The sequence below is a fragment of the Peijinzhouia sedimentorum genome (assembly GCF_049340005.1).
Classification (GTDB): domain Bacteria; phylum Bacteroidota; class Bacteroidia; order Cytophagales; family Cyclobacteriaceae; genus CAXBDP01.
On record NZ_JBMPIY010000004.1, the window covers coordinates 1 to 57,671 of the forward strand.

At 39.7% G+C, this 57,671-nt stretch carries 51 protein-coding genes and 1 tRNA gene (1 of these 52 running past the window's edge); 15 read left to right on the top strand and 37 right to left on the bottom strand.

Annotated features, from left to right (window positions below):
• Positions 1–317 (top strand): hypothetical protein (locus ACOXY8_RS07305; protein ID WP_458330908.1); only part of this gene is annotated, 317 nt, incomplete at its 5' end.
• A 103-nt stretch (positions 318–420) separates the two neighbouring features.
• On the opposite strand, the gene ACOXY8_RS07310 is transcribed toward ACOXY8_RS07305, so the two are convergent.
• From ACOXY8_RS07310 to rpmH, 6 genes are read right to left on the bottom strand one after another with little or no spacing between them, the layout of a single operon-like run.
• A complete protein-coding gene (locus tag ACOXY8_RS07310; RefSeq protein ID WP_458330909.1) occupies positions 421–933 on the bottom strand; it encodes a DUF2480 family protein in 513 nt (170 codons plus the stop codon).
• Between the two features lie 2 nt (positions 934–935).
• The gene (gene tsaB / locus ACOXY8_RS07315; protein WP_458330910.1) at positions 936–1,619 is read right to left on the bottom strand and encodes a tRNA (adenosine(37)-N6)-threonylcarbamoyltransferase complex dimerization subunit type 1 TsaB; all 684 of its coding nucleotides are present in this window, start codon (positions 1,617–1,619) and stop codon (positions 936–938) included.
• On the bottom strand, positions 1,619–2,446 hold the full coding sequence (locus tag ACOXY8_RS07320) for a sulfite exporter TauE/SafE family protein (protein ID WP_458330911.1): 828 nt from the start codon (positions 2,444–2,446) through the stop codon (positions 1,619–1,621). The genes tsaB and ACOXY8_RS07320 overlap by 1 nt, the downstream gene beginning before the upstream one ends.
• Entirely contained in the window at positions 2,446–4,089 is a 1,644-nt protein-coding gene (locus ACOXY8_RS07325; protein ID WP_458330912.1) for a S41 family peptidase, read from the bottom strand. The genes ACOXY8_RS07320 and ACOXY8_RS07325 overlap by 1 nt, the downstream gene beginning before the upstream one ends.
• 48 nt (positions 4,090–4,137) lie before the next feature.
• The gene (gene rnpA / locus ACOXY8_RS07330; RefSeq protein WP_458330913.1) at positions 4,138–4,530 is read right to left on the bottom strand and encodes a ribonuclease P protein component; all 393 of its coding nucleotides are present in this window, start codon (positions 4,528–4,530) and stop codon (positions 4,138–4,140) included.
• Positions 4,531–4,548: 18 nt separating this feature from the next.
• Positions 4,549–4,707 (bottom strand): 50S ribosomal protein L34, encoded by a 159-nt coding sequence (gene rpmH / locus ACOXY8_RS07335; protein ID WP_458330914.1) that lies wholly within the window; start codon positions 4,705–4,707, stop codon positions 4,549–4,551.
• Between the two features lie 119 nt (positions 4,708–4,826).
• Here rpmH and ACOXY8_RS07340 point away from each other — a divergent pair, with 119 nt between their 5' ends.
• On the top strand, positions 4,827–6,503 hold the full coding sequence (locus tag ACOXY8_RS07340; protein ID WP_458330915.1) for a M61 family metallopeptidase: 1,677 nt from the start codon (positions 4,827–4,829) through the stop codon (positions 6,501–6,503).
• A gap of 258 nt (positions 6,504–6,761) precedes the next feature.
• On the opposite strand, the gene ACOXY8_RS07345 is transcribed toward ACOXY8_RS07340, so the two are convergent.
• Genes ACOXY8_RS07345 through gmd form a run of 4 tightly spaced genes read right to left on the bottom strand, consistent with a single transcriptional unit; the run spans position 6,762 to position 10,906 of the window.
• Positions 6,762–7,682 (bottom strand): PfkB family carbohydrate kinase, encoded by a 921-nt coding sequence (locus ACOXY8_RS07345; protein ID WP_458330916.1) that lies wholly within the window; start codon positions 7,680–7,682, stop codon positions 6,762–6,764.
• 6 nt (positions 7,683–7,688) lie between these two features.
• Positions 7,689–8,864 carry a hypothetical protein gene (locus ACOXY8_RS07350; protein ID WP_458330917.1) on the bottom strand — a complete coding sequence of 392 codons (1,176 nt, stop codon included), beginning with the start codon at positions 8,862–8,864 and terminating at the stop codon, positions 7,689–7,691.
• Entirely contained in the window at positions 8,861–9,793 is a 933-nt protein-coding gene (gene fcl, locus ACOXY8_RS07355; protein ID WP_458330918.1) for a GDP-L-fucose synthase, read from the bottom strand. The genes ACOXY8_RS07350 and fcl overlap by 4 nt, the downstream gene beginning before the upstream one ends.
• Positions 9,794–10,906 (bottom strand): GDP-mannose 4,6-dehydratase, encoded by a 1,113-nt coding sequence (gmd, locus tag ACOXY8_RS07360; RefSeq protein ID WP_458330919.1) that lies wholly within the window; start codon positions 10,904–10,906, stop codon positions 9,794–9,796.
• Positions 10,907–11,014: 108 nt separating this feature from the next.
• Here gmd and ACOXY8_RS07365 point away from each other — a divergent pair, with 108 nt between their 5' ends.
• From ACOXY8_RS07365 to ACOXY8_RS07375, 3 genes are read left to right on the top strand one after another with little or no spacing between them, the layout of a single operon-like run.
• The gene (locus ACOXY8_RS07365; protein WP_458330920.1) at positions 11,015–11,839 is read left to right on the top strand and encodes an ABC transporter permease; all 825 of its coding nucleotides are present in this window, start codon (positions 11,015–11,017) and stop codon (positions 11,837–11,839) included.
• Positions 11,839–13,092 (top strand): ABC transporter ATP-binding protein, encoded by a 1,254-nt coding sequence (locus ACOXY8_RS07370; RefSeq protein WP_458330921.1) that lies wholly within the window; start codon positions 11,839–11,841, stop codon positions 13,090–13,092. Before ACOXY8_RS07365 ends, ACOXY8_RS07370 begins: the two co-directional genes overlap by 1 nt.
• Positions 13,093–13,102: 10 nt before the next feature.
• On the top strand, positions 13,103–13,780 hold the full coding sequence (locus tag ACOXY8_RS07375; RefSeq protein ID WP_458330922.1) for a hypothetical protein: 678 nt from the start codon (positions 13,103–13,105) through the stop codon (positions 13,778–13,780).
• A gap of 498 nt (positions 13,781–14,278) precedes the next feature.
• On the opposite strand, the gene ACOXY8_RS07380 is transcribed toward ACOXY8_RS07375, so the two are convergent.
• The 10 genes from ACOXY8_RS07380 to ACOXY8_RS07425 all read right to left on the bottom strand — a co-directional run bounded on the left by ACOXY8_RS07380 (position 14,279) and on the right by ACOXY8_RS07425 (position 27,090).
• Positions 14,279–15,466, bottom strand: coding sequence for a hypothetical protein (locus ACOXY8_RS07380; protein ID WP_458330923.1), 1,188 nt, complete (start codon positions 15,464–15,466; stop codon positions 14,279–14,281).
• A gap of 155 nt (positions 15,467–15,621) precedes the next feature.
• Positions 15,622–17,226, bottom strand: coding sequence for a hypothetical protein (locus tag ACOXY8_RS07385; RefSeq protein WP_458330924.1), 1,605 nt, complete (start codon positions 17,224–17,226; stop codon positions 15,622–15,624).
• Positions 17,216–19,381 carry a hypothetical protein gene (locus ACOXY8_RS07390; RefSeq protein WP_458330925.1) on the bottom strand — a complete coding sequence of 722 codons (2,166 nt, stop codon included), beginning with the start codon at positions 19,379–19,381 and terminating at the stop codon, positions 17,216–17,218. The genes ACOXY8_RS07385 and ACOXY8_RS07390 overlap by 11 nt, the downstream gene beginning before the upstream one ends.
• A gap of 41 nt (positions 19,382–19,422) precedes the next feature.
• Positions 19,423–20,574, bottom strand: coding sequence for a BatA domain-containing protein (locus tag ACOXY8_RS07395; protein ID WP_458330926.1), 1,152 nt, complete (start codon positions 20,572–20,574; stop codon positions 19,423–19,425).
• Positions 20,571–21,440, bottom strand: coding sequence for a DUF58 domain-containing protein (locus ACOXY8_RS07400; RefSeq protein ID WP_458330927.1), 870 nt, complete (start codon positions 21,438–21,440; stop codon positions 20,571–20,573). Before ACOXY8_RS07400 ends, ACOXY8_RS07395 begins: the two co-directional genes overlap by 4 nt.
• Before the next feature lie 5 nt (positions 21,441–21,445).
• Positions 21,446–22,426, bottom strand: a complete 981-nt coding sequence (locus ACOXY8_RS07405; RefSeq protein ID WP_458330928.1) for an AAA family ATPase — start codon at positions 22,424–22,426, stop codon at positions 21,446–21,448.
• Positions 22,427–22,428: 2 nt separating this feature from the next.
• Entirely contained in the window at positions 22,429–23,046 is a 618-nt protein-coding gene (locus ACOXY8_RS07410) for a DUF4159 domain-containing protein (protein ID WP_458330929.1), read from the bottom strand.
• Positions 23,047–23,185: 139 nt separating this feature from the next.
• Positions 23,186–24,502, bottom strand: a complete 1,317-nt coding sequence (locus ACOXY8_RS07415; RefSeq protein WP_458330930.1) for a TldD/PmbA family protein — start codon at positions 24,500–24,502, stop codon at positions 23,186–23,188.
• 17 nt (positions 24,503–24,519) lie between these two features.
• A complete protein-coding gene (locus tag ACOXY8_RS07420) occupies positions 24,520–26,163 on the bottom strand; it encodes a TldD/PmbA family protein (RefSeq protein ID WP_458330931.1) in 1,644 nt (547 codons plus the stop codon).
• 297 nt (positions 26,164–26,460) lie between these two features.
• The gene (locus ACOXY8_RS07425) at positions 26,461–27,090 is read right to left on the bottom strand and encodes a hypothetical protein (RefSeq protein ID WP_458330932.1); all 630 of its coding nucleotides are present in this window, start codon (positions 27,088–27,090) and stop codon (positions 26,461–26,463) included.
• Between the two features lie 167 nt (positions 27,091–27,257).
• Between ACOXY8_RS07425 and ACOXY8_RS07430 the strand changes: the two genes are divergently transcribed.
• Positions 27,258–28,070 carry a transposase gene (locus ACOXY8_RS07430; protein WP_458330933.1) on the top strand — a complete coding sequence of 271 codons (813 nt, stop codon included), beginning with the start codon at positions 27,258–27,260 and terminating at the stop codon, positions 28,068–28,070.
• A gap of 79 nt (positions 28,071–28,149) precedes the next feature.
• Here the strand turns inward: ACOXY8_RS07430 and purT are convergent, their stop codons facing one another.
• From purT to ACOXY8_RS07450, 4 genes are all read right to left on the bottom strand, one after another.
• Complete coding sequence (gene purT / locus ACOXY8_RS07435) at positions 28,150–29,313, bottom strand: formate-dependent phosphoribosylglycinamide formyltransferase (protein WP_458330934.1); 1,164 nt, start codon at positions 29,311–29,313, stop codon at positions 28,150–28,152.
• 176 nt (positions 29,314–29,489) lie between these two features.
• Positions 29,490–29,564 (bottom strand) — tRNA-Val (locus ACOXY8_RS07440).
• Positions 29,565–29,653: 89 nt separating this feature from the next.
• Positions 29,654–30,310 carry a DUF2461 domain-containing protein gene (locus tag ACOXY8_RS07445; protein WP_458330935.1) on the bottom strand — a complete coding sequence of 219 codons (657 nt, stop codon included), beginning with the start codon at positions 30,308–30,310 and terminating at the stop codon, positions 29,654–29,656.
• The gene (locus tag ACOXY8_RS07450) at positions 30,303–31,604 is read right to left on the bottom strand and encodes a UDP-N-acetylmuramoyl-tripeptide--D-alanyl-D-alanine ligase (RefSeq protein ID WP_458330936.1); all 1,302 of its coding nucleotides are present in this window, start codon (positions 31,602–31,604) and stop codon (positions 30,303–30,305) included. Before ACOXY8_RS07450 ends, ACOXY8_RS07445 begins: the two co-directional genes overlap by 8 nt.
• A gap of 107 nt (positions 31,605–31,711) precedes the next feature.
• Between ACOXY8_RS07450 and ACOXY8_RS07455 the strand changes: the two genes are divergently transcribed.
• Together ACOXY8_RS07455 and ACOXY8_RS07460 are read left to right on the top strand one after the other, a co-directional pair.
• Positions 31,712–33,892, top strand: coding sequence for a T9SS type A sorting domain-containing protein (locus tag ACOXY8_RS07455; protein ID WP_458330937.1), 2,181 nt, complete (start codon positions 31,712–31,714; stop codon positions 33,890–33,892).
• Positions 33,893–33,897: 5 nt separating this feature from the next.
• Complete coding sequence (locus tag ACOXY8_RS07460) at positions 33,898–34,296, top strand: hypothetical protein (RefSeq protein ID WP_458330938.1); 399 nt, start codon at positions 33,898–33,900, stop codon at positions 34,294–34,296.
• A gap of 61 nt (positions 34,297–34,357) precedes the next feature.
• Here ACOXY8_RS07460 and ACOXY8_RS07465 read toward each other — a convergent pair whose 3' ends face one another.
• The 9 genes from ACOXY8_RS07465 to ACOXY8_RS07505 form a co-directional block, all read right to left on the bottom strand.
• On the bottom strand, positions 34,358–35,581 hold the full coding sequence (locus ACOXY8_RS07465; protein WP_458330939.1) for a carboxypeptidase-like regulatory domain-containing protein: 1,224 nt from the start codon (positions 35,579–35,581) through the stop codon (positions 34,358–34,360).
• A gap of 2 nt (positions 35,582–35,583) precedes the next feature.
• A complete protein-coding gene (locus ACOXY8_RS07470; RefSeq protein ID WP_458330940.1) occupies positions 35,584–36,801 on the bottom strand; it encodes a hypothetical protein in 1,218 nt (405 codons plus the stop codon).
• An 876-nt stretch (positions 36,802–37,677) separates the two neighbouring features.
• On the bottom strand, positions 37,678–38,460 hold the full coding sequence (locus tag ACOXY8_RS07475) for an amidohydrolase (RefSeq protein ID WP_458330941.1): 783 nt from the start codon (positions 38,458–38,460) through the stop codon (positions 37,678–37,680).
• The gene (locus ACOXY8_RS07480; protein ID WP_458330942.1) at positions 38,448–39,602 is read right to left on the bottom strand and encodes a methionine aminotransferase; all 1,155 of its coding nucleotides are present in this window, start codon (positions 39,600–39,602) and stop codon (positions 38,448–38,450) included. Before ACOXY8_RS07480 ends, ACOXY8_RS07475 begins: the two co-directional genes overlap by 13 nt.
• Positions 39,603–39,665: 63 nt before the next feature.
• Positions 39,666–40,619, bottom strand: coding sequence for a signal recognition particle-docking protein FtsY (gene ftsY / locus ACOXY8_RS07485; protein WP_458330943.1), 954 nt, complete (start codon positions 40,617–40,619; stop codon positions 39,666–39,668).
• 78 nt (positions 40,620–40,697) lie between these two features.
• Positions 40,698–40,853: a DUF4295 domain-containing protein gene (locus tag ACOXY8_RS07490; protein WP_458330944.1), complete on the bottom strand. Its 156-nt coding sequence runs from the start codon at positions 40,851–40,853 to the stop codon at positions 40,698–40,700.
• A 2-nt stretch (positions 40,854–40,855) separates the two neighbouring features.
• Positions 40,856–41,038: a 50S ribosomal protein L33 gene (gene rpmG / locus ACOXY8_RS07495; protein WP_458330945.1), complete on the bottom strand. Its 183-nt coding sequence runs from the start codon at positions 41,036–41,038 to the stop codon at positions 40,856–40,858.
• Positions 41,039–41,069: 31 nt separating this feature from the next.
• Complete coding sequence (gene rpmB, locus ACOXY8_RS07500) at positions 41,070–41,309, bottom strand: 50S ribosomal protein L28 (protein ID WP_458330946.1); 240 nt, start codon at positions 41,307–41,309, stop codon at positions 41,070–41,072.
• Positions 41,310–41,421: 112 nt separating this feature from the next.
• Complete coding sequence (locus ACOXY8_RS07505) at positions 41,422–41,595, bottom strand: DUF5522 domain-containing protein (protein WP_458330947.1); 174 nt, start codon at positions 41,593–41,595, stop codon at positions 41,422–41,424.
• A 125-nt stretch (positions 41,596–41,720) separates the two neighbouring features.
• Between ACOXY8_RS07505 and rocD the strand changes: the two genes are divergently transcribed.
• Positions 41,721–43,004, top strand: a complete 1,284-nt coding sequence (gene rocD, locus ACOXY8_RS07510; protein WP_458330948.1) for an ornithine--oxo-acid transaminase — start codon at positions 41,721–41,723, stop codon at positions 43,002–43,004.
• Between the two features lie 61 nt (positions 43,005–43,065).
• On the opposite strand, the gene ACOXY8_RS07515 is transcribed toward rocD, so the two are convergent.
• Positions 43,066–44,718, bottom strand: coding sequence for a hypothetical protein (locus tag ACOXY8_RS07515; RefSeq protein ID WP_458330949.1), 1,653 nt, complete (start codon positions 44,716–44,718; stop codon positions 43,066–43,068).
• Entirely contained in the window at positions 44,718–45,914 is a 1,197-nt protein-coding gene (locus ACOXY8_RS07520; RefSeq protein WP_458330950.1) for a hypothetical protein, read from the bottom strand. Before ACOXY8_RS07520 ends, ACOXY8_RS07515 begins: the two co-directional genes overlap by 1 nt.
• 342 nt (positions 45,915–46,256) lie before the next feature.
• Here ACOXY8_RS07520 and ACOXY8_RS07525 point away from each other — a divergent pair, with 342 nt between their 5' ends.
• The 4 genes from ACOXY8_RS07525 to ACOXY8_RS07540 all read left to right on the top strand — a co-directional run bounded on the left by ACOXY8_RS07525 (position 46,257) and on the right by ACOXY8_RS07540 (position 50,334).
• The gene (locus ACOXY8_RS07525; protein WP_458330951.1) at positions 46,257–46,949 is read left to right on the top strand and encodes an ABC transporter ATP-binding protein; all 693 of its coding nucleotides are present in this window, start codon (positions 46,257–46,259) and stop codon (positions 46,947–46,949) included.
• A 4-nt stretch (positions 46,950–46,953) separates the two neighbouring features.
• Entirely contained in the window at positions 46,954–47,688 is a 735-nt protein-coding gene (locus ACOXY8_RS07530) for a hypothetical protein (protein ID WP_458330952.1), read from the top strand.
• Positions 47,689–47,712: 24 nt separating this feature from the next.
• On the top strand, positions 47,713–48,288 hold the full coding sequence (locus ACOXY8_RS07535) for a redoxin domain-containing protein (protein ID WP_458330953.1): 576 nt from the start codon (positions 47,713–47,715) through the stop codon (positions 48,286–48,288).
• A gap of 150 nt (positions 48,289–48,438) precedes the next feature.
• Positions 48,439–50,334, top strand: a complete 1,896-nt coding sequence (locus tag ACOXY8_RS07540) for an outer membrane protein assembly factor BamB family protein (protein ID WP_458330954.1) — start codon at positions 48,439–48,441, stop codon at positions 50,332–50,334.
• Positions 50,335–50,805: 471 nt separating this feature from the next.
• Here ACOXY8_RS07540 and ACOXY8_RS07545 read toward each other — a convergent pair whose 3' ends face one another.
• Positions 50,806–51,996: an ATP-binding protein gene (locus ACOXY8_RS07545; protein WP_458330955.1), complete on the bottom strand. Its 1,191-nt coding sequence runs from the start codon at positions 51,994–51,996 to the stop codon at positions 50,806–50,808.
• Between the two features lie 1,717 nt (positions 51,997–53,713).
• Entirely contained in the window at positions 53,714–54,397 is a 684-nt protein-coding gene (locus ACOXY8_RS07550) for a hypothetical protein (RefSeq protein WP_458330956.1), read from the bottom strand.
• A 1,440-nt stretch (positions 54,398–55,837) separates the two neighbouring features.
• Between ACOXY8_RS07550 and ACOXY8_RS07555 the strand changes: the two genes are divergently transcribed.
• Both ACOXY8_RS07555 and ACOXY8_RS07560 read left to right on the top strand, forming a co-directional pair.
• Positions 55,838–56,032, top strand: a complete 195-nt coding sequence (locus ACOXY8_RS07555; RefSeq protein ID WP_458330957.1) for a hypothetical protein — start codon at positions 55,838–55,840, stop codon at positions 56,030–56,032.
• A gap of 937 nt (positions 56,033–56,969) precedes the next feature.
• Positions 56,970–57,671: the 5' portion of a hypothetical protein gene (locus ACOXY8_RS07560; RefSeq protein ID WP_458330958.1), read on the top strand. The gene runs 57 nt beyond the window's last position; 702 of the gene's 759 nt are visible here — the first part of the coding sequence; the start codon lies at positions 56,970–56,972; its stop codon lies off the right edge, out of view.

A 57,671-nucleotide genomic window follows, 5' to 3' on the forward strand; every position in this document is an offset into this window, starting at 1 on the left:
TCTCTAACGAGTCCTTAAAACGGTTTGCTGTTTATCCTATCCATCTTTTCAAAGAACTTTTCAGCACAACCCTTCCGATTGTACTAAATGATCATATCCCTATGATTGTTGCCGATTTCTCTCGATTACTCGTCACTCGTTTCCCGAGCAACTCCTCCGCTCCGATCCTTTCCTCCCACCTTCCTTCCAAAAGCGGATGCAAAGGTAAGAAAAAACTTTCTCTTAATCCAAATGAAATCGCAAAAAAAAGAAAGAAAAAAATTACACCACTCAACCAACTCCGCAATCTTCACCTTTTCTATCCGCCATCCGCCTGATGGGAGGACAAAGGTAACAGGTCATTTTTTACCTGCAAAGGTTTTCCAATAAATAGTTGAAGTTATTTTGCTTAAAAAGGCCATCTACCTGAAAGCCTGAATATTATTTTTTGGGCGCTTTGTAAATAGGCACGGTGCTGCATGGCTCACCATACATTAAACTAGAAACTACGGGTTGAAAATACTTGGTCGCCTCCAAATAAGCGAATTCTGGAGCGAGCAAACTCGAGCAACCTTTTATCACAACTTTTGCATTTTCGAATTCCTTTGAAAGCTTTTTTAGAATATCTGTAATTATCAATTTTTGCAAATCTGCATCCGAACCAAAGGTGAAGCCCTTCGCCACTGGACTAAGATAGATGCTCACAAGCATGAAAGCCCACATCGGCACAATGGCATCAGCAGAACAATGAACCCTCACCCAGCTGCCTTTATAAACAGACCAATCATAATCCTTTAAGTATTGACGGAAATCCTTTTCCCTTAAAATCAATTCTTGAAACAATGCCTTCTTAATATCAAACTCAGCCGTTGGCTCATTCTTGAGATATTCAGAGAGGTCAATTGTTTTTAATGGACTGCTTGCTACTCTATTGATAATTTCTATTTCACTCATTTCTAAAATAATTTTTTAGGCTGTGTGGTTTTATAGGCTTTTAGATAAAAGGGCTCAAAGTATGCCACATCTTCAAACTCTTGGTTCTTGAATTTTTCATTTGCCAACACGCCAATACTTTTGGCATCAGGTCTGAAACCCTCCCAAATATGAAAATTGCTCTTACCCTTAAAGACCTCCTGAAGCTTCTCGGCTCCGTCACCAAAAAACACCACAGTCGAATCTCCTAGTTCCATAAAACTTGATTCATCTATAATCTCAGGTTTTGTATCTGAAATCACAGACCCTCCCGCTTCTCCTACTAAGCAATAGACTTCCATACGGCGCGCATCAATCATTGGGACGTAGTACTGAAAGTTGCTCTTATACTTAACCGCTGAATGCAACATTCCCTCAAGAGAGTTGATTCCGATCAATTTGCAATTACTCCCTATACAAATTCCTTTTGCTGTGGAAACACCAATCCGCAATCCCGTATAAGAACCTGGACCTTTTGATACAGCCACAGCGTCTAATTCATCAAAAGCTACACCAGCATATTCAAGACAGTGCTTGATCATCAATGTTAAATTACTCGATTGGGATTTCTCAACTCTCAATTCACTATAGCTCAGCAACTCTTCATTTTTGAAAAGAGCAACAGAACAAACCGGAGTGGACGTTTCTAAAGCAAGGATTATACTCATTATATAAACAGATAATCGAAAACGATTTTGGACAAAACGATAAACAAAAATCCAATAAATATTCGGCTTATCAATTTTGATGGTAATTTATTCGAAAGCTTCACACCCAATGGAGCGCCAACTAATAATCCAAAAGTCATCGGAATCATTACTGGCAAAATTATCAAGCCCAGTTTATCGTTTGCTGAAATTGCAGCATCTTCGAAACTGTAGAAGAACATATTGGGAATAGTCAGCGCAAATGAAATCACCAAGATCACTCCTAGTGAAATGCTATTCGCTTTTTTTATTGGTAGCTTAAAGTAATTATTGAGCAATGGAATTAAAACCACTGCACCTCCTAATCCAGACAATGCTGATGCTGTTCCTGTAACAATACCAGACGATACATATTGACTGTTTTTGAGATTCTCTGCTCCATCAAGTTCCTTCGACTGAAATTGTGAGCTTATCTGTTGCCATAAAGCAAATAATAAAATCACAAATATGAGTGCATTGAAAAAATCTACGGAGTAGTAGCTGGTATTTACATATACATATTGAAGGAATACCGAAGCAAATAATGCTGGCAAACCAACCAACAATATCTCTTTTGGGAAAAATCTCCCGCTTCTTTTCAAAGTAATAGTGCCTACAAGTGAAGCTGCTAGGATGGCAGCCATGGAATTGGCAATAATTAAAGAACTCATGAACTCTTCTTTTATCCCCATAGAAAAAAATATCTCTGGTAAGATGGAAATGAAAATAATTCCTCCTCCTACACCGAGCAACCCGGATAGTAAGCCAGCTGCTAAGCCTATCGCAAGCAGCCAAAGAATATCAATCATTATTGATGCTTAAGGATGGAATTATAGCGGGAGGTTTCCTTGAGTACGTTCAATGCCATTTGCACATCTTCATCTTCTTGAAACGATGCACGAATTTGCCCTTCCTTAAAAAATTGACGAGACACTAATTCTACTTTCAACATTTTCTTAATATCAGGCTTGAAGGTTTGTAAATCTTGATCTTTGTTATGCATTACCTTTTTAGCCAGTTGATCCAATTCGCCTTTTACTCCTGAGTAATATTGTTCCTCTTTTGCTATATCCTCTAATACTTTGATGGAGGATTCCATACGGGTGGTATAGTCAAAATCCTTATCGTTGAGCCAATCAATAAAAGCATTGTAGATTTCATCCGTAACTTCAAAATCTTCTGGAGAAGTAATGGCTGGCAAGTTCTTTTGATATTCCGTAGCGAAATCGAAAATCATGTTTTGCTGATCCAAACCCAGAATTATAGACGGAATCTCCTCTTGGATTACAGGTACATCAGGGTCAATTCCTGCACCATCATAAACAATTCGACCATTTTGGGTGGTAAATGCCACTTTCAACGAATCAGGTAATTTTACCGCCTGATTATTTGCGTAATCTATCGCTTGAATGCATCTGCCGCTTGGGATATAATATTTAGCTGTAGTAATCTTCAATTGAGAATTGTAGGAAAGGGGTCTTGTCGCTTGAACTAAGCCTTTTCCAAAAGTTTTCTGGCCTACTAGTATGCCTCTATCATAATCCTGAATAGCACCCGCAACAATTTCGGAAGCAGAAGCACTTCTCCCAGAAGTCAATACTGCAATTGGGATATCTAAATCTACTGGTTGATTTAAACCATAATAGGTCTTATTCCAATCATCAATTTTTCCTTTGGTACTCACAATCTCAGCACCTTTAGGCAGAAACAAATTGGAAATATTAACCGCTTCACTTAATAAGCCACCTGGATTATCTCGCAAATCCAGTATTAGTTTCTTCGCACCCTTCTCCTTCAGTTCGATGAGTGCGTCTTTCACTTCCTTAGATGCATTGGTTGTAAAATCACTCAACTTGATGTAAGCAACTTCCTGATTCACCATTCCATAAAAAGGTACATTTGGAATGGTAACCTTTTCTCGCTTGAGCATGAAATCTAATGGAGCATTTTCACCAAAGCGCTTTACCGTAATTTTCACATCTGAATTTACTTGGCCTTTTAGCAACTGACTAATCTCGTCATTGCTTTTGCCTTTCACATCTATATCGTTCACCGACAATATTTCGTCGCCAATACGAATGCCCGCTGAAGCTGCAGAAAATCCTTTATGTGGCATTATCACAATATTTTTATCATCGTGTGTACCTACAAGCATTCCCACACCTGCATACTCATTGGTAGTCATCGTGCGATAGTCCTCTATCTCTTCCTCAGGATAATAATTGGTATAAGGATCCAAAGACATCAACATCGAATTGATTCCGATATTCATCAGTTTACTTGGATTCACATCGTCCACGTAAAACTGGTTTACCTCTTTATATAAAGTGGCGAATATGTCAAGGTTTTTGGCTATTTGGAAATACTTCTCTCCTGGGTCGCTGAACGAGAAATATAATATACCAGTGCTTATTAGTAATCCTGCCGCAATCTTCTTTGTCGTAGCTCTCATTGAAATAATGTTAAATCAAAAACGCATGATGTAGACTATAAATAATCTTTACCTGCGTTCTTTGTTCAAACGCTTAAAAGCTTCAATAAATTTCTCTTGAAGGAAAGAAATTGGATGCTCTTTTTTAGCAATATAAAGAATTGCTATCAGAAACTGAACATCTTGGCTATGAGTGGATAATTTGGGTTTTTGAAGGCGATATACCTCCCGCAACAGACGTTTAATTCTGTTGCGATCGACTGCCCTCTTGAAACTTCGCTTCGAAACAGTGAACATAACCTGAGCTTCAGGCTGCTGTTCATCTACCTTAGGAATCTCTAAAATGAGGATCTTGTAGGGATACAAAAAAAAAGAGGAACCTTTTTCAAAAAGTTCCTTAATAAGCTTTTTGCTATGTAATCTCTCCGCTTTGGAGAAAGAATAAGGCTTGAACGTAGTCACAGCCCTAATCTAACAAAATTATTGCTTATGACGACGATTGGAAGAAACAGTAAGCTTGTGTCTGCCTTTGGCACGACGACTAGCTAATACTCTACGACCATTGGCACTGGCCATTCTCTCACGGAAGCCATGCTTATTTCTTCTTTTCCTATTTGAGGGTTGAAAGGTCCTTTTCATATCTTGATATCTTTAAATTTGAGCCAATGATCGTAATCGGATCAATTATTTTTCGATTACGGGCTGCAAAGTTAATTACAGTAAATTAAATTTCAAATTATTTACCGAAAACTAAACGAATGATTTTCTACCAACTACATATTGCCAAGCCAACTAGCCAAATTCTAGAAGTGACAATAAGCTTCGAAACTGCCCTCAAAACGACTGATTGCATATTTATACCTTACTATAGACCTGGCAGATATCAGTATGCAAGCTATGAAAAGAATATTAATTGTTTGACTGCAACGGATGCTAAAGGGGAGAATATTTCATTGAGACGATGTGATTTGAACAAATGGCAACCCGAATTAGACGGAATCACTCGAATAAGCTACCAATATGATTGTAGCAGAATGGATGCGGGAGGTAGCTGGATCGATGATGAATTGGTCTATCTCAACTTTGTAAATTCTCTGATGATGGTGGAAGGTAGAGAAAGTGAAACCATTAAAGTAGAAGTAAGCTACGATAAACCAATTGAAGCTATTTATCCCTCCCGCTCTGCATCATTGCAATACGACAATTATTTCCAGCTGATAGACGAACCCTTTACCGCAAGTGCAAACTCCTCCACTTTAGCCTTCGAAATTGATGAAATTCCATTTAGAATTATCACCATCGGTAGCCTCCCATTGCCCGAAGTAGATTTGGCAAATCTTTTCAAGAAGTTTTCTATAGCTCAGAAGAATGTTTTCGGCGAATTTCCATTCAGCTATTACGATTATATAATCTTCTGCAGCGACCGAACACCTTATCATGGAGTAGAACATGCCAATTGCACGGTAATTACGCTTCCTCAGGGCAAAAGTCCAGAGGAGAATTTGAATAGCCTGTTGGGCATCAGCTCCCATGAGTTGTTTCACGCTTGGAATGTGTGCCGAATTAGGCCACGGGAATTATGGCCGTATCGTTTACAATCTCCAGTGATTTTTGATACCGGCTATGCGCTGGAAGGATTTACAACTTATTACGGCGATTTGATGCTCGTCCGCTCTAGGGTGATTGATTTGGATGCTTTCTTAGCCGAATTGAATTTGCGATTGGCTCAATATTTCCAATTCGATGGTCGGCATAATGCTAGTTTGCAATCCTCCTCCCGCGCCCTTTGGGCAAATGCATACGATAGAGCTTCCTTGGAAAAAGAGGTTTCCATCTATGGCAAAGGCATGCTTGCCAGCTTAACGATCGATTTGTTTCTGAGAAAAAGTAGTGAAAATCAATTTTCATTAGATGAAGTAATGAAATGGTTATGGAGGGATTTTTACCTTCAAAACAAACCATATTCCCATGCTGATATTCTACAGCTAATGGAAAAAGCGGGAGGTAAAGAGGCTGCAATACTCTTTCAAAAGCTTGTGGGTAGCACAGAACCTATAGAAAATTTCCTTACAGAGCTTCTTCCATTTGTTGGTTTGCAATTGAAGCAGCTAAACAATAACTCAAAACTGATACAGCATTTGGGTATTGTTGCTCAAATGGATGCCGACAAACTCTCCATTGTAAAAATCTTTACCGAAAGCCAGGCTTACGAGGAATTGATGAGGGGGGATGTACTTGTAAGCATCAATAATATGGCGCCATCGGAATATAATGGCGAGCAACAAGTAACTGTGGAAGTACTAAGAGGAAACCGAAATCTAAAACTTGCTTGGACAGAAAAAATTGACTCATTTGGCTCCTATTATGAGATTCAAAAAATGGATCAGATTTCAGAAGAGCATACTACTAATATGAAAATGTGGATTGGAGTTTAATAATGACTTTCGCATTAGTATGACCAACTGTTCGACATTTGCAATGTCGTACTGCGGATAAATAGGATTTGTAATCCGATAAGCAATTCATTGGAGATTATCCTCTGCATTTGTCTGAATCAGCCTATCGACCTAAGGTTCGCCAAAAAACCCGCAAGGTTTTGAAAACCTTGCGGGTTTGTCTATCTAAAAATAAACCAAAAAAAGCCTGCTTCAAATAATGAAACAGGCTTTTGCTATTCTTAAGTGAATCGCTAATTAATATTCGATCTCGAACTGTACAAGATCTACAAATTCTTGAACGCGGCTTTCGACTGCTTTTTGATCTAGTTCGAATAGGCGATTAGGCCCAAATTTTTGAACACAAAAGGAGGCCATCGCTGAACCATAAATGATCGCGCGCTTCATATTTTCGAAGCTTGTATCATTGGTGCTGGCTAGGTAGCCGATAAATCCTCCCGCAAATGTATCACCTGCGCCTGTAGGATCGAAAACTTCTTCTAACGGTAAGGCTGGGGCAAAGAAAATCTGCTCCTTATTGATCAACAAAGCTCCATGTTCACCTTTTTTGATAATTAGAACTTTTGGACCCATTTCAAGGATCTTTCTACCTGCTTTCACCAAAGAATACTCTCCTGATAATTGTCTTGCTTCTTCATCATTGATTGAAAGCACATCTACCATTTGAAGTACCTCAGCCAGATCGTCCATTGCAATGTCCATCCAGAAATTCATCGTATCTAAAAGGATAAGCTTTGGTCTGTTTTTTAACCTTTTGATCACCAATTGCTGTACCGCCGGAGCCAAATTACCAAGCATTAAATACTCTGCGCCTTGGTAGCCTTCTGGAATAATAGGATCGAAATTTCCCAACACATTCAGTTCTGTAACCAATGTATCGCGGGTGTTCATATCGTTGTGATAGCGGCCTGACCAAAAGAAGGACTTTTCATTTTCCTTTATTTGTAAGCCAGTTGTATCTACACCTACAGATTCGAATCGCGCAATTTCTGTCTTTGGAAAATCGCCGCCAACTACTCCTACTAATTTGATGTTTTTAGTGAAAAAGGAAGCCGAAAGCGAACCATATGTTCCAGATCCTCCTATTATTTTATCCACTTTGCCAAATGGCGTTTCCAGTGCATCAAAGGCCACTGAACCTACAATTATCAAGCTCATATTTACTTATTTTCCAATGAAAGGATATCGTTTAAATTCTTTTCCCCTATCAAATAAATAGCGATAGGTAATATGTGTTTTGTATATTTTACCACCAATTTGCTCCGCTACTCGCATCATTTTCGGATTGAAATCTCCAATCCAATTCATCTCTGTCGTATCATAAGGAAAGCCCCTTTCGAAAATCATTTCCTGAAATTTTCTCACCATCGCACTTTCTACGCCTTTACCTTGATGTCCCGGCACTACTCCAAATACCAAACTGAGCATCTTCGTGCTAGGCTTAAATTTCTTGTAATACAAAAACTTAAGCTTGCCCAGCCAATCTAATTGGCCATCCAAATGTTTGAAAATCTGGTTGAGTTCGGGCAAAGATATGAAGAAACTTACTGGAGTGCCTTTATAAAAGCCAAAGTATATCAACCGTGGATCAATCACGGGTTTCATAGACTTGAACATGGCGAGCGCCTGTGTTTCGCTTAGTTCTTTTACACCGGCATGGCCGCCCCAAGCATTATTATACACCTCTAGAAAATAATAAGGTGCTTTGTGCATTTCGTTCATCGGAATGTAGCGAAACTCGTAATCAGGATCAGCAAGAATTTTTGTGGCTCTATCCTTATACTTATCGGTGGCTTGGTCTACCTTGGTAGCTCTTGCGTAGGTATATTGATTGAAAAATAGCTGAAAACCGTAATTCTCGAACAATTGCCGATAGTACGGGAAGTTGTAATGCATACAATAATTGGGCTCCGTAAAGCCATCGACCAATAGCCCCCACCACTTATCTCTTTCACCAAAATTTATTGGGCCGTCCATTGCCTCACATCCACGTTCAGCTAGCCAATTTTTACAAGCATCAAAAAGTAAATTCGCCGCTTCTTGATCGTCAACACAATCGAAAAAACCCAAACCGCCAGTAGGCTGATCATTCTTATCTTTAGTCTTTGGATTGATAAAAGCCGCTACTTTCCCAATGGTTTCACCCTTATCATTTACTAAAATCCATCTGATAAAATCAGCAGATTTCATTCGGGCTACTTTATTTTTTTCTTTATCGAATACAGACTCAATATCCTTATCAAGTGGACGAATATAATATGGATCGTCTTGGTAAAGGCGGGAGGGAAATTCGAGAAACTCTTTTTTGGTCTTCTTATCCTTTACTTCGATCAACTTCATAACCAGTCTGTTTTGTCGGCGAGTGCATATACAGATGAAATTCCCTCCTTCAATTCAATTTTATGCTTCCAACCAAGTTTATGTAGTTTGCCTACATCCATCAATTTTCTTGGCGTTCCATCTGGTTTGCTCGCATCAAAAACCAACTTACCTTCAAAGCCAACAACTTCACCAATAAGTGTAGCCAAATCTCGAATGCTGATATCCTCACCCGTTCCGATATTGACTAATTCTGCTTCATGGTAATTCTCCATTAGAAATACGCAGGCATCTGCCAAATCATCGGCATGAAGGAATTCTCTTTTTGGATTGCCCGAACCCCAAACTTGTACTTGGGATTCTCCACGGATTTTAGCAGTGTGAAATTTCCTTATCAAAGCAGGTAATACATGAGAATTTTGAAGATCGTAATTATCGTTTGGCCCATACAAATTGGTCGGCATTACCGAAATGAAATTACAGCCGTATTGGTCACGATAAGCTTCGCACATTTTGATACCCGCAATTTTTGCAATTGCATACGGCTCATTGGTATATTCCAGTGGCCCAGTAAGCAAATAATCCTCCCGCAAAGGCTGCGGTGCTAATTTGGGATAAATACAAGATGATCCAAGGAACATCAGTTTTTTTACTCCATTTACATAACTCTGATGAATTACATTATTCTGGATCATCAAATTATCGTACAAAAACTCTGCTCTGTAGGTATTATTCGCATGGATTCCACCCACCTTTGCCGCAGCCAAAATCACATAATCAGGTTTTTCCGCAGCAAAAAAATCAGCTACCGCCTGTTGATTTCTTAAATCTAATTCCTTGCTCGTGCGAGTAATAAAGTTTGAATATCCATCCGTTTTCAGTCGGCGATGTATGGCAGAACCAACCATCCCCCTATGACCTGCAATGTATATTTTTGCGCTTTTTTCCATCTATTCGTGGTAGTTCAGTACAGTATGTCCGCCTTTCAGCAAAAGTTTATCTTTTTGAAAAATATTCAAATCTGAAGCTACCATGTCCTTTACAAGTGAGGCCAAATCATGCTTTGGTTTCCAGCCTAGTTGAGTATTTGCTTTGGTGGGGTCACCTATTAGCAAATCAACTTCAGTTGGTCTGTAGTAAGTAGGATCTACTTTTACAATTACTTGCCCAGCTTTCAAAGCATACTCCGGATTAGAGCAGCTTACTACTTTTCCAACTTCTTCTTTTCCCTCTCCTTCGAAGCCAATTTCAATTTGCAATTCAGCAAAAGCCATTTTCACAAAATCGCGAACTCTAGTAGTTACGCCGGTCGCAATTACATAATCCTCTGGAGTATCTTGCTGAAGCATCAAATACATGGCTTCCACATAATCCTTGGCATGTCCCCAATCACGCTGTGCATCCAAATTGCCTAAATAGAGGCAATCTTGCATCCCCAAAGCGATTCGAGCGGCTGCTCTAGTAATCTTACGAGAAACGAAAGTTTCGCCTCGGATCGGACTTTCATGGTTGAACAAGATGCCATTTACTGCATACATTCCATAAGCTTCACGATAATTTACTGTGATCCAAAAGCCATACATTTTAGCCACACCATAAGGCGACCTTGGATAAAATGGCGTGGTTTCACTCTGCGGCACTTCTTGTACCAAGCCGTAAAGTTCCGAAGTTGAAGCTTGATAAATACGGCAAGTCTTGGTCATATTAAGTAAGCGTACGGCTTCTAAAATTCTCAAAGTGCCAAGCCCATCTACATTAGCAGTATATTCCGGCGTATCAAAACTCACTTTCACATGCGACATGGCACCCAGATTGTAAATTTCGTCCGGCTGAACTTCTTGAATAATGCGGATAATATTGGTAGAGTCCGTCAAATCTCCATAATGAAGCTTTAAACGAATGCCCTTTTCATGCGGATCTTGGTAGAGATGATCTATACGATCGGTATTAAATAATGAACTTCGACGCTTGATGCCGTGAACTTCATAACCTTTGTCCAGCAGCAACTCTGCTAGGTAGGCGCCGTCCTGCCCGGTAATACCTGTAATTAATGCCTTCTTCATAACAGACAAAAATAAGTTTAGCGGGATTGAAAATCCTAATTAAACTCTTTCAAATTAAAAAGAATTAAATTAAGCCTATATTTTCGAGGCGAATCAAGAATTGGTATTTTGGGAGAGCAGAACAAAACACATATAAAAGCGCAAAAAGGCTGGGCTGAGATTCCATGGAAGGAAATATGGGATTATCGAGATCTGCTGTACTTCTTGACCATCAGAAACCTAAAGGCAAAGTATGCCCAAAGCATATTGGGTACTGGCTGGGCGATTTTGCAGCCGCTTTTGTACATGGGTATTTTCACTTTAGTATTTGGCAAATTTGCTCAGCTCGACAGCGAAGGTAGACCTTATGCGCTATTCACCTTAGCGGCTATTGTGCCGTGGAGCTTTTTCTCCGCCATACTTACGGAGGGCAGCCAAAGTTTGGTTCAGCAAGCGCCCATGCTGTCCAAAGTCTATTTTCCCAGAATTATCCTCCCGATTTCTGCGGGTCTGGCAAAAGGTTGGGAGTTTATTATTGGCATTCTAATCCTCATATTCTCCACCTTATTTGTAGGCATTTTTCCTGACGTGGATTGGCTGTTTTTTATCCCGATGATTTTCCTGTTATGCATTGCTGCATTTGGTCTCGCATTTTTCTTCGCCGCATTGGCTATCCAATTTCGGGATGTCAAATACGCGCTGCCATTTCTTATTCAGCTATTATTTTTCGCTAGTCCAATTGTCTATTCCACCAGTATTGTGCCTGAGGCCATCCTCCCGCTTTATGCTTTCAATCCATTGGTTGGCATAATTGAGGGTTTTCGAGCTGCCTTTTTTCATAGTCCTGTGCAGTGGCATTTGGTAATACCGGGTGTATTTACTGCATCGGGTTTATTCGTATTTGGTCTCTTGTATTTTCACCGTGCCGAACGAAATTTTGCCGACCTAGCCTAATGAAACACGAGAAAGCCATTATCGTCGAAAATTTATCCAAAGCCTATCGCATTGGAAGCGCGCAGAATTTCCCTCCTACTTTGGCTGGACAGCTAATCGACACTTTACGAAATCCACTAGATAATTTTCGCAGAATTCGAGGGATTTCCAATGTCGAAAGCCCGTCCGCGGATATTCATTGGGCATTGCGAGAGGTAAGTTTTGACGTGAAAAAAGGTGAAGTGCTGGGTATAATCGGTAAGAATGGATCCGGGAAAAGCACTTTGCTGAAAATATTGAGCAGGATTACGCCGCCAACAAATGGAGAGGTGGAATTATATGGAAAGACTTCGTCGCTTTTGGAGATTGGGACGGGCTTTCACCCTGAACTTACCGGCAGAGAAAATATCTATATGAATGGCACCCTACTCGGCATGAAAAAGCGGGAGGTTGAAAGGCAATTAGATGAGATCATCGACTTTAGCGGAATCACACATTATATAGATACACCTGTGAAATTCTATTCATCAGGAATGAAAGTGCGATTGGGCTTTTCGATTGCCGCATTTCTGAATACTGATATTCTATTCGTGGATGAAGTGCTGGCAGTCGGCGACCTTGACTTTCAGCGAAAATGCCTTGGGCAAATGGACAATATCGCCAATTCGGGCAAAACGATTCTTTTTGTAAGTCATGATATGTCGGCCGTGCAGCATTTGTGCAAGCAAACTATATTGCTGGAAAATGGCCGATTAATAAGCCAAGGAAATACTGATGAAGTAATCAGTCGATATGTTGCGAACTCGTATTCCGAGGAAAGCACATTAGAAAATCACCCGAATAGAAAAGGGACTGGCAGCATCAAATTCAAGAAAATTGAGATTAGTAATGGCAAAAAAGAGCCATTGCCTTTGAGCTGTGGAGAGGAAATAGTGATTGATATTTGGCTGGACAATCCAATCAGCAGCTCTAAACCTAGAGTAGATATAAGAATAGATAGCGCAGTAGGACAGCGATTGATTTGGCTTAGTAGTAGTATTTATGGAGAAAGTCCGCTGGGAGCAGATCGGCTACAGTTCAAAATAGAACGCAACCCGCTCACAGAAGGTCAATATTATATCAGCTTTCATTTGAGTAATTTTGGCGAAATATGTGATTGGATCCCGCAAGCAATGCGAATAAACATATCAGCTGGCAATCCATTTGGCAATGGCAAATCCATTCCGCCTGATCAAAGCAAAATGGCAATTCCATTTGAAATCAAATACTCTTAAATTTCATTGAATGTTCTCCAAAATAAAATCCACCCTTAGAAATACACTCCTACTGCCAGAAACACATCCTGCAGATTTGCTGGCATACGAGATGATCCGAAAATATGAGAATTTGGGCTATATGCCTTATACCAATTACTCCTTGAAACCTTATGTTGTACAGCAAATTCTCAATGATATTACGATTCGTAAGCCTCAAGTAATTATCGAGTTTGGCAGCGGTTGGTCCACAAGTATTATTGCTAATTTCATATTGCAAGAAAACCTCAATTGTAAATTATACTCCTTCGAAAATCAAAAGGCATGGCATCAAATGCTATTGGACAAAATGCCCTTGGCAGCTACAGATCCTCGTATTCATTTCCAATATACTCCATTAGATAAACTAGAAAATGGCTTTAAAGGCTGCAAAGAATGGTATGATCCTAAGCTTGTAAAACTGGCATTGGCGGGAGTGAAGCAAGCAGATCTAATAATCGTAGATGGCCCATCGGACAAAGCAAAATCCTACATTCGCTATGGGTTCTTCTTGCAAATTCGTGACTTGATTCACGAGAATACTGCGATATATATAGACGACACCAATCGCAAAGAAGAAAAGGAAATCGCCATGGATATTAAGGCTAGCCTAAATCTGAAAAGCAGGCCAATGGGTAGAGCTTTGAGGTTGGGGAATGATGTTTTTTGAAGATTTTATTTTTGCTAGTGATGGTGTAAACTACTAGCTGTTGGACATTTGCAATGTCAAGCAGCTGATAAATAGGATTTGTAATTCAAGGTATATTGAGAACAAATCATTCTCACGTGTTTGTCTGAATCAAACCTGCCTACCGCAGGCAGGGATTATACAGATTTCCAAATTTCACGGATTGTATAATTTCCTCTACCACGCCAATAAAACAATCCAGTTTCAATGTAACCATAGCGATTCCGCATATTCATGTAGGGACAGGTCGCGACCTGTCCCTACATGAATGAAACCAAATTGAATAGGAATGCGGCTTTAGCCCATTCTCAATGTAAAGCTGAAACCGGCTTTAGCCAAATAATGATGAAACTATTCATTGCCATATTATCAACATAAATAGCCGGACTTTAGGCTAAAGCCAAAAAATGCACAATTGACTTCCTCCAGATAAATCTGGAAGCAATTCAATTTTCAGCATATCCTTTATAAACTTTAAAGCTAATTTTCCATCATCGGGGTAAACACCACATAATCCTCAGGATCAAGACCCAACTCTTCATTAATTTCTGAAATCCGATATGGACCATATTTTGGATGGAAAAATTTGGCAAAATATAAATTCATATCAGAAATAACTGAATAATCCCCTCTCTCTAGATCAATTTCAAACGCTTGGTAATAAATTTTATCTCCATTTAAGCTATTATAATTTGTCTCATTTGGCCATACAGGAGGTGGATCATTTCTACCATAGCGTTGCCCAATTTGAGCTAGCCGCAATAAGGAATTACTTGCTTTGTCAAAGTAAAGACCGTTATACCAAGAGTTAGTAAGATAATAATAAGTATGATCTATGCCTTCACCACCTTCGAAGGCAGTAGGTTGAGCCACTAAATCAGATTCAAAATGAATTTCATCCCAAGTATAATCTGAAAGATCAAATGAATAAAGATTTGATTCATAAGGGAAAGAAAAATAGACTTTCCCCAATTCAGGGATAAGACTTGTATAGAGTTTATACGTTTCGTTACTATATTTTTTTAGTTCAAAAGATGCCGGATACTCTCCATAGTAATCTCCTTTTCGTTCTGCTAAATCATAAATAAATAAAGGCTTATACTTGCTTACATCTGTATGGGCATTAATCGCTACTGGAAGGATTACTTTACCTTCATGATAAAACATGGTGCTACCATTAACTGCGTGAGTTTTACTAAATTTATTTGGATCTTTATTATGCCCATTTAATAAATCAAAAGTTCCCAAGACTTCACTTTTATCATTGATTATAAACACATCCGAGATACTGCCTTCATATCCATAATTACTAAAAATAAATATCGAATCCATTGAGTGGATGTAAACTTCACTTACCGATCTGAAGTTTATCGATTCATCTAAGGGTACTTTTACAATCTTTTCAGGAGTGTTAATGTCTTTGTCGAGAGAATAGAAATAAAGAGACTGATTGAAGTCATTATAAAAATAGTAATAATTATCAATGTAGCTAAAGCCAGTTATGCTATTTTTTGCTTTTGAAAACTCATCCAATTCGATTATAATCTGTTCTGGCACTTCTGATTCCATCGATGTTTCTTCTACTATTTTGCTTTTTTCCTTTTCACCACAAGAAATTGTGAAAATTGCAAAGGCTAGTAGTATAATTGAGAATTCTAAATACCTCATATAATATTTAATTCGAGTTGGTAAATACATAATTCTTGATAATTTTATTCAATTATGCTAATAAATACATATTACCAAATGCTTTAAAACAAAAAGTATGGATATTCTTACGTTTATATTCTGAAATTGATTTTAAATAGGCTAAAAAAACCAAATCAAACCTTCGGCTCAATCCACAAAAGCATCGCTAAAATCAGCAAAATACCTAGCCAAACTCCCTTTGGGAGCTTTTTGGATAATTGGGTATTGATAGGTTCCTGATGATGAACTTTTATAAAGTTTATCATCTGTTTGCGGCCAGATTGCAAAGGCAGCTCATCCTGAGAATAAACATATACTTCCAAACTATCGGCAAAGGTTTGCCAACCATTGTAAGGGAAATTAAATTCAGAAGAATAATTAAATGAATTTACAGCGGAAGCTTGAAAATAAACAGAATCCTCATTCTGCGGGATGATTTGCGACAATTCGGTTTTAGTATTTACTGCTAGCTTCTCTGGAAAATCTTGAATAAGGGGTGCAGCTATTTGCCAATTTATATCTGCTGCAGGCAGCATCTCATTGCTTAGTTCAGTCCAAAGCTCATGATAGAGAATGCTGTCTCCTGCAAACTGGATTGGGTAAGTATCCCACAAAAGGCTTAGCATCACCTTTCCCGTTCCAATGTTTTCCAAGGCTACTTTATTATCTAAAATCTGCTTTTGACTTGCCTTATCTCCAAAGGAAAATGGCAGTGCATCAATATTATTGCTAATCTTTACTTTCTCCTCATCACTCAGTTTCTGTATGGTGAAATCCGTTTCCAATTGCTGGTTTATTTTCGAAATCTCCACTTCAGGCTGGGTAATAGGAAAAAACACAGTCCCTCCCTTTTGTAAGATTTCCCTGACTCTGGCATCACTTACAAAACTAGGATCAGCAATCAGGATATCACTGCTATCAGACTGATTTATAGAAACCCCTACACTTGCATCAGCAGACGTCTGAGTAATGATTTCTACTTTGCTATGCTGCTTTCCTAGCCATTGAGCCAATACTCTAAACTCAGTTGTTGGGAAAGATTGAAGCATCAGATAAGATGCGGGAGGTCTTTCTATGCTGTAAAAATTGATTTCTAATGTGTCTGAATTGTAGTCAATCAAATTCCAGCTATTTCTACCCAATGTCTTTATGGGCACTTCTAATTCTATCGTATTGAAACCTGGGACTAAAGTAATGGAATCAATGAGCAGTTCACCATCCATTAGTGGCAAAATACCTGCGCTCGTAGCTAATATTTCTGTCTCAATTTTCTGCTTTTCTCCTTGGTACAGAATTGCCTTCCATTTCAAATTCTGCAAAGCATCCTTTTGATCCAGAGGCACCCATTCTACCTCCCGCAACCTCAAAGTACTTAATTGCTCTTTAGTCCATTGATTACCAAAAGCGACTACTTTCAAATCCTCCTTTGCCAACCTGTCAATCGGTATAGCTCGTCTTATATCTCTTTCATTTTTCAAGCTATCCAAATGCTCATTTTTCACCTCATCGCTATAAGCAATGATCGTAAAATTCCGCTCCGAAATAGGGAAGGTAGGCTGAAGAATAAAGCCAGCGAGGGCGCTGATAAACAGCAAATTTAGCAATGCTCTAAGCGATTTTCGGCGGGAGGAAAGCCGATCATCCTTGAAGATAAAATAGAACTGCCAAAACAGTAATAAGAGCAAAATGCTGCCAATTATCCAAGCTAGTGCTATGGAATACGCCCAATCAAATCCCATCTTTTAATCGCTTACGGAAGGCTTCTTCCAGTTTCTGATTGGTGATAAATGATCCATCTAAGCCGCTTGGATTTAGCAAAAGCGATGAAATCCTCTTTTTCAACATCAACTTTTCAGTTTGTGTCAATGCCTCATTGGTGGCGATTTTCTGAATGCTACTAAGATATTTCCAATCATCGAGCTCCGATTGCAGCATCCATTCGCTCCAAAGTAAGCCCAACTCCTGGAATGTGTTCAACTCCGCTCGATTTAAATTTTCCTTTTCAAGCAAGCCGTTTACTTGCGCTAATCGTGTTTGGAATAGCGCAGGCTCAAAGCTCAAATTCTTATCAAATTCCTTATTTATATCCTCCAGCTTGCCAGTAAGGCGTTTTTCATCTTCTTTGATGGGAGGTGGATCATAACCAATCCGCTTTACATAAACTCTTGCTCGCTGTTGAGCCGTTTTCAAATATTCAAGTGCTCTCTGCTGATATGGCAAAGCATCTTCGGGATGATACAATCGCATGTGCAATTCTGACTGCCACATTTCTTCCAGAGCCATTTTCAGTAGACTTCTGGTAGATTGCTCAAAGTAGGTATTTTTCTCACCCGAATCATGGTCGTGCAAATAGCTGGACATAAGTGCTGCCATGGGATCTTCCTCCTCACCTGTTTCCAATCCTCCATGGTCGTGCAATTCTTCAATCGCATTACCTTCCTCTTGTTCTCCAGTATGATTATCTTCTTTCTCTCCACCATCATGGTCGTGCACAAATCCTGACAATAAAGCTTCAAGCGAAGCTCCTTCCGGTATTGGTTCACCATTTCCAGCCGTACTTTCAAACTCTTCTCCCAAATATTGGCCATAGCGGAGTCGTAGTACTTTTTGGTCGTAACCAATCTCGTTGGAAGTGGAATTGAATTCCTGCTTTTCGAGCGACTCTTTATCAGCAATCAATTTCTCTGTATCGATGATAATTTGCCTTTGGCTGCGGAAATAATCAGGCAATACATTTATGGCCATTGTGGCCAATTCCGCTTCTGCTAGTTCTGTAGAGTCTTTGTAAATAAGGAAGTAGGTATCTGATCGCGATATATTTGGCTCTGGTCTTTGATTATCTACCGCCACCCAAAAATAGTACAACTCATCCCCTTTGTTGAAATCCATCGATTTCAAATCAAGCTTTTTCTCCATTTGGGCAGACTGGAAATTCTTTCGATCAAATGACAATCTTGTCTCGCGAAAACGCACATTCTCACCAGAACCACGCGCCAAAGTTGCTACTAAATAAACTTCACTTACCAGAAAATCATCTGAAACTTGCGCTTTCACACTATATTCTGCGCCATCCTTTTCAGTATAGTTCGAAAATAGCTCCTTAGAACTCGGCTCGATCTTAGGCGCTAAATCCGGAATGGCCTCAATTCTGTATTGATCGGAACTGTAGATTAATGAGTCTGCATGGAACGCTCGGATATTGTAAAGCCCGCTAGAAATTACGTTATCCTCCCGCCTATACACATCGCCCTTTTTCTGGAAAGCAATTTTTTGGTTCTTATTATTTACCAAGAAAACAGAAAGGGAATCCGCATTCGAAAATGAAACTTCCCAGCTTAACTCACTATTTACAATTGCCCTCACATTCAAATCTTGCCTTTCCTCCTCCACCAAGCCAGTATAGGCGGGAGGTGAAACGGTGACTGTCGCATGTTGAAATTGCGGCAAATAATTCTTGGGCTCGTTATCAACTATCGGGGCAATTCGCTGAGTAGAAATTCCAAGATTATTGGCGGGTAAAATATAATCTGCCAATGCATAAAAACTCACCGAAACAAGCAAGCCTATCACAAAAGGCATCAATTGCTGAAAAGCATAATTTGGAAACTGAATTTGAGAAATACGATTTCCTAAGCGCTCCATTTGCAATTGCTCGGCAAGGTTCAGCTGTGGCTTATACAGCAAAGCCGAACTATATTCCAAATCAGGCACATCTTGGTGTACAATTGCTAAGACCTTTTGCTGATTGGAGTGAAATACCCTAAAACGAAATGCAACACCCAAACCAACTATAAGAGCCAAAAGCAAACTAAATATTGCAGCAAGCCCAAATGCAAATAGCAAAAGCCCGACAATTATCGCTGCCAAAAAGGACTTCAGCAAAGCGTTAATCATCAACTGATTTTGGATATTCGATATGGTTTTGCGGAGCGTATTCACCTGTTTCTATTCAATGCTACTATTCTTTCTGCACCAACGCAAAGCAATAACAAAAGAATGGGCCATTCTGGTTTTTTTCGGTTTTCATCGGCGTTTTCAATCGGCGCGAAAAAACCAGCAAATTGCTGTTGACTTGTCTTCACAGGCCGCCAATCTATATCAAAATGTTCAATAATAATCTCTAGAATTTCCTCCGGCAATTGCCCCGCTTCAAACCGTTGATTTTCTTCTATCTCCAATGGAAATAAATTCTTATTCAAAATCAGTTCTTCGCTATTAATAAGGACATAACTTATGTCTTCATTCAGTTCTTCAGGCAAAGACTTAGTAAAAATCAAATCAGGATTCCTATCCGCTTCGAATACAAATTCCATCGAACAAACCTCCTCAATGGCTCCAATAGCCGTTTTTAATAAGTTCTCTTCTTGAGCAGATACGGCCTCAAACACAAGAAAAATAGGGCCTTGATGAATGATTTTGGCATTAGATGGCAGGCTTGAATTAGCTATTGTTTGCAGCAATTCATCCTCAGAAACTAGCAAAGCATTATCTGCAAACTGAATGGCAGGAATACCCATATTGGCTCCTAGGTTTTCACTTAAATGCAACTGAAACTGATTTGGAATAAAATAATTTTTGGCAGACAGCTTATTAACATCATTCTCCAAATAGAAATGTAATTCAACATTCGGATCGCTAAAAGCATCGATATGTTTTTGCAAATCGAGCTTTTGATTTTCGGATACGGGCAGGTTCTCAAGGCTTGTTAATTCCTCAGTTGAAGAGTTGAGCCAATAGACTTCATCACTTTGCTCAAACGCTTGACTCAGCTCAAATCGAAAATCTTCTACCACATTTTGAGAAGGTGCTACAAGATGAATTTTGCTAATAGAATTATCAGTATAAATGGCATTTTGAATAGGTTCTGCTAGCAAAAAGGCGATGATAATTAAGATAAGGCATCGCAAAACCAAGAGCAAAATATGATCGAGCTGAAAACCGCGGGAGGTTTGATTTTCCTTTTCCTGCAAAAACTGAATCGTTGCCCAAGGCATTGGTTTGCCTTTGCGGGCATTCCACAAATGGATGGCTATCGGAATTGCAATTGCCGTAGCAGCCCATAGCCAAGCCGAATTGAAAAAGCTCATGATTGCTGATGTTTAAGCACACAATCTCGAACGGCCTCTGCAATGGGTGTTTGCAAAGAAATGCGCAAATAAGTGAGGTTTGGAAAACGCAATTTATCGTCCAGCATATCCAAATAAGCTCTCATTGCTTTTAGATAATCTGCTCTTACGGAGCTTGCATTCAATTCTACGTGCTTCCCCGATTCCAAATCCTGAAATCGATAAAATCCTTGTATAGAAAAGTCAAGTTCCTGCTCTCCTAGAAGCTGCACAATAATGATTTCTCTACGTGGACTGATCAGAGACTTAATGGTTTGGAGCCACTCTTCATTTACTTGCAACAAGTCGGATACAAGTACAAGTATTTCTTTTTGCTTATTGATTAAGGAAAAATAGCCCTCTTCCGGTGCAATCCATTTACCTCCCGCTTCGGCTTTTTCCAATTGATAAAGCGCCATCCGAAAAGCCTGTTTGCCGGGTTCTGTGAGCACTTCTATTTGCCCATTTTTCAACCCGAAAAGTGAGAGTTCATCTCCTTGTCGATAAGCCATATTGGCCAATGACGCAATAAGCATTTTGGCATAATCCAAGCGAGTAAATCCGCCCTCTTCATAATTCATGGAGCCTGACAAATCTAGCATAAAGCGGAAACGCTGATGACTCTCAATGGCAGATTCTTGCACCATATATTTACCAGTGCGAGCCAATCTTTTCCAATCGATACGGCGAGGATCATCACCTGCTTGGTAGTGTCGGTATTGCTCGAACTCTGTACCCATACCCGCACGGATACTTGGATGCATACCCAATTGCAACATATCGCTGATCTTTTTGCCAACGAGCTGCAAATTGTGCAAGCGTACCAAATCGAGATTGCCGACTTTCATGGCTTCTAAATGCTTTTGATAAGATTTGCGATTACATCATCTGTGCTTATCCCTTCCGCTTCTGCTTTGAAGTTGAGCGCAATACGATGACGCAGCACCGGGAAAGCCAAGGTTTTAACATCCTCTGGCGTTACAGAATATCGCTCATGCAATATGGCTCTGGCCTTTGCGCAAAGTACTAATGCTTGCCCAGCTCTTGGCCCAGCACCCCATTCTGCCCATTGTTTCACAAACTCAATTTTAGTGCTTTGTGGTCTTGTCTCACGCACCAATTTATTGATCATCGTGAGCAATTCATCGCTAATATGCACTTGGCGGGTGAGCTTTTGGAGGAGCTCTATTTCAGCGCCATTTATTACGTTTTCTATTTTGACTTTTTGCTCGCCTGTGGTTCTTTTTAGTACTTCCAATTCTTCCGAATCGCTTGGGTAAGCCAGCTTTATATAAAGTAAAAATCTATCCAACTGAGCTTCTGGAAGCGGATACGTTCCTGATTGCTCAATGGGATTTTGAGTGGCAATAATCAAGAATGGCTTGGCGAGCGGATAGTTTTTGCCCGCATAGGTTACGCTATATTCTTGCATCGCTTCAAGCAATGCCGATTGCGTTTTCGGTGGAGTTCGGTTGATCTCATCAGCCAAAACGATATTGGCGAAAATAGGCCCTTGTTTGAAATCGAAAAACTTCCTGCCTGTTTCGGCATCTTCTTCTAGCATTTCCGTGCCGAGTATATCACCTGGCATTAGATCAGGTGTAAATTGGATTCTGTTAAATTTCAAATCCAAAGCAGAAGCCATCGTTTTCACCATCAATGTTTTGGCTAAGCCAGGCACGCCTTCGAGCAAACAATGTCCTCCCGCCATTAGGCTGATCAAAATCTCTTCTACCACTTCCTCCTGCCCTACGATTACTTTGGCAATCTCGGTTTTGAGTTTGGGTAGTTTTGCTACCAAATCTTTGGTAATACTTAATTCTTGTGTTTCCAATATTATACAGTTAATGCATATACGACGATGTTCACGCCAAATCGCGTATTGTCTCTAGCCAAAAATCTCTTATTTCTAAAATCATAATCCCATTCACAGCCATAGTCTTTATTGCTATACAGCACGCCAATTCTACCATTGATGATGATCGCTTTCAAATAATCATGCACGATATCATCTCCCCAGCCATTCAGCTCGAAAGAGGTGGTTGGTGGGCCATCTTCAAATTTGAAAAAGCAATTGTAAATCTCATGGTCATTCGGAATTTTTTGAAGCTTGTCTTTCCCAAAAGTTCGCTCCATTTCCTGCTCAAATGACTTGGCAAAAAGCCCATCAATATCGTGGTTGCAGTCATCGGCAAATACGAAACCGCCATTTTCAACATAGCTTTTAAAATTCTGCCTTTCTTCCGTCGAAAATTCCACCAACTTATGCCCACTGATATAACAAAACGGACTACTGAAAATCTCAGTACTGCTAAGCGGGATTACTCGCTCTGTTTCATCAATAGGAATGGTCGTATACTCCACCAAAGAATTGAGCAAATTGGAAGGCATCCGTTGGTCGGTATCCCAATTGCCTGAGTTGTATTTTAGTCTGGTGAAAAAGAATTTACGCATCTGAAATTGAGCAAAATTTGACTTGCCAAAAAAATGGAAGGCACCTTTTCCGATTATTCAATAATGTGTGAATAATGTTCTCGAAAAAAGGTGCTTTCCTAATATTTACCCTTCGAGTAAATCGAAGCGGGAGGTGATATTATACTGCGTCAGACAAACTGGTAAAGGTGAAATCTCGAATTTTCATTGGAGGAATCATACTACCACCCACCCGCTCAGGGCGACCCATTGCTTCTATATTGTTAAGCATCACTATTGGGCTTTCGTTGAAGCGGAAGTTCTTTACCGGGAATTTGATTTGCCCGTTTTCGATAAAGAAAGTACCGTCACGAGTAAGTCCGGTAACGAGTAGCGTTTGAGGATCGACTGATCTAATATACCAAAAACGAGTAACCAAAACGCCTCTTTCTGTAGAGCGAATCAAGTCTGCAAGGCTATCATTTCCACCTTCCATAATTATTGCTCCTGGCGATGGAATTGGTTCTACACCGTTTTTCTCAGCCCAATAGCGAGAATAGACCATATTTTTCACCACTCCATTTTCTATCCAAGTCATTTTCTTGCGTGGAAGGCCATCTCCAGTCCAAGGGGATACAGGTACTTCAGGGTGAGTTGGGTCTGAGTAAATATTTACTCTTTCATCGAAAAGCTTTTCTCCTAAACGAGTTCCACCGCCTTGCTTGCTAAGGAAACTTCTTCCTTCATCTGCACTTCGGGCGTTCATTTGGTTCACAATTCCACCCAATAAGTTGGATGCTGCCAATGGCTCCAATATCACTGTGTATTTACCTGGCTCAATGGCTTGCGCTTCGGCAGAAGCCTTAGCTTTTTGGATTGCCACACTAGTAGCTGCACCTGAATTGAGCTTAGATGAATCATTGTAATCTTTGGAAACATAGCCCGATCCTCTGCCATCGTTGGTTCGAACCGTTACAGAGAAATCTACACTTGTGGACCTGTTATATGCAAATAGGCCTTTCGTATTACCTATTGCAGAAAAACCTGCCGAATCTTCCAAATAGCCTGCAGCAGTTAACCCGCCATCGATACATGGCTGAATGCTATCAATCGCCAATTTGGCTCTATCCTCCGCCGAAATATTGGCAGTGGCATTTGCAAATCCTTGCGATTCCAAATATTGCTGCGGCCCAAGAGCTGGCAGAAATTCTGGATTCTCAGGTGCAAGTTTTGCAATTTCTTCGGCTCTTCTCACTGTTTTCTCTAGCGACTCATCATCAAATTCGTTGATCGTTGCTGAGCCTGATTTCTTGCCATAAACTGCCGTTACAGCCAAAGATAAATCATCGGTGATACCTGCTGTGGACACCGTATTTCGGGCATAACGGATATTACCCGTCCTCCCGCCACCTAGACTTACATTGAGCTCATCACAATTGGAATAGGAGAGCACCTTATCTATAATTCTTTTAGCTTCTTCTCTAGTTAAAATTGCCATTTGATTTTCTTTTAGATTTAAATCCTACGTCCTGTGTTGATGACATTTACTCCATCAAAGCGAGTGGTACTGCTACCATGCGAAACTGCACTCACCTGTCCCGGCTGGCCTTTTCCATCGAAAAATGAACCGAACATGCGGTAATCATCTTTATCACAAATTTGCGTCACAGAATTCCAAAACTCTTGGGTATTAGACTGATAGGCAACATCATCAAGCATGCCTACAATCTCTCCATTACGGATTTCATAGTATAGCTGTCCGCCAAATTGGAAATTATATCGCTGCTGATCTATAGAATAAGATCCACGTCCAATTATGTAAATTCCTCTTTCTACATTTTTAATCATATCGTTTACCGACATTTTAGCTGCACCAGGTTTCAAAGAGACATTCGGCATACGTTGAAACTGAACAGAACTCCAACTATCCGCATAGCAGCATCCATGAGATTCTGCCTCATCAATTATTTTCACTTGATCGCGAATGGCTTGATAGTTTACCAAAACGCCATCTTTTATCAAGTCCCATTCCTTGCATTTCACGCCTTCATCATCATAAGCCACATAGCCTAGAGAGTGCTTTTGGGTTTTGTCAGCAAAGATATTTACAAGGTCACTACCATATTTGAAGTTGCCAGAACGCCATTTGTCCAAAGTCGCAAAACTGGTTCCTGCATAGTTGGCTTCATAGCCCAGCACTCTATCAAGCTCAAGCGGGTGACCTACAGATTCATGAATGGTCAGTCCCAAGTGATTCGGATCAAGCACCAAGTCATATTTACCCGGATCAACTGATTTCGCCGTAAGTTTTTCTTTTGCTTGCTGTGCTGCCATAATAGCATCTTCCACCATATCATAAGAATTGCGATAGCCTATTAAGCCATTCGGGCCGGCAATTTTTTCCGAAGCTTTGCCATCCAAATATTCGAAGCCCATGCCCATTGGAGCACTTATGGCATCACGTGTTTTGAATCGGCCGGCAGCTGCATCTACAGCCGTAACAGTAAATGTTGGCCAAATACGGTGTACATCCTGATCGATGTATGAGCCATCCGTTGATGCAAAGAATTTTTGTTCGTTCACCATAAATAGATTGGATGTAACGAAACCTGCACCATTTTTCATGGCTTCACCATTCACATTCATCAGCAAGTCAATCTTTTCTTGGATCGGAATTTCGAATGCATTTTTCACAATTGGCGTTCTCCATTGCACATCACCTGCGCCAGTCACCGGGGCAAGCTCAACCGGCTCAGTTTGTATTTTGGAATTAGCCATAGCAATTGCCACTGCATTTTCTGCACATGCCTTTATTCCGTCGGCACTCACATCACTTGTAGAAGCAAAGCCCCAAGTGCCATTGGCAATTACTCTAATGCCCACACCAAAAGATTCAGCATTGCTTATATTTTGAACGTTTGCTTCTCGCGTAAACAAAAACTGCTGTAAATATCTACCAATTCGCACATCTGTGTATGTAGCACCTTTAGCTTTAGCCGCATTAAGAGCCACATTACCTAGTTCTTTTTTAGCTGCAAAATCTAAACTGGGATTAAGCAATTGCTCAGCCGACACCTGCCTGCCCATCAATGGGATGGACGACAACATCAAGCCTCCCACGCTCATGCCAGATAAAGCTATAAAATCTCTTCTTTTCATATCGTTAGATTAGGTTTATGATCAACAAATTGAACTTTGGTTTTGGCTAAAAAGGAAATTTAGCACAACAAACGAAAGTCAATTAAAAATATGGGCAAATTGATCAGAAAACAAATAATATAATGCGATCGGAAGTTTAAGAGATTGAAAGGTCAGTGAAGCCCAAAATATCGGCTATCATCAGCGGGAGGATAGGATGATAAACCAAATTGGAATGGAGTAAACGTCAGGAGATGAAATGGATTTCCAAGGTCTTTTATAATCAAAATTCACTCAAAATTTAAGACTAAAGTAGAATCACTTCTGGAAAGTGGCAGATTTTATTACTTCCCAGTTTCCACTATCAGACTTTTCTAGATAAACCAGCGCACCAAATTCATCCGTTTGATATCGCCAATCTACGCTTTCACCATAGTAATAATGAATTGCTGTAATAGCCTGATTGTGCGATTCATTCATTCCAACCTGACTGAACATAAACAAGCTATAATTGCTTGTCGGATAACTTTTGCTAAAGGCTTCCCAAGCTCTGTGCTCATCGTCTTCTGAGAAGTAAAAGTTAAATTCTTGATTAGGAATAAGCTTGATCACCTGCTCTTCAGCCGCCACTTTATCGTCCAATAGTTTTTGATCCACATTCACATCTAAAAACTTCTGATAAAGATTTCCCTCCATATTTTGGAGTTCAGAAAGATTGAAGAACAAAGTAAAATTTTCCTCAGCGACTGTATAATTACTCGTCTGCTGTAGAATTGGATAAAAACCTAAATCGTAATGCTCAAGAATAGCCGCATAAACTTGATAATCTGCTTCTGCAAAAACATCAGGCTGCTCAAGGGCGAATTCTTGTGGTTCTACTTCTTCATCAGTGCAGGCAGATAAAAAAATGGTACTACACACAGCAATCAAAAAAATCGAGATTCTCATACAATTCAAATTGAATGGCAAAAGTATCTCTCAATATCCAGAGTTCGAAGAAAGATTTGCAGTATTTCCTTTGGGATGTGTGGCATTTGAGATTTGGGTACTCTAGGTGAAGCTTTCTATTAAAATGGATTTTTCTTAAATTGAAGAGATAGACTATTATTTTATTAATGCACTACAAGCCGAAATACAATCCCAAAATTCACAAAAGGAAGTCGATTCGATTAAAAGGCTACGACTATTCACAGGCGGGTTTGTATTTCATCACAATATGCTGTCAGGACAGAATCTGCCGATTTGGACAGGTGGTGAATGGGGAGATGGTGTTGAATGAAATAGGAAAAATGGTGGAATCGGAATGGATGCAATTACCTGAGCGATTCCAAAATACCCAATTACACGAATTCGTAGTGATGCCAAATCATTTCCACGCCATTTTGGAAATTGTTAAATCATCGAACACCATCACAAATCCCCCAAATGCAGGAGCGACACTCATGGTCGACCCGAATACCCTCGTGGTCGACACAACGAACAAAACACAAGCACAAGACAAAGAAAACCAGCCGCAAGAAGGGCAACCCGTAAGGACGACCCTCGTGGTCGACCCCAAAAACTCGTCGGCAGAAACCAACCCTCAGGAAGGAACATCTCCCACAGTCAACCCAAAAAACCAACCAAAGCAAGAAGAAACCCAGCCGCAAGAAGGGCAACCACAAGGGATTGCCCATACTGCCAAAACAGCTAGAGAGAAAGGGAAGAAGGTTAAAACGGTCGGTGAAATAGTTGGTGCGTTTCAGTCCATTGTTACGGTAAAGTACATCCGTGGCGTAAAAACAAAAGGGTGGCCACAGTTTAAAGGAAAGTTATGGCAGCGCAACTTCTACGAACATATTATCCGGAATGAACGCGCTTATCACAACATATCGAAATACATAATCAATAACCCAAGGAAATGGTCCGAGGACAAATTTTGCAAATAGTAACAGACCCTAAATTCATTTAAATAATCGAAATCCTTGATGATCTCCAGTCTTGAAAATTGAAAATCTATCCATTAACTTAATCCACCTTTATCATTGAGGCTATTTCTATTGCTCGATTTTTTATGGTCTGGACATCTGTGCCTATTTTATCATAAGCCAAGGCTACAGCCATTCGGCGATAAGGGCGAGTGTTTAGTTTTCCAAAAATTTTAAAATCAGACTTATCAAAAGTAGATGCCGTTTCCAATCCTGAAAAAATTGCTTTCTCAGCACTTTTTGTTGCTAGCACTACTGCACTTGCTCCATAGCGCTCTAAAGTAATTTCAGGGATAGGTAAGCCCAATACTGCTCTTGCGTGCAATTCAAATTCATTGAAATTTTGTGTGTTGGCTAGTGTTACCATTCCCGTATCATGTGGTCGTGGAGACAACTCGGAAAACCATACTTCAGTTTCGCCTAAGAAAAACTCGACGCCCCAAATACCGGCACCTCCCAATGCTTGAGTCACTTTTAATGCCATATCCTGAGCCTGTTTTAATTGTACATTGCTCACAAAATGTGGTTGCCAACTTTCTTGATAATCGCCCCGTTCCTGACGATGACCAATGGGAGCACAAAATAATGTTGGTCCATTTTTTTGCGTAACGGTAAGTAAAGTAATCTCCGATTGAAACGGTATAAATTCTTCAAGAATCACCTCTACGATATCACCCCTAGAACCTTCCACAGCGTAATTCCACACTTCTTCTACTTGCCTCAATTCTTTCAACACTGATTGACCTTTACCACTTGAGGACATCAATGGCTTTACCACACAAGGCAACCCGATTTTTTCAGCTGCTCCTTTTAGTTCTTCTAAGGAAGTCGCATAAGCATATTTGGCTGTTTTAACACCCAAATCCTTCGCTGCCAAATCGCGAATGGCTTTACGATTCATGGTGAAATTGGCTGCTTTTGCACTTGGCACTACCTGTATACCTTGAGATTCGTAATCGTAAAATCTCTCGGTACGAATTGCCTCAATTTCTGGCACTATGATATCAGGTCGATGCTTGGCGACAATTGCGTCTAATGCAGCTCCATCGAGCATATTAATGATTTCATGCTCATCAGAAACTTGCATTGCAGGGGCACCTTTATAACTATCAACCGCAACTACATATTGACCTAAACGCTTGCAGGCAATTACAAATTCTTTACCCAACTCACCTGCACCCAAAAGCAATATTTTCTTTAGCATAAAAATCATTTATTGTAAGATGATAAATGTAGAATCTGAAAATAGATATAGCAAATATTTCATGCTTGAGTAATTGTTGCCTCACTTATTTTATAGAGCCGTTGGCTATTTTTGATCCAATCAAACAAAATAAAAAAGCCTTACAATCATTTTAGATTATAAGGCTTTTTGTGATGTGGGAGTAGTAGGATTCGAACCTACGACCCCCTGCTTGTAAGGCAGGTGCTCTAAACCAACTGAGCTATACTCCCCTTTATTTTCGCAGTAGCGAATTGGGATTGCAAAGGTAATATCCGGCTTTAATTATGCAAGCATTCAGACTAAGATTTTTTTAAATATTTTACTCATTTTCCATCGCCAATCTCAAATATTGATGCATTGGCAGCATAAGTGAAAAATAATCAGCGACTTTGCTTATAAAGTTCGGCTCAACTACTTCTTTATCGCTGAGTGGATGCTGTATGATAAAACTCTTCATTTTGAGAAGATCAATCTGTGGATGGTCTTCTGCATAGCCTTTGGGTGGACGAATCAATGACTCGCCGCTAATACTCCCATACAATCCCTTCACCCTTTTATCTGCTAGAAATTCGGTAAATGGCTCTGGATTATAATCAATTTCTTGTCGAATCTTTTTAAGCACATCATTCGGCGGCATGTAAATACCTCCCGCTAAAAAACATTCGCCAGGCTGTATATGCAAATAATAGCCTGGGCCCATCGTCTTCTTCCCCTCAGGCGAAATAAATGCCGACATGTTGATTTTGTATGGACTTTTATCTTTGGAAAAGCGAACATCACGATTGATTCTGAAAATGCATTCCTTAGCCGTGATTGCTGACAAAGCAGGATCATACTTTTTGAGCTCCAGCAAAAGCTGATCTATCGCTCCAATAAATTCCTCGCGTACCTCAGTATATCGCTTTCTGTTTTCATCCATCCACTCTTTGTGGTTGTTGGCTGCCAGTTCTTCCAGAAAACTTAAAATATTATTCATAATTGATCGATTTAAGCAATTTTTCTAAACCCATTGCGCGAGAACCTTTGATAAGAATAACTGCAGCTTTTGGATTTTGTTGAGTCAATACATTTTCTAAATCCTCCCGCTTTTCGAAGCTTAAAATAGCTGGAGAATCCTTATTAATAGAATGAAATTTCTTTCCGCACAAAAAGACCTTGTCAAAAGCACTTGATCTTAATCGATTTATGATTGACTGATGTTCTTCTTCACTTGTATCGCCCAATTCATACATATCACCCAAAATCACCCATTTCTCTATATAGCCTTCCATTTTGTCCATATTATCCAAGGCGGCATTCATCGAAGTTGGGTTAGCATTGTAGGCATCCAAAATAATGGTCGCCCGCTTGCCCTTCACCAATTGCGAGCGGTTATTTTCAGGCCGATAATTATGGATCGCCAGTGCTGCCTTTTGCATATCCACTCCGAAATATTTACCAATTGCTAGTGCTGCGGCAATATTTGGAAAGTTGTAGCCACCTATAAGCTGGGTAGAAATTGGCTCAGCTAGACCTTCGATTTGCACCTTTACAAAGGGGGAAGCCTCAACTAATTGAGCAGCAAAATCATCTGCTTGATTTGGAAATGCAAACTCATTTGAATATGTGCCTTTCATCTCTGCAAGCACAGGATCTGCGGTATTCAGGAAAATAGTGCCGCCTGTTTTCTGCAAAAACCTAAACAGCTCCGTTTTGCCTTTGATGATGCCCTCCACCCCACCAAAACCTTCCAAATGTGCTTTTCCTATATTGGTAATCATACCGAAATGTGGCTCAGCAATTTCACTTAATTGTGCAATTTCACCTTGATGATTTGCACCCATTTCGATAACTGCAAACTCGATTTCAGAACCAATACTGAGCAAAGTCAATGGTACACCAATGTGGTTATTCAGATTTCCTTTGGTAGCTAATACGTTGAATTTGCAAGCCAAAACCTCACGAATTAGCTCTTTGGTGGTGGTTTTGCCATTGCTGCCAGTAATTGCCAATACAGGAATATTGAGCTTACTTCGATGCAAATTTGCTAATTGCTGCAAGGTTTTAAGTGCATCTTCTACCACTTGCACACCTTCTATTTTGGCATTTGTAGGGTCATCCGAGACCACCAAAATGGCTCCTTGGCGAATGGCTTCTTCCGCAAAACTATTCGCATCGAAATTGGGACCTTGCAAGCAGAAAAATACCTCCCGCTTTTTTAATGCGCGTGTATCAGTGCAAACTCCAGCCGACTGGAGATATATTTCGTAAATACTTTCTAATTGTGTCATCTGTATTTTTACAAAAATTTTGGAACCCTATTCAGGCTTTCGCATTTAATAGATTAAATATAGCTTTGGCGAACGGTTCATTTCAATTTATCGGAAATTTAAAAGGCTTGAAGCAATTCATTCTACTAATTCTGTTTATTTCTTTGGCTTTGCCCAATTATGCACAATGGAAATTATTCCACGAAACGGAAATTCCATTGACCGTGAATGGCCAAGTAGTGCAAAACCCTTGGGCGGGAGGATTGAATTCCATGCAGTTTAGCAATTTCGATTTTGATGGCGACGGCACCGACGATTTGTTTGCCTATGACCGCACGGCAAATAAAGCCAGCATATTCCTTCGCAAGAATAATCAATGGCAATACGCTCCCGAATTTGAATACTTGCTGCCGGCTAACCTTAGCAATTGGGCAATATTTGTAGATATGGATTGCGATGGCGAAAGGGATTTATTGACTGGCTCACCTTTTGGTATTAGGATTTTCAAAACTTCACGCAACGTAAAATTAGTGCCGAGCTTCGAGTTAGTTCGAAATCCCCTGTTGACGGAAGGCTCGTCTGGCAAAATAAATCTGCAAGTTTCCTCCACCGACGTGCCTTATATCGGTGATGTGAATGGAGATGGATTGCCCGATATTCTTGTATATAATTTCGCCAATGGTGGTTTTGTAGAATATCATAAAAATATTTCGCTGGAAGTTGGGATTGATTGTGGCGCGATGGAATTTAGAAGGGAAACACGAGAATGGGGCGATTTTGAAGAATGTGATTGCAATGAATTTGCTTTTGGTGGCGAAGGCTGTGGCACATCAAATGCCCGAGTAGAACATGCGGGAGGTAAAAGTCTGCTACTAATCGACATGAACCAAAATGGCTTACCCGACTTGATTACCGGCCATGAATTGTGTGAGGAATTGTACTATTTGGAAAATACCGGCAGCAGCGAAACCGCCAAGTTCGATAGCTTTGTAAACCAATTTCCTAATCAGCAAAACCCGGTAAACAGTGATTTATTCCCAGCGCCCTATTGGGTAGATGCGGATAATGATGGCATCAAGGATTTGTTGGTTTCTACAAATCTGGCATTCAACCAATTAAATCAAACTGATTTTCAGAATTCCATCCGCTTTTATAAAAATATAGGAAGCAATGAAGCTCCCAATTTCGAATTTGTGCAAAGGAACTTCTTGCAAGACCAAATGCTAGACTTAGGTGAAAATAGCTACCCAACGAGTGCTGATTTGGATGGTGATGGTCTAGTGGATGTGCTGATTGGAAATCGTGGACAAATGATTGAAGGGAGTTTTAAAGCACAACTGACTTTGCTTAGGAATATTGGCACTGCAGAAGCACCTGCTTTCGAAGTCGTTGATTCAGACTTTGCCAATATTTCATCGCTAAACTTAAGTAACCTGAAACCTACTTTGATCGATTTTGACGGAGATGATATTATTGACTTGGTGTTTTCCGCTACTCAAAATAACCAAACACAAGTTTACTTGATTGCTGGAGTAGCCAATGGGGATGAAATTGAATTTGACCAAAGCAGAGTGGAGAGTATGGGCTTCACCATTGGGTTAAATGATAATGTAGCTTTTCATGATATCAATGAGGATGGCAAAATGGATTTGCTCTTGGCAAAAAGCAGTGGCAGTTTGAATTATTACCTGAATACTGGCGAAGCAAGCAATCCGATTTTCACACTCGAAACGGAAAACTATCTCGGCATTGATGATAATAATGTTGCTTCAAACTTAAACGTGGTAATTGCGGATTTCACAGAAGACGGCAAAGCAGATTTGCTTACCAGCGATCTCAGTGGACGGCTAACACTTTATGCTGATTTCAAAAATGGAGAAGCGAATCCTCAGCAGAATTTAATAGAACTCAATGGAAATTTGAATTTCTCTCGTTTGGCGAATCGCAGCTTTTTAAGCACCGCCAAATTATACCAAAATGAAGCTCCGGTTATCTTGGCTGGTTCGGTAGCGGGTGGATTGCAATTATTCAGAAGCGAAGCAATTATCACATCCATTGAGCCTACAGATGGAGAAAAATTAGCGGCTCAAATATATCCCAACCCTAGCAATGGCGAGCTATTTATCAATAGCCCTAGCAAGGCAAAAGCAAGTATTATCACTTTGCAAGGGCAAATTGCTGTTACGGATATCAAACTCACAAACGATCAAAATAGAATAGATATTAGCAGCCTTAGTGCAGGTATTTATTTGCTCAGGATTCAATTTGAGAATGGCAGTAGACAGAGCATTAAAATCATAAAACGATAGAAAATATGCCTCAAAAAGCGCTGCTACATATTCGATTGGGCGAAGTGAATACATTACCTTATCAAAACTCATTAGCTGAGACAATAAATAATCAATTTCCCAATTGGCTTTTTGTAGACTTGGATAATCATGTGGAGAGTTGGCTGGTAAATAAGAGTGCCGAATTACTTCAAGCAGCAAATCAAGTAATTATTGCCATTGAGAATTTTGGGATTGAAAGTGGAATTCGACCTTTCTTAAACTTGCTTAAATCTTTGCACGAAAGCGGAAAATTAGAAAGAATCTATATTATCCATGATCCCTCCACAGCGCAATATTTAGAGGGCTTTTTTGATGGGGTAGATTTAATTGAACTTAAGAATTCGGATAAATTGGCTGACATTCTTGAGATTAAAAATACTTAACTCAATAGCTCCCAACCGATTAAAGCATCTCAGATTTTAATCAAAGCCATATTCTTTAAACTTATTTAGCCCACCACTTTAATTCTGGGTAGTCCTTGGTGAGAATTAAGTCCTTCTTTTTAATATTTGGGTCTATTTCTTCCACTGTGAAGGAGGCAATATTCTTTTTCTCAACATCTTGTTCAATTAGGGCATAGTTTGAAATTTCCTCAATATCTACTCTCTTTAAATATAAAAGATTATCAACGTCGAAGTAATTTAAGGTAATCTTATAATTGCTGTCGAGTCTTAAGTTCTTTTTATTGAGTGGAGTATTCCCTCTATTTCTTTCTATTCTCTTTATAATCTTTTTTGAAAGTTCTTCTGTATTCTTTTCTGATGACTTTGAAGCATAATCTCGCTTTCCTATAAAATTTATTTGCCGAATTTTAAAATCCTCAATATCAATCCAATATTCTAATAGCCAATTAATAGACTCATTACTTCTATCATCTCGAACTAATACATACTTTTTATCACCCACATCTTCAAGGTTTATAAACATCCAGTTTATCCTCTTCCATGAGTCATCAGAATTAAAAATAAACTGACGTTCCAAGGTAGCCTTTTGGAATAATAAACGTTCAAGAAATGAATCTACCGTGAAGTTATTATTAGTCAATAATGGATTAGAAGTGCCTATCTCATAGGCAGTATGAAACTTTTGCTCACCTTGTGTTTCAATTAGTCTTAATAGGTATGCATTGTCATTTTTTGTGTTTTGATTTTTACCAAACATCTTATTAAGCCCTTCTGCTTCCAGCAATAGCTCTGCCTCTATTTCCAAACTTAATTCTTTATTCTCAAAGGTCTTTTGTTCATAATATCCTAATGCGTCATAAGATTTTCCATAGAAGTTTGATTCTAAGTTTTCAGCAACCAATTTCATAAAATCGTTGGGCGAAATTCCGATATCTATCACATTGATATTGTCCAGCTCTTTTTCTGAGGGAACGAGGATTACTTCATTGATTTGCTGCGTACTCAGCGTTTCAAATCGGATGATTTTTGTTTCATAGCCCACATGAGAGATCAGAAGTGGATAGTTCAAAAATGAATCAGCAAGCCGAATAGAAGCAATACCATCTACATCGGCAACAGCACCTTTCAGGGTATTTTCTACTTGCAAATGCACAAAGGGTAAAGCATTCCCATTTTGATCCTTTATCTGAAATACATATTCTGCTTGTGCAATTGCCAGTAAAGAGCAAGTGCTAAAGAGCAATATCAATAGTAAGGTTCTCATCGCTAGTCGATTTTAAATCTGTAAATCAATATTTCTTCATTATCTGGATTTTCTCCCGAGCCATCCCCATAATAATATTCGCCAATCTTTCCTATTACCTTGAAATAAGTTGGAACCTCTACATCACCAATCAATTGGAAATCCTTAAATATTTGGAGTCGTTTTGGATTGTCTCCATAATTCAATATTTCCTGATTTTTATTGCCTAGCGTGTAGGTTCTCATAACTACATTATCTTCTTTCGAACCATATACATGCTTGTAATAACCCTTTTTTGCCCAAGCATCTGGAAAACTGGTGGAATATTCTTCAATTTCTGACATTTCTCGATATGCCTGATCCATCTCTATTCCTTTTGCACCAAAGTATGATTTTAGATTCAGCCTTTTATCAACTATATAAATTGCTGAGTCTGGGTGAAATGATAAGATAAAATCGTCGCCATATGGCATGAGGTAAAAAACATCATTGTGGGGAATAAATTTATAATTGAGGTATATAGGAGGCTTTCTACCAAGTATGTTTTCAACTTCCCCAGTGTTAAGATTAACTTCACCAACTATTCTGGAATCGCGATAATAGCTTTCATGCATAAGGAAATTAAACTTAGGGTTGGAGGATTCAATATTAATCCAAAGCTTATCATCAACTATATGAGGTTGGTTCTCCCAGTACTTTAACTCATATACTCCAATCATTTCTCCTTTTGGGTTAGCTTCAATTTCGCTCAATTCATCATTTTCATAAAAATCATAGCTACCTCTATTAATTTGCTCCCATTTTGAATCGTAGATAAAAAAGGCATAACCATCCAAGAAAATCCTCATATCTTCACTATGAGTAAAAGATTCAAATCTAGGGACTTGGTTTGGCCCTTCTCCTTTAGTAATAATCACTTTTTGACTTCCCGTTTCAGGGTTAATTTCCAATACTTCCCCTCTTCCTAGATCAAAAAACAATAGTTGATTATCAAGTACATAAGAAAATCCCTTGCCCACTGGATTACCAATATCCTGAATTTCTATTTTGGAGAGTTCCAAGCTGTAAATTGATTTTGATGGAGATTTACTTATTGATTCAATATTGGCATAGCTAACTTCTTGGACTTCCTCAGTCAGCTCTTCATCGGTAGACTGACAAGAAAACATGAAGAATAGAGGGATAAACAGGAACACTAATACGCTATTTCCAACTAATACATAAGGCTTCAATAAGTCCATATAATCGTTTTATTAAATGCTAGTAATGTGCTTAAGACATGAATTAATCAATTAAGAAATTAATACACAAGTTTTATTGGAAATTTATTTTATAATAAATTGTACTAGATCATACTAATAATTGTCAAATTACCTTAACTCTTCGTTCTTTTCATGAATTTATGAAACCATTTCAAACACAGATGAGTGCTATAATTTTGGATGTTTCTCTGCGATCTCCGCGTCTTCCCTTAGCGCACTCTGCGTTTAAATTCTTCTTTTTCTTAACCGCGGAGAGCGCGAAGATTTACGCAAAAGGCGCAAAGATTTAGGATTCTTCTCCGCGATCTCCGCGTCTTTCCTTAGCGATTCTCTGCGTTTAAATTCTTCTTTTTTCTTAACCGCAGAGAGCGCGGAGATTTACGCAAAGAGCACAATGGCTTTGGATTCTTCTCCGCGATCTCCGCGTCTTCCTTGGCGCACTCTGCGTTTAAATTCTTCTTTTTCTAAACCACGGAGGGCGCGGAGATTTACGCAAAGAGCACAAAGGCTTTGGATTCTTCTCCGCGATCTCAGCGTCTTCCTTTGCGATTCTTTGCGTTTAAATTCTTCTTTTTCTTAACCGCGAAGGGCGCGGAGATTTACGCAAAAGGCGCAAAGATTTTGGATTCTTCTCTGCGATCTCCGCGTCTTCCCTTAGCGATTCTCTGCGTTTAAATTCTTCTTTTCTTGAAACCGCGGAGAGCGCGGAGATTTACGCAAAAGGCGCAAAGATTTTGGATTCTTCTCTGCGATCTCTGCGTTTTTACTTGGCGTGCTCTGCGGTTAAAATTCTTCTACATTAAAGGAATGATAATACTCTAATTAATTTATGAATTAATAAAAAAGCAAAACATTCTAACCCAAATCTAAATGAAAGCTATCCGCATCCAAATGCGCAGGAAATTTCTCTCGGTAGCTAAGCAAATCATCAGCAGGTAAGCTTACTTGAATAAAGCCTTCATTACCTGTCGGTTCAGCTAAGTAATTGCCCTTAGGATCAATTATAGCTGAATGTCCATTGTAAGGAATATCATTTCCATCTGCGCCAATTCTGTTGACTCCAGCAGTGTAGCAGAGGTTTTCGATGGCTCGCGCCTTTAGCAGCGCATCCCAAGCGGACACTCTTGCTTGCGGCCAATTAGCAACATACAGCAATAAATCATATTCCAATTTGCTGTTTCGGCTCCAAACAGGGAATCGCAAATCATAGCAAACAAGCGGGCATATTTTCCAGCCTTTCCATTCGGCAATCAGCCTTTCCTTGCCGGCGGAGTAGTGCTTATCTTCATTGGCCATTCGGAATAAATGTCGCTTATCGTAAGTGTGAAATTGCCCATCGGGCTGCATCCAGATTAGTCGGTTGTATATCCTCCCGCCGTCATTCACGATGTAGCTACCTAGTATCAATGCCTCTGTTTGGGCAGCCATTTGCCGCATCCATTTGAAGGTTGTCAAATTCATAGGTTCAGCCCATTTTTCACCTTCCATGGTAAAACCCGTCGTGAACATTTCCGGCAATACAATCACATCTCCCGCATTGGGCAATTGCCAAATTTTCTCCTCGAACATCGCTCTATTTGCATCTGCCAGATGCCAATGCAAATCTGCCTGTAGCAGCGTAATAGTTAAATCTTGCATAATATTTCAGCGGCTTTTTGTAGGGTTTCATCACTCTTGGCAAAACAGAAACGAAGCACCGAATCTTGCCTTTTGTCACTGAAAAACACGCTAATAGGAATGCTGGCTAGCTTATGCTCTTTGGTGAGCCATTCGGCCATTTCGGTATCGGGTAAATCGGAAATCTGCTTATACGAAAGCAATTGAAAATACGTACCCTTGCATGGCACAATCTGAAAGCGGGAGGGCTTTACCAATTGCTGAAACAGATCTCGCTTTTGCTGATAAAATGCAGGCAAGCTTTGATAGTTTTTGGGCTCTTGTAGATAATCTGCTAAAGCGAATTGCAAAGGAGTATTCACACTAAAAACCATAAACTGATGCACTTTGCGAATTTCCTTGGTGAGATAGGCCGGAGCTACCACATAGCCAGTTTTCCAGCCTGTAGCATGGAAAGTCTTACCAAACGAAAGCACAGCCATACTCTTTTCGCGCAATTCAGCATGGGCAAGTACACTTTGATGCGGCTCTCCATCAAAAATTATATGCTCATACACTTCATCACTTAGGATGAAAATATCCTTTCCGCGAATAATTGTGGCCAATTGCTCTAAATCTTCTTGCTGCAAAATACTACCCGTCGGGTTATGCGGCGTGTTGATAATAATCATCCGTGTATTATCGGTGATCGCAGCTTCTACTTTTTGCCAATCTACTTTAAAGTCTGATTTCCTCAAGCCAATGGGGACAGGAATACCACCATTTAGACGAATTGCAGGAGCATAGGAGTCATAGGCCGGCTCAATTACGATAACCTCCTCTCCTTGTCTAATCACCGCTGCAATAGCTGCATAAAGCGCCGCTGTGCCGCCCGGAGTTACCGTTATGTGCTGATCAGAATCAAAGTGATGATTGTAGGCATCCGAGCATTTTTTGGCAATTTGCTTCCTGAGAGCCGGCAAACCCGGCATTGGAGCATATTGGTTTGCACCTTGTTTCATCCAATAGTGAATTCGATCTATCAATTCTGATGAAACTGGGAAATCAGGAAAGCCTTGGGATAAATTGAGCGCATTGTGCTCTTGAGCCAAAGCGCTCATCACCGAAAATATAGTGGTGCCTACATCGGGTAGTTTAGATTCTAAAGAGAGAGTATCTTCCATAATTGGAAGGTACTAAATGCGGGTGGATTCAGAAAGTGGAAATTCTAAATTTGGCGTAGATGGCTATTTCTTAAAAAGTGAGTCCACAAACTCTCTTTTATTGAAAACTTGCAGGTCGCTCACTTTCTCGCCGACGCCAATATACTTCACAGGAATTTTGAATTGATCGGAAATACCGATCACTACACCACCTTTGGCCGTGCCGTCTAATTTAGTAATCGCCAATGCCGTAACTTCAGTGGCTTTGGTAAACTCTCTGGCTTGTAGAAAGGCGTTTTGCCCTGTAGAACCATCCAATACCAATAAAACTTCATGTGGAGCATCAGGAATGAATTTCTGCATTACCCTTTTGATCTTGGTAAGCTCGTTCATCAGGTTCACTTTGTTGTGCAATCTTCCCGCAGTGTCGATAATCACTAAATCCGCATTGGAATCAACGGCCTTTTTCACCGTATCAAATGCTACTGAAGCTGGATCGGTATTCATGCCATGCGATACTACCGGCACGCCAACTCTTTCGCCCCACAGAATCAATTGATCTACTGCTGCTGCACGAAATGTATCTGCGGCACCAAGCACTACCGATTTGCCTTTGGCTTTAAACTGAGCTGCCAATTTGCCTATGGTGGTGGTTTTACCCACACCATTCACGCCCACAACCAAAATCACATAAGGCTTAAATTCGGCTGGTAATTCAAAATCAGCAAGATCCTTTGTGTTATTTTCAGAAAGCAGTGCGGCTACTTCGTCTTTAAGAATAGAATCTAGTTCGGCTGCATTCAGATATTTATCCTTTGCTACTCGCTCTTCAATTCTCTTAATTATTTTGATGGTGGTGTCTACTCCTACGTCGGAGGCAATAAGGATATTTTCAAGGTCGTCAAGTACTTCTTCATCTACTGTAGATTTACCGACGACTGCTTTACCAAGCTTTGAGAAGATTGATTCCTTGGTCTTTTCTAGACCTTTATCTAAGGTTTCCTTTTTCTCTTTGTTAAAAAAATCAAAAATGCCCATAGGAGTAAATTTTGCAAAGGCAAATTAACAAAAAAAGTCCCATAAGGGACTTTTAATTAAATGTTTTATGAGATGTCCTTATTTTTTTAAGGCATCTTGTACAAGTTCCAAAGGAACCATCTCTTCTCTAAAAGTATAAGCGCCAGTTTTTTCAGACTTAACAGCTTTGATAAGTTTCACGAAACTTTTGTTAGCACCAGCTTTTTTCAGGGTTGCAACTACTTTCTTTGCCATGGTTACTTAATTTCCTTGTGAATAGTATTTTTCTTAAGGATTGGATTGAATTTCTTCAACTCCAAACGCTCCGTTGTGTTTCTACGGTTCTTTGTAGTGATGTAACGCGATGTGCCAGGCATGCCGCTAGTTTTGTGCTCGGTGCACTCAAGGATCACTTGAACTCTATTACCTTTTTTTGCCATGATTGATAACCTTTACTTCCTGTGGAAAATTTTAGAATACGATAAAACCGTTTCTGCGAGCTTCATGCAAAACGGCATAAACTCCTTTTTTGTTAATGGTTTTCAACGCTTTGGAAGAAACCTTTAGAGTTACCCATGCGTCTTCTTCAGGAATGTAAAAACGCTTTTTGTGAAGATTAGGATAAAATTTCCTCTTCGTTCTATTGTTAGCGTGAGAAACATTGTTCCCCACTTGAACCTTTTTTCCGGTGATATCACAAACTCTTGCCATGTCTTTGAACCGCTTTTTCTAATGAGTTTGCAAAATTGAGAAATTACTTCCAGTTTGACAAATATGATTGCTAAATAATTTCAAATATTATGGCATTTCTTCGAGAGCCGCCTTATTTCAACTCATTATGCAACTTTTTGTCTTTACTTAAGTAACCATAAGGGCAGTGGCGGCATCCATTTTTACAGCAATAGCCTCTTTTTAAGTGATAGGTCTTAGTAAAAACCATCGCTCCGTTCGGGTCGAAATAATAATCTGGTTCGGAATCTTTGGTGGATTTATCCATTTTTGCTAAGTATGCCCTGTTAAATCAGATAAGCTGCAAGATACCATTATTATGTAATCTAGGCTTTATTCTCGCAGCTAGAAACTACCTTGCAAAGCCAAATGTTTTACGATAAATAGAATTTTATGACTCCAACAATTCAGAAGAGTGAACAAGCCATCCAATTGGAAGATAAATACGGCGCTCACAATTACCACCCGCTACCTGTAGTCCTTGCAAAGGGCGAAGGCGTATTTCTTTGGGATGTAGAAGGCAAAAAATACTATGATTTCCTATCTGCCTATAGTGCCGTAAATCAAGGGCATTGCCATCCGCGCATCTTAAGCACTCTTTCTGAGCAGGCTGCTACGCTTACTTTGACTTCCCGTGCTTTTCACAACAATGTATTGGGTCCATTCGAACAATACATCACCGAATATTTCGGCTTCGATAAAGTATTACCAATGAATACTGGAGCCGAAGGTGTAGAAACGGCCATCAAACTTGCTCGCAAATGGGGCTATGAAAAAAGAGGGATTCCGGAAAACGAGGCGAAAATAATTGTCTGTGAAAACAATTTTCATGGTCGAACGACCACCATTATTTCATTTTCGAGTGATGAAGGTGCTAAGAAAAATTTCGGTCCATATACGCCTGGTTTTATTAGCATAGAGTTTAACAGTGTAGATGCATTGAAAGATGTATTAGCAAAAGAAGAGAATGTAGTTGCCTTTTTGGTAGAACCCATACAAGGTGAAGCGGGGGTATTCACTCCTGCGGATGATTTTATGCGGGAGGTTGCTACGGTTTGTAAAGCTCACAATGTCCTCTTTATAGCAGATGAAATTCAAACAGGAATTGCACGCACAGGTAGTTTATTAGCCGTTTGCGGTAATTGTACCTGCGAAGGCCATTGCGAAAGACAGACAGCAACTTATGCCAAACCGGATATACTGATTTTAGGCAAAGCCCTTTCGGGAGGTTTTTATCCTGTATCGGCTGTGCTTGCGGATAATCACATAATGGAAGTGATAAAACCTGGCCAGCATGGATCAACCTTTGGTGGCAATCCACTTGGCGCAAAGGTGGCCATCACAGCTTTAGAAGTGATAAGAGATGAGAAATTAGCAGTCAATGCCAGAAAACTCGGCAAGCTATTCAGAGAGCGCATGCAGAAACTAGTGGACAAATCGCCATTGGTGAAATTGGTAAGAGGCAGAGGATTACTCAATGCCATCGTCATCAACGATTCTCCCGATAGTTCCACAGCTTGGGATTTGTGTATGGCTTTTAAGGAAAATGGGCTATTGGCAAAACCGACTCATGGCAATATCATCCGATTTGCGCCTCCACTCGTAATGACTGAAGAGCAATTGCATGAGTGCTGCGATATTATCGAAAAAACCATATTAGCTTTTGAGAAGGCTTGAAATCTGACAAAATAGAAATGGGCGAAAATGGTTTATGTATACCATTTTCGCCCATTTTCATTTAAAACTCCTTCACTTCCGTATCAAATGCTGCGTTCAGGATTTTTCCATTGCGCTTAAACTGCAACCAAATGCGATATTTACCTGCTTCTGGAAATGCATAAGGAAATGCTACAACAGAATGGCCTTCGTGAGCAGGGTCAGTAATATCATGCACCATATCTCCCATCATAATTTCCTCAAGCTCCTGTTCGGGCATTTGGCTATAGCCTACTAAAACTTGATCAATGCTATCGGCAAAAGTCTTAGATACTTTAGGCAGTGCCGCCCAAGCATTTCCACCTTTGGAGAATCGCTCCTCCATTGCTTGCTGCGAACCCATACTGTAATTGCCAACGGGGTGCAAATGAATAAATACTCCCGCATTCTCCCGCATTATTACCGCGTGACCCATCATTCCCAAATAAGGCTCTAATTCCGCAGGCTCACCATCGGGATCTTTGATCAGGAATGTCAATTTGTAAAGCTCATTTGCCACAAAATCGCCTGTGGAAGATGCTTCCAAAATTGCCGTAGAACCATCTGGCAATTCAGTGGCAGAACCTGGTGTACCACAAACTAACATATCAGCATCCAGCAATTGTGGCTGGTCTTTATCAGAGAGTGTATTTGTAACCATAAAAGTATCATCCTTGTCGAGCTGCACAGAATCCAAACTTGCAAAAGCAACATTCATATCGGGAATGTCCACGGTATCTACCAGCGTTTCTGCAAAACCTGTAACACGGGTGATATCAGCAAAAACGTAATACCTCCCACCCGGCAAATTCGGTAGTATAGTTTCGAAAGTTGTGGAATCTACTCTCTTGGGATGCAAATGCGCAAATACATCCATCGTGCCTTTTCGAATCATAAACATGTGCATCAATTTCCCATGATCTGGAATTACCCAATTCATTTTGCGTAGGCTACTCAAATTGGTAAGAGATTTCTCATCTGCTTTGAAAATCAATTTTCGCTGATCACCTTCTTGGATTATTTCTCCTTTGGCAGCCATGGGCTTATACATATATCTGTTGTAATCTTCCGCCCAACTATCCCACCAATTTTTGCCCCCAAATAACAATACAGCCAATACCACTATTGATACAGAAGCTCCAATCCATTTTCTTCTATTAATTCGCTTATCGGGCAATTCACCAGGCTTGAGCATAGCCGTACTTGCACTACTCGCTACGATGGTAATCATAATGGCGACTAACAAAATCGCCAACATAGCTAAGATATACCCAAGGCTGGGTTCCATTTCCTCTTGAGCAGTGGCAATGGCCATTACAGGCACAAACACTGAGGCAACTTCTTCTCCATCGTCGATAGTTACTTCCACACTGGATGATCCTGAGTTCATCATCCAAACTATACCGCGGTACTTTCCGGATTCGCCTTTTACAGGTAATAATTCATCTGCCTTGGGAGTACCTTCATAGCCGGCAAACCAATAAACCGGTTTGGCAGTAACTTTTAATTCTCTTTCGGATTCCACCAACAAAGTGACCAATGAAGTCCCTGGAATTACATTTGGTGGATTAATATTCACCATCACATCGTACTTTCCGGCTTTCCCTTCGAATATCACTCCCGGACTACCTACATGCGTGTAGGCGGGCATGACACAAATGAAAAAGACGATAATCACAACTAAATTCTTTCTCATTATCGCTGTACTTTTTTCATCCAGTTACCCCAAGCCAATCCTAAACGAATGGAAATAAAACCTAAGCCGATAGCGATAGCTGTACCTTGCAAAAGTGCCATTCCACTAGAAACTCGCCAAGGTTGGAAAGCATATCGGTATTCAAAATCAGGTGGCATGGCATAATACCAGCTTTCTTGAGCGAAAAACCAATTTCGAGCATAAGGGCTTTGTAAGAAATCGCCGAAAGGCCATTGAAAAGCCATTAGCACCAACACAAAAGCAAATGCAGTGAGAATTGATAATTTCCAGTCGTTCCAGTTTTGGAATTTGGCAAAAATATAATCGATAGCAAGTGCTGGAAAAATTAATAAAATTGGAAAGTTGAAAGCTTGGAAATTGGTGATTCTATTGAGCACCGGACCAAGCATGGGCTCAGCTGGAAAAAGCGGGAGGATCCAAGCCATTACCATCATAAAAAGTGAGTAGATAGCTGCCATAAATGTTGCTCCCCACTTACCCGGATAGGCTCTGCTAATCGACACCATGAATATTGGGAAGGCCAAAGCAGACACTTGGTAGAAGCTCACATTGTGCATATTACCACGACGAAGAAATTCTGACACAAGTGTAAAAACCATACATAATAAAAAGCCCGCCGATATGGCAAACATAGCCGAAAGTACTTTCTTCTTTTTGGCAGCCATTTCACCTTGGCTTTGGTTCATTACCGCCAACACACTTATAATGGCACCAAACTGCACCATGATAATTCCTAAAGCCAAAACGGTATGTGGAGGAGAAAGAATGGTCACGTCCAGACCATAAGTATTGTGCCACCAATCATCAAATGGAGCTGAAGTGAGCATAGCCAATGCGCCCCAAACACAAAACATGGAGCCTAATGAGCCGTAGAAAATTCCCCAGAATTTCACGCTTTTATCTTTGTCAGCATGATTACCCCAAAAGGAAATCCTGAACACCTCGTATGCCGAAAAACCTCCCGCTATTACCGCTCCCAAATACACAGCTAAATGTGGCGCAGATAATAGCCCATCGCGACCTATAGACATATGCCATGATATATCCCAATTGATGCCCACTGCCACACACAGTGAAGCAAATACGGTAGCATATAAATAAAGCGGAATTCCTAATGTAGCTGCAGCACTTTGAGACAAAACACGCTTATTATTTTCCAATGCAATTGTTTCCATTCCTCCTAATTCTTAATGAATCAGAAAGTTAAAAAATTAAGGTTAATAAATAGTTAAACTGTCAGTTCAATTTGGTGAGAATTAGGATACTGGATGTCTCTTTTTACAAACCACAAATTACTGATCTTGAAAAGGAGAATAAACTAACGTTTTGATAAATCACTGGCGAAATCATTTTTTCAAATTCAGGAGTTGGGGATATTGATTAATCAAATCAATTTAACAAACAGCCAAAATGTACGCTAGTCCGTGATATTATCCATAAACTCATTCAATTGATAGAGTGAATGAAATTTTCCTTAAATTCCTTCACAATTAACGTCCTGTTAAAAATATAAGCGAATGCATACATTATCAGTTGAAAATATTTCGAAGCGATATGGTAGGGAATTGGTGCTGGATTCCATCAGCTTTGCAGTAGAGCCGGGAACCGTACTCGGCGTGGTTGGCCCAAATGGAAGCGGAAAATCAACCCTATTCGGAATAATCCTAGGTTTACGAGAATCTGATAGCGGCAATGTTCAGTTATTCGGTGATAGCAATATTCAAAATAACAAACATCGGATTGGTGTGGCAATGGATCAGGGTTCATTTTATACTGGTTTTTCGGCTAAAAAGAATCTGCAACTTTCAGCAATAGTAAAAGGACTTCCCGATGTAGATATTGATGCTGCATTACAGCAAGTCGAACTTGGCCATACAGGCAGCAAAAGCTACAAAAAATTCTCCTACGGCATGAAGAAACGACTTGAAATCGCTGATGCAATGCTTTCCAATCCGGATTTGTACATCCTCGACGAACCTACCAATGGGCTTGATCCGGAAGGAATCGTATTTGTACGCGAATTGGTAAAGCGTTTACAAGCTGCAGGCAAAACGGTAATCATCTCGAGCCATTACCTCCAGGAAATTGAAAAGATTTGCACCGATATTTTGATGCTTCGCAAAGGCAAAATGCTCTTCTACGGCAAAGCAACTGAGCTAAGAGAGAAGCATGGCGATTTAGAAGAATTTTTCCTCACCAATAAGAACTAATGTAATGCAGCAAGGTATATATTCAGATTTTCCGCTTAAGCGTATTTTTCACTATGAGTGGGCTCGCTTATGGCGAACAGATTCCATTATTCTATCTGCCATATTCTTTATCATCGTAATTGCCATAGGCTATGGCTCTTCATTCGCCGGCAACGATGCCGCAGGTGTTGCAATCGTAACTAATGGAATGCCATCTGTGGGCAGATTGTTCACTGTATTTTTCGTTATTCTGAGTCTGGGAGGCGATTACTCCCAAGGCACTTTTCGCAAAAGATTAATCAGCGGATACGGGCGGGTGGATATTCTATTCAGCACATTTTGGATGCTCATCCAAGGCGTAATTCTATTTGTGCTTTTAGCATTTGTGGCTTTGCTTATTGCTCAATTTGCAACAGGGAATAACTTGTTGAGCTATTTTACTGGCCCTAAGCTGATGAACTTAATGCTTATTCAATTAGTGCATGGTTCACTTGCTGTGCTGCTTATTTCGGTGATTCAAAGAACGGGTGTAGCGATTTTGATCTATTTTGTTGTTGGCTTGGTTGAAGGCGGTATTGCTGTTTACTTTATCATAAAACTCCAAGACCCTGGTTTGAATATTCTCCTCCCGCTTTCTGGAGGAGAAATGCTCGCTTCACTTCCTGATGACTCTCCAAGCTGGAAATATTTACCAACACCACTGTATGTATTGGCCTTCTTTCTAATCTCTTGGTTCAAAATCAAGAAAGCTGAATTTTAATGATATTTTAAAAAATTAAAACCCATGTATAAACTCATTATTTCCATAGCAGTACCAGTCTTGTTGGTTATTTTATTTGGCCAATTTGGCGAAGGGCTGGGCTTAAATATCATGCAAGGAGCTCCCAAACCTCAGCAAGCCGATGAAGCAACACTGGAAAAAGGCTTGCAAAACATATTACCACCTATTGATACCGCCAAGAATCAAGCAATTGTGATCAACCGCTGGGCAACTTGGTGTGGGCCTTGTTTGGAAGAAATTCCAGACTTGAACAGATTAGTTGAAACTTATGGAGACAGAGCCACATTCATCGCTGTGTCTGACGAAAGTAGGGAGCATGTAGCCAATTGGATAAGCGGGAGGGAAAATTTTGAATTCAAGTATAAACTTATTAGTGGTGATTCGCAGTTGGTTTCACTCTTGAACACCCTCGACACCGAAACCCAAGGTTCAGCTATTCCAGTTCATTATCTAGTCAATAGCGATTTCGAAGTTGAAAAAGTATTGCTCGGTGCAATGGAATCCAATATCGACGAAATTGAAACTTTCCTCAAAAAGAAATTGGACAATGTAGACAGAGTGAAAATTGATTTGATGTAAAAAATTTATTTCACTGATAATCAGTAATTAACACACACACTTACCTTTCCTTCCATTTATTATCCGTGCTAGTGGGTATGTCAATTTACACACTATGAGGGATTACTCTGAGTAAGTTTTAGAATGACCTTTACCATAAATTCTAAAATTATGGAAAGGAAAAATATTATCTCAAGTCTTATCCTAATCCTAGCGCTAAGCATAGGGATTCAGGCGCAAGCAAATGACCCAATCTGGAAGCAAAACTTCGACAAAGAAGTAGAATGGACACGATTGGCTCCAAATGGGATTCTGCTAGTTGGCACAAGCGATTGGGGCTTACATGGCGTTGATGCCTCCACCGGCAAACTCCTTTGGTCGAATGAAAAGTATTACAATTCTGCCAAAAAACTCAAAGGAGCAGACGGAAAGAAAATCGATTATAGCGAAAATCTGATCCAAATTCTAGAGCATGAAAGCGATCCAAATGTATCAAACTACGCATTGGTGCGCTATTCAGACTACATGATGGTTCAGAACATGGTGTTGATCGATCTGAAAAACGGCGAGATGATTATCGATCCGGAAACAGCCGGCATGCCTGTAATGCGTATGTTAGGTCAAGAAACCACCTATTTCAATTACAATGGATCCGGTTATGTTCCATCGCTCAAGGGCGTAATGATTAGCGGCGATGGGCAAGACCCAAAAACCGGTAAGGACTTTACAATCACCAAATTTATTGATCTCAACTCTGGAAAAGTAGCTTGGGAAAACAATGAAATAGCAGCTAACATGCTACCCGTGATGACTGAAGATGGCTCCATGCTCGTGGTTGGCAATAAACAAGTAGCCAAACTCAACCCGACAAATGGATCAGTGCTTTGGAGAATGGATGTTGAAGATAAGAAATTGACATTCGAAGCTTTCGACGTGAATTTGAAGCTAACAGATGGCTACTTCTACCAAAAAAGAGGTAATAATGGAATATTAACTGCCGTGGATTTAGCCTCCGGTAATAAGCTTTGGGAGAAAGAACTTTCCACTAAAAAGGCACCTCAATTGACAGCTACTTCATTCGGAGTAATTGTCGCAGACGAGAAAAACTTCAATCTTTTCGATGGTGAAACAGGCGACACAAAATGGACTGCCAAGAAACTCGACGGAATGGTCGTAGATCTCGGGGGTGATAGAGGAATTGTAGTAGCTGAAAAAGAAAAATATCTAACTGTACTAGACAAAGATACTGGCGAAGAAAGATGGTCTCAGAAAGTGAAAGGAATTGCTATTGATCAAATCACTGGAGTAGGTATTATGTACAGAAATGAAGACGGTGATTTAGGCATATTCAGCTTCGATGGAAAAGACCTATGGACAGGAAAAGATAAGCTGAAAGGAGAAGGCTTACTGCGTGCAAAGTCTAGCATCGACAAAGAGGTCTTCTTCAGCGATGGAAGTGTGTTTATGGTTGACTTAGTGAGTGGCAAAAAAGAAAAAATCATAGATGAAGTGAAATTTGAAGAAAGAGAAACTCCTGATAATTTGGAATATACTGGTTCAAATTACCTATTAAGCTCCAGCCAGAATATGATGGGTTTTGATGAGAATGGAAAGGTTATGTACCAAAACCATTGGGCATCTCCGAAAATCAGTTTGGCAGGTAGAATTGCTCTTCGCACACTCTCAGTTGCTACTACTGCTATGGCAGTGGCAGCCGCTGCAAAATCAGGAGATGCCTATGGAGCGGGAGGTTTCGGAAGCATGGCCGGCACAACTGTAGAGCAACGTACATTAGCAGCTCAATCCGAATCGCTATCTGATATGTCAAGTGCATTTTCTCAAGTTGCCAACCAACGATTCAAAGCTTCTAAATCAAAAGGAAATTACAATCTGATATTGACAGATGTAGATGGTAATGTAGGCCTTCGCCAAATCGATAAAGCTACAGGCAAAGAAATGAGCAATATTGTTCTAAATGACAAAAACCCGGTTTATGAGTTTGATCCGGTACAAGGCACCATTTTTTATAAGCCTTCTAAAAAAGAAGTGCACTGCTTTGTAATGTAAAGAATAGACCAATCCATCACAGGGAGAAAGGCCGCCTTCAAAAGAGGTGGCTTTTTTATTCTATCAATCCAAACAATTTACTTCTAGACATTATTACCTCACAACTGTTCGACATTTGCAATGTCGTAAACAGATAAAGAGGATATGTAATCCAACATTGTTTTCATAGTGAATTAACCACCATATAGTATTTGTCTGAACTTTCTTGCCTGTCGTTGGTAGGGATTAAAAATGATTTTTTGATAGACTATGATTTCCAGCTCCAGCGGAGCGAAATATCATTAACCCACGGTGCAGCCGTGGGATATTGTCGAAGCACAAAGCATTTTACCGACCGAAGGTTTACCGGCCGTAGGTGGGTGGGCCTTCCGCCTCAACCATCCAAAAATAGAATTAGACAACCATCAACTGCCATCAAGCTTCTTCTAACCCAATTTATTATTGAGTCAAAATCTATTTTTATACAAAACCCTAATACATAAAGCCAAATAGCCAAACAGGGATAATTGTACCAAAACCAATTTCAATTTCGTCCTTGGCAACATAAGCGTTTTCTAAACGAGCTATTTGCTTTTTGCTTTTGCTTTTCCCACCAATTTCAAACGTATAGGTGTAGTCTATTACAAAATCGGAAATTTCGGAGCGGTTTATTTCGTGTAAACCCTTGAACTGATTCAGAAAAAATGTTTCCCGTACATTGCCTATGTTGGTGTTTTCCTTTGCCAAGGCATACATCAAATTGCTATTGTTCAAGTACAGCTTTTCAGGTTTTGTGAGCAAACCAATACCCGAACCGTCTTTGTATAATTCGTTTACCAAACCAGCACGTTCTAGAATCTTTATACTTTGCACTAACAAATTACGTGATACACCTACTCTTTCGCTCAATTTTGTGATGTTGGGCGTAAATGGTGCACTAGAGGCTATGCTTATGAGCAATTTTTTGAGTTTGACCAAAGTGTCATATTGCAAATCTTCCACTGCATTTATATCTACCTCTATTATCAGGTTGATGGTGTTTTGCAGTTTTTGGATATAAAGACTCTCACTTTCTTTGTAATAGGGATACACACCAATTTTCAAATATTTATCAAACAATGGTATTGGCTTGATTTTACCTAATATCTCAGTGGCAATCTGATTATGATCCTTTATAATTTCTAGAAACGAATATCTTGGAAGGGTCTTTTTTGTTTCAAAAGCAATAAATTCTCTAAAAGACAATTCTTTCAAATGATAACCTACGGCTCGACGGCTCAAATCAGATTCTGATTTATAGATTTCAAGCAATGATGAAGAAGTGAAAATAATATTGAGTTCGGGGATATTGTCGTAAATCAGCTTTATTTCTCTTGACCAATCTGGGTACTTGTGGACTTCATCGAGCAATAAATGTGTCCCACCATATTGAGCAAATTGCTTGGCCAAATGATACAACTTACTTTCATAAAAATAAATATGATCCAAGCTCACATAAAGCGTTGATTGCAGTGGCAATTTTACTTTTGCGAGTTGTAATATTAATGTAGTTTTACCAGCACCTCGGGCTCCCTTTACTGCAATCAATCGGTTATTCAAATCAATTTCACGAAAAAGATAGCGCTGAAAATCTAAAGGTGTCAGTGCGATTTTTGCCTGAAATTCTAATAGTAACTCTTCCATTTTGCTTTACTTAAAAAGCAAAAATGATATTTTTTGTTAAATATAAAAAGCAATATATCTCATTATTGCTATTTGCAAAAAGCACTTATCGGAATAAACCCACTCAATCTGTTTGACATTTGTAATGTTAAAAACTGATAAAAAGGATTCTTAGTCCGATTTCACTAGCGCCCAGTAGAGACAGGGCATGCTCTGTCTCTACAATGGGATGGATTACAAATCCTACAACACCTCTTCAACATTCGCTGCTTTTTGAATCATCTAGCTTCACCGCATTTGTCTGAACTATGATTAAAAATGATTTTTTGATAGACTATGATTTCCAGCTCCAGCGGAGCGAAATATCATTAACCCACGGTGCAGCCGTAGGATATTGTCGAAGTACAAAGCATTTTACCGACCGAAGGTTTACCGGCCGTAGGTGGGTGGGCCTCCCGCCTCAACCATCCAAAAATAGAATTAGACCTCCATCAACTGCTCTCCAAACCCAACAACAACTCTTAAACATTCTCTGCTTTTTTGAATCATCTACCTTCACCGCAATTGTCTGAACCATGATTGAACTGATTTTTTGATAGACTATGATTTCCAGCTCCAACGGAGCACAATCATTAACCCTCGGTGCAGCCCTGGGATATTGTCGAAGCACAAAGCATCCTCCCGCCTCAACCATCCAAAAATAGAATTAGACCTCCATCAACTGCTCTCCAAACCCAACAACAACTCTTCAATATTCTCTGCTTTTTGGAGCATCTACCTTCACTGCATTTGTCTGAACTATAATTAAAAATGATTTTTTGATAGACTATGATTTCCAGCTCCAGCGGAGCGAAATATCATTAACCCACGGTGCAGCCGTGGGATATTGTCGAAGTACAAAGCATCCTCCCGCCTCAACCATCCAAAAATAGAATTAGACCTCCATCAACTGCTCTCCAAACCCAACAACAACTCTTAAACATTCTCTGCTTTTTTGAATCATCTACCTTCACCGCAATTGTCTGAACCATGATTGAACTGATTTTTTGATAGACTATGATTTCCAGCTCCAACGGAGCACAATCATTAACCCTCGGTGCAGCCCTGGGATATTGTCGAAGCACAAAGCATCCTCCCGCCTCAACCATCCAAAAATAGAATTAGACCTCCATCAACTGCTCTCCAAACCCAACAACAACTCTTAAACATTCTCTGCTTTTTTGAATCATCTAGCTTCACCGCATTTGTCTGAATCACAGATTAAACGGATTAATCGATTCCACGGATTTTTTTCAACGGAACGAAATGGATCGAATATATTTGGCATTGTCCAATAACAATCTGAGGAAACAGCCAGCCCTTCAAGGGTTTTGAACCCTTGAAGGGCTTCGTGCGCATCAACATTTATAGATAACATAATTCCCTCCTCTAATTCACCCCCTCAGCCGTAGCGTGCTACGGCTCTACCGACAATCTTGATCCGTCAACTGTAACCCATTTCTTCAACCGTCAACCCATAAATCAACCTTTCCTCCACCCATATCCACAACCTATAACCCATCACCTCTCTCAACCATCCTCTATCCTCCCTCAACTTCTTCTTCAACCGTCCTCCGTCAACCGTCAACAATTCCAACCAATCACCAAAACGGTCAACGTTATTTAGGCATTCACAATTCATAACCCAACACCCATAACTCATAACCCAAAACCTCTCTCAACCATCCTCTATCAACCGTCAACCCTTCTTCCATCCTCCCCTCAAATAAAAATTCCCTCTAAACCCTTCTGTTAGTTTTATAAACTTCCTATAAATAGCCAATGACCCAGGACCAGAACCTCCTGTTTGGCACCCCGCGGATATAGGCTTGCCAGCTCTAGTTAAAAGAGAAGGTCGAGCATAATTACCTTTATGGAAAAATATTTCACTAATAATATGTTCTTCAATGGATTTTAATTGCCCATTTGAGGAGTAATTTTTCTTATTATTCGGATTGCCCTTAGCCGTAGGCAATTCACCACCTCCATTGATTAATAGTGCTCCATCACCTTTGTATTTTGAGTATTCTGCAGAATAAAGCCCTTCGGCAACTGTTCCGTATTTTTCAACATCTGCAGGGATTGTATTTCCCATAATGCTAGCAATTAGACCAGTTTTATGGCTTTCCAGATATAAATCAAATTTCGCCGTATTGATAGGTTCAAAGAGATTTTTATCCCTATTGTGAGTTCCAACTAATACATTTTCTCCTAAGAATTTCATTCTTCCCAATGGCTTTGCTTGAAAATTTCCTACATCATACCAGAAGATATGACCATTGGGAAGTTCAACCCAACCTTTAACTTGAAAATCAGCACCATGATCTCCTAAAAGGAAGTTTAGTTCAAAATTTTTATTTGGATGATTTGACTCTGAGGGCATTTCAAATTCCTTTTAATCTAACCCAAAATAAAAATTAAAGCATTGATTTGCAAATGCTTTAATAATTATGATGTCTCCTCCTCATCTGCCCTCAACCGTCTTCCGTCAACCGTCAACAATTCCAACCAATCACCCAAAACGGTCAACATTATTTAGGCATTCACAATTTACAACCCATCACCTATAACCCATAACCTCTATCAACCATCCTCCATCAACTTCTTTTCAACCGTCAACCCTTCTCCCTACATCAACGTTTGCTATATTCCGTTATCTAAAAATATCCACCAAAAAATCACCAAAATCACCATCCAAAACAGTCCTGAATTTCCTTCAATTTCCTAAGCCTAATCAGCTCATTATCCACGCACATTTTGCCCAATTTCAGACCAAATTATGCCCAAATCAACCCGCCTTTTTGCAGATAGTCATTTTTTCGGAAATATTCAAATATTATTATTTTGAATGCATAAATTTAAAATATGAATTTTTTTTCACTCGATTTTAGCCCATTTTAGTGGGTGTTTACCTTAGGGTTTCCTTGGTGTTTCCTTGCTTTCCCATTGGTGTTTAATTGGTCAATAAGGTTTCAGAAAACGCATAAAGCGAATATTGCGCAAAAAGATATATAAAACGAAGAAAACGAATAAAGCGAAAAATGTGCAATAAACGCATATTGCGAATAAAACGCACATTCATTTTTTTATCCCTAAAGGATTCACCAAATTAGTTCAAAGCCGAAGCAAACCACCCAAAATGGAGGGTGCTGCCAGGCCAAAAAATACGATGATCATTGAGCGAAAAACGACTCAAAATCGCAAAATTTCGCCCAAAGATCAATGCCCAAAATACGTCCAATTTTTTAAAAAGACCCGCAAGGTTTTCGAAAACCTTGCGGGTCTCCCATCGCCACCGCAACTGTTCGACATTTGCAATGTCAAACTCCTAATAATGAGGATTTGCAATCCGATAATCGATCAATAGCAAAATGACCTAATCACAAAATTTCTCCGTTTGCCCTATCAAACCACAAATATGTTTTTTAGACGTGAATTGTAAATCCATTTTATCATTGATTCGGAATTACAAATTCCGAATAGGTGTAAATAGTATATTGGAGCGGGAAAAAATCCTCAGGTTCAAATATCACTCAAGAAAATAAATGGTAAACAGTTAGAAAAAACAGTCAACGTTATTTAGGCATTCACAACCCATAACCCAACACCTATAATTCATAACCCATAACCTCTATACAATCGTCCTCCATCCTCCATCACTTATCGAACTAAACAAAAACTACTAAAGTGCATTGAGTACATTGAGAATTTCAGTAAAGACTAGTCAATTAAATTACACATCTTTCAACTATGAATGTAATATTAGAATTTGAAAGTGATTTGTAATTATCGAAATTCATAAGCTTAACAAATTCTTTAATTCATGAGAACAAAAAGAATATGTATTCACACAAAAGATATCCAAAGACTAACAGGTAGAAGCTTACGGTATTCTCAATTGGCTTTAAAAAAAATGAAAGATTTTTATGGCAAAAAGCAATCACAAGAAATCACCGTTGAGGAATTCGCTCAGTTTTCGGGTATCCCTGAAGGCATTATCAGGCCTTGTTTAGATTGAACAATGGGAAGTCGGTCAAACACCGACTTCCCTTAAACAAATATTCTATCCCTCCTTTTTTCAATTAGTTTTTTCTAATTGAACCTTTTATCCCTCCATTTTATGCCTTTTAGGCAATTGCTTTTTAACACTTAACCCAATTAAAATGGAGAGATCAATAATTATATCAATTTGTAATGACCTAATTTGGTTTGACTTAATCTTCCTATTTGGCTTTATGGCAATCCAACTGTTCGATATTTGTAATGTCGAACTCCAGATAAATCAGATTTGTAATCCGACTTTCACCGCAATTGTCTGAACCATCCCGCCTCCTGGCCGGGCAGGAATTTTTTTGATTAAATGAGAGACTATTGATTTTACATTCTCCATCCATCAACCGTCAACCGTCAACAATTCCATCCTCCATCCTCCATCCTCCATCCTCTATCCTCTATCAACTTCTTCCTCAACCGTCCTCCGTCAACTTCCCCCCCAACCAACCCAACTGTTCGATATTTGTAATGTCGAACCCCAGATAAATCGGATTTGTAATCCGACTTTCACCGCAATTGTCTGAACCATCCCGCCTCCTGGACGGGCAGGGATTTTTTTGATTAAATAAGAGACTATTGATTTTGCATTCTCCATCCATCAACCGTCAACCGTCGACAATTCTATCCTCCATCCTCCATCCTCTATCAACTTCTTCCTCAACCGTCAACAATTCCAACCAATCACCCAAAACGGTCAACGTTATTTAGGCATTCACAACCCATCACCTATAACCCATAACCTCTCTCCTCCATCAACTTCTTCCTCAACCGTCAACTTCCCCCCAATCAACATTCATAGCGAAAAAAACACATATAAACGCAAAATGCGCATAAAACGAACATTCATTTCATATCAAAATCCCAATGATTCATATTAGCAGCTCACCAAATTATTTTTAATCATGGCAAAACAATCAGGTCTTATTAAAATTAAAGGAACGCTAGATGATGTGACCTTTTACAAAAGGCAAAATAGTTTTCTAGCAAGAATGAAAGGTGGAATCGATGGCAAAAGGATTAAGTCCGACCCTCGCTTCCAAAGAACAAGGGAAAATATGGCTGAATTTCAAGAGGCATCTGCCATGGCGAAGTTATTCCGTCAAGCTTTCCAAATCTCCTCTAAAAACATTAAGGATGTTCGCACGCATAATCGATTGTTCGCTTATATGAGTGGGATACTTAAAACAGATCCCGTTAGCAATAGAGGACAACGAAAGGTAGCTTTAGGGGAGATCGATTTATTAAAAGGTTTTGAATTCAATAGCCAAGCAAAACTTGAAGCAACTCTTCAAGCCCCCCAACCAGAAATCACTTTAGATGGTGCTGAATTGGTTCTAAGCTACTTGAATCTTAATCCATCCGCGCAAATTTCTTCTCCGCCTAATACAACTCATTTCAGATTATTAGCAGCGGTAGGAGCAGTTGATTTCGAAAATAAAGACTCAAAAGAAATCTTGAGTTCTACGGAGAATCTTTTGCTTGAAGAAATTCAAGAGAACCTAAACTTAACCTTAAACATTGAAGGCCTAGAATCTTACCACAAATACTTGGCGGTAGGCATAGAATTCCTTGATGAAATTAATGGTAAGTTTTATGCCCTTCAA

What these genes read in the sequence shown, in the direction of transcription:
- ACOXY8_RS07400 (WP_458330927.1), bottom strand. Translation starts at nt 21,440, where the DNA reads ATGAAAGTCGGCAATCTCGATTTGGTACGCTTGCACAATTTGCAGCTC.
- ACOXY8_RS07535 (WP_458330953.1), top strand. Translation starts at nt 47,713, where the DNA reads ATGTATAAACTCATTATTTCCATAGCAGTACCAGTCTTGTTGGTTATT.
- ACOXY8_RS07530 (WP_458330952.1), top strand. Translation starts at nt 46,954, where the DNA reads ATGCAGCAAGGTATATATTCAGATTTTCCGCTTAAGCGTATTTTTCAC.
- ACOXY8_RS07550 (WP_458330956.1), bottom strand. Translation starts at nt 54,397, where the DNA reads ATGCCCTCAGAGTCAAATCATCCAAATAAAAATTTTGAACTAAACTTC.
- ACOXY8_RS07380 (WP_458330923.1), bottom strand. Translation starts at nt 15,466, where the DNA reads ATGAGGTATTTAGAATTCTCAATTATACTACTAGCCTTTGCAATTTTC.
- ACOXY8_RS07390 (WP_458330925.1), bottom strand. Translation starts at nt 19,381, where the DNA reads ATGATTAACGCTTTGCTGAAGTCCTTTTTGGCAGCGATAATTGTCGGG.
- ftsY (WP_458330943.1), bottom strand. Translation starts at nt 40,619, where the DNA reads ATGGGCATTTTTGATTTTTTTAACAAAGAGAAAAAGGAAACCTTAGAT.
- ACOXY8_RS07350 (WP_458330917.1), bottom strand. Translation starts at nt 8,864, where the DNA reads ATGAAGTTGATCGAAGTAAAGGATAAGAAGACCAAAAAAGAGTTTCTC.
- ACOXY8_RS07525 (WP_458330951.1), top strand. Translation starts at nt 46,257, where the DNA reads ATGCATACATTATCAGTTGAAAATATTTCGAAGCGATATGGTAGGGAA.
- ACOXY8_RS07490 (WP_458330944.1), bottom strand. Translation starts at nt 40,853, where the DNA reads ATGGCAAAGAAAGTAGTTGCAACCCTGAAAAAAGCTGGTGCTAACAAA.
- ACOXY8_RS07425 (WP_458330932.1), bottom strand. Translation starts at nt 27,090, where the DNA reads ATGAGAATCTCGATTTTTTTGATTGCTGTGTGTAGTACCATTTTTTTA.
- ACOXY8_RS07430 (WP_458330933.1), top strand. Translation starts at nt 27,258, where the DNA reads ATGCACTACAAGCCGAAATACAATCCCAAAATTCACAAAAGGAAGTCG.
- tsaB (WP_458330910.1), bottom strand. Translation starts at nt 1,619, where the DNA reads ATGAGTATAATCCTTGCTTTAGAAACGTCCACTCCGGTTTGTTCTGTT.
- rpmG (WP_458330945.1), bottom strand. Translation starts at nt 41,038, where the DNA reads ATGGCAAAAAAAGGTAATAGAGTTCAAGTGATCCTTGAGTGCACCGAG.
- ACOXY8_RS07395 (WP_458330926.1), bottom strand. Translation starts at nt 20,574, where the DNA reads ATGAGCTTTTTCAATTCGGCTTGGCTATGGGCTGCTACGGCAATTGCA.
- rpmH (WP_458330914.1), bottom strand. Translation starts at nt 4,707, where the DNA reads ATGAAAAGGACCTTTCAACCCTCAAATAGGAAAAGAAGAAATAAGCAT.
- ACOXY8_RS07340 (WP_458330915.1), top strand. Translation starts at nt 4,827, where the DNA reads ATGATTTTCTACCAACTACATATTGCCAAGCCAACTAGCCAAATTCTA.
- ACOXY8_RS07325 (WP_458330912.1), bottom strand. Translation starts at nt 4,089, where the DNA reads ATGAGAGCTACGACAAAGAAGATTGCGGCAGGATTACTAATAAGCACT.
- ACOXY8_RS07460 (WP_458330938.1), top strand. Translation starts at nt 33,898, where the DNA reads ATGCCTCAAAAAGCGCTGCTACATATTCGATTGGGCGAAGTGAATACA.
- ACOXY8_RS07375 (WP_458330922.1), top strand. Translation starts at nt 13,103, where the DNA reads ATGTTCTCCAAAATAAAATCCACCCTTAGAAATACACTCCTACTGCCA.
- ACOXY8_RS07520 (WP_458330950.1), bottom strand. Translation starts at nt 45,914, where the DNA reads ATGGAAACAATTGCATTGGAAAATAATAAGCGTGTTTTGTCTCAAAGT.
- ACOXY8_RS07540 (WP_458330954.1), top strand. Translation starts at nt 48,439, where the DNA reads ATGGAAAGGAAAAATATTATCTCAAGTCTTATCCTAATCCTAGCGCTA.
- ACOXY8_RS07505 (WP_458330947.1), bottom strand. Translation starts at nt 41,595, where the DNA reads ATGGATAAATCCACCAAAGATTCCGAACCAGATTATTATTTCGACCCG.
- ACOXY8_RS07465 (WP_458330939.1), bottom strand. Translation starts at nt 35,581, where the DNA reads ATGAGAACCTTACTATTGATATTGCTCTTTAGCACTTGCTCTTTACTG.
- fcl (WP_458330918.1), bottom strand. Translation starts at nt 9,793, where the DNA reads ATGGAAAAAAGCGCAAAAATATACATTGCAGGTCATAGGGGGATGGTT.
- ACOXY8_RS07515 (WP_458330949.1), bottom strand. Translation starts at nt 44,718, where the DNA reads ATGAGAAAGAATTTAGTTGTGATTATCGTCTTTTTCATTTGTGTCATG.
- purT (WP_458330934.1), bottom strand. Translation starts at nt 29,313, where the DNA reads ATGCTAAAGAAAATATTGCTTTTGGGTGCAGGTGAGTTGGGTAAAGAA.
- ACOXY8_RS07320 (WP_458330911.1), bottom strand. Translation starts at nt 2,446, where the DNA reads ATGATTGATATTCTTTGGCTGCTTGCGATAGGCTTAGCAGCTGGCTTA.
- ACOXY8_RS07420 (WP_458330931.1), bottom strand. Translation starts at nt 26,163, where the DNA reads ATGAAAAGAAGAGATTTTATAGCTTTATCTGGCATGAGCGTGGGAGGC.
- ACOXY8_RS07480 (WP_458330942.1), bottom strand. Translation starts at nt 39,602, where the DNA reads ATGGAAGATACTCTCTCTTTAGAATCTAAACTACCCGATGTAGGCACC.
- ACOXY8_RS07345 (WP_458330916.1), bottom strand. Translation starts at nt 7,682, where the DNA reads ATGAGCTTGATAATTGTAGGTTCAGTGGCCTTTGATGCACTGGAAACG.
- rocD (WP_458330948.1), top strand. Translation starts at nt 41,721, where the DNA reads ATGACTCCAACAATTCAGAAGAGTGAACAAGCCATCCAATTGGAAGAT.
- ACOXY8_RS07545 (WP_458330955.1), bottom strand. Translation starts at nt 51,996, where the DNA reads ATGGAAGAGTTACTATTAGAATTTCAGGCAAAAATCGCACTGACACCT.
- ACOXY8_RS07450 (WP_458330936.1), bottom strand. Translation starts at nt 31,604, where the DNA reads ATGACACAATTAGAAAGTATTTACGAAATATATCTCCAGTCGGCTGGA.
- rpmB (WP_458330946.1), bottom strand. Translation starts at nt 41,309, where the DNA reads ATGGCAAGAGTTTGTGATATCACCGGAAAAAAGGTTCAAGTGGGGAAC.
- ACOXY8_RS07475 (WP_458330941.1), bottom strand. Translation starts at nt 38,460, where the DNA reads ATGCAAGATTTAACTATTACGCTGCTACAGGCAGATTTGCATTGGCAT.
- ACOXY8_RS07370 (WP_458330921.1), top strand. Translation starts at nt 11,839, where the DNA reads ATGAAACACGAGAAAGCCATTATCGTCGAAAATTTATCCAAAGCCTAT.
- ACOXY8_RS07310 (WP_458330909.1), bottom strand. Translation starts at nt 933, where the DNA reads ATGAGTGAAATAGAAATTATCAATAGAGTAGCAAGCAGTCCATTAAAA.
- ACOXY8_RS07385 (WP_458330924.1), bottom strand. Translation starts at nt 17,226, where the DNA reads ATGGGATTTGATTGGGCGTATTCCATAGCACTAGCTTGGATAATTGGC.
- ACOXY8_RS07410 (WP_458330929.1), bottom strand. Translation starts at nt 23,046, where the DNA reads ATGCGTAAATTCTTTTTCACCAGACTAAAATACAACTCAGGCAATTGG.
- gmd (WP_458330919.1), bottom strand. Translation starts at nt 10,906, where the DNA reads ATGAAGAAGGCATTAATTACAGGTATTACCGGGCAGGACGGCGCCTAC.
- ACOXY8_RS07415 (WP_458330930.1), bottom strand. Translation starts at nt 24,502, where the DNA reads ATGGCAATTTTAACTAGAGAAGAAGCTAAAAGAATTATAGATAAGGTG.
- ACOXY8_RS07445 (WP_458330935.1), bottom strand. Translation starts at nt 30,310, where the DNA reads ATGAATAATATTTTAAGTTTTCTGGAAGAACTGGCAGCCAACAACCAC.
- ACOXY8_RS07555 (WP_458330957.1), top strand. Translation starts at nt 55,838, where the DNA reads ATGAGAACAAAAAGAATATGTATTCACACAAAAGATATCCAAAGACTA.
- ACOXY8_RS07470 (WP_458330940.1), bottom strand. Translation starts at nt 36,801, where the DNA reads ATGGACTTATTGAAGCCTTATGTATTAGTTGGAAATAGCGTATTAGTG.